Genomic DNA, 56,981 nt, shown 5'->3' on the forward strand with positions numbered 1-56,981 from the left:
GGCCCGGGCGGGGCCGAGCCGGGGTCCGGATGAGAGGCGGTGGGGTCGGGCGGGGACATGCGCACTCCTTAGCGGGGGCCGCGCTCAGCCGGCCAGGCTGATGCCGAACTTGTCCAGCTGCGCCTTGTACGTGGTGGAGTCGTTCTGCAGGGAGGTGAGCACCTCCTGCGGCGCGACCTCCATCGGGGTGAGCGAGTTCTCCTCGTTGAACTTCTTGTACTCCGGCGTGGCGAACACCTTCTTCGCGGCGTCGAGCAGCTTGGTCTTGACGTTCTCCGGCGTGCCCTTGGGCGCGGTCAGGAAGCGGTACTGCGTCACCAGGACGTCGAAGCCCTGCTCCTTGGCCGTCTTCACGTCCGGCAGGAAGGGGATGCGCTCCTGCGAGAAGACGGCGAGCGGGACGAGCTTGCCCGCCTTGACGTTCTCGATGGCCTCGCCGATCTGCATGGTGGAGACGTCGACCTGGTTGCCCAGCAGCGCGGTCAGGGCGGGCGCGCCGCCGTCGAACGGCACGGCCGTGGCCTCGATGCCGGCGGTCTTGAACGTCAGCGCCGAGGCGAGCTGCGCGCCGGTGCCGACGCCGGTGGTGCCGTAGCGGATCGTCTTGCCGGCCTTCTTCATGTCCTCGATGGACTTGTAGCCGGACTGGGCGTTGGTCGCCATGACGTAGTCGTCGCGCGAGATGCCGGTGATGACGTCGAACGAGTCGATCTTCGTGGCCTCGGCGGCCGACACCGTGAGCGGCGTGATCGTGAAGAGCGAGGCGTTCTGCACGGCGATCTTGTAGCCGTCGGGCTTGGCCGACTGCAGCTCCTTGGCGTTGAGCGCGCCGTTGGCGCCGGGCTTGTTGAGCACGGGCGCGGAGACGCCGAGCTCCTTGGCCATGCCCTGGGCCAGCGCCCGGGTGATGAGGTCGGTCGAGCCGCCGGCGGAGGCGCCGACGCTGAACTCGATGTTGCCGGACGGATATTCGCCGTCGCCGCCACCGGAGGAGGTCGTCTTGACGCCGCCACACGCCGTCAGCGCGATCGCGGCGGCAGCGCCGGCGACGCTCACGAGGATGCGGCGGGAGGCTGGCCGAGATGTCGGCATGGACTTCTCCTTTGCCCGGGCGGAATGCCGCCCGTGGTGTGCTATGGAGCGGAGTGAGGGGGTTGCGTAAGGTTACGGCAAGGTTTCCGCTCGTCAGTCTCCGGAGACTATGGACGTGCCTCGATGCCTGTCCAGGCTCAATTTGGTATCGAATGATACTCTATGCGCATCATGCTAACACTGGATCAGATCCGGGCCTTCGTGGCCGTCGCCGAGGAGCTGCACTTCGGCCGCGCGGCCGACCGGCTGCGCATGACCCAGCCCCCGCTCAGCCGCCACATCCAGAAGCTGGAGCGCTCGGTCGGCGTGACCCTGCTGGAGCGCGACAACCGGCGCGTGGTCCTCACCGACGCCGGCCGCGCCTTCCTGGACGACGCGCGGCGCATGCTCTCGCTCGTCGACACGGCCGGCGACCGGGCCCGCAGGATCGCCAGCGGCGCGGCGGGCACCGTACGCCTCGGGTTCACCGCCGTCTCGGCGATCAGCATGCTGGGCGCGCTGCTGCGGCGGCTGTCGGAGCGGCTGCCCGAGATCGACGTCATCCTGCACGAACGGGTGACCGCCGGGCAGGTGGACGGCCTGCTGCGCGGCGAGCTCGACCTGGGCCTGGCCCGCCCGCCGTTCGACATCGCCACGCTCGACTCCCGCGTGGTCTTCCGCGAGCCGCTGTGCGCGGTGGTGCCCGCCGGGCACCGGCTGGCCGAGCTGGGCCGGCCGCTCGCGCCCGACGACTTCGACGGCCTGCCGGTGGTCAGCTACAACCCGATCCAGTCGCGTTACTTCCACGAGCTGACCGTCCGTTTCCTCACCAACGCCCATCCGCGCATCGAGCAGCAGGTGCACCAGATCCTCACCGCCGTGCTGCTCGTGGCGGCCGGCCGCGGCGTCGCCCTGGCCCCGGCCAGCGCGCGCTCGCTCGGCGTGGACGGCGTCTCCTTCTGCGACCTCGTCCGCGGCGGCGGCGACCCCCTCGACGACGGCGGCGGCTCGGGCGAACCCGTGGAGCTGCACGTCATCTGGGACCGCACCTCGACCAACCCCGCGCTCGGCCGTGTGCTGGAACTGCTGCCCGACCTGGGACCATGATGCCCTGTCGGTATCACCGGATTCAGAATCGCACTTGGACAGGAATTGTCCCACCTCCTTAGCCTGGCGAGCGTCAGACCTTACCGGCGGTGCGGGGAGATCCCACAGCCGCATGTGAAGCGAGGAGCGCCCGCGATGCCCAGTTACTCCCCACAAGAGCTCGCCACGCGGCTCAAGAGCGGCCTGCTCTCCTTCCCCGTCACGCATTTCACCGCCGAGCTGGAGTTCGACGAGGCCGCCTACCGCGATCACCTGTCCTGGCTGAGCGGATACCCGGTGGCCGGCCTGTTCGCCGCCGGCGGCACCGGCGAGGGCTTCTCGCTGACCGCCGCCGAGATCGACCGCGTGGTCCGGGCGGCGGTGGACGAGGTGAACGGCAGGCTCCCGGTCGTGGCCCCCGCCACCGGCGGCACCGCGAACGCCGTGGCCCAGGCCAAGGCGGCCGAGGCCGCCGGGGCCGACGGCTTGCTGCTGATGCCTCCTTACCTCACGGAGGCCGGTCAGGAGGGCCTGGTCGAGCACGTCTCCGCGGTCTGCGCCGCCACCGGCCTGGGCGTGATCGTCTACAGCCGGGCCAACGCCGTGCTGAACGACCGCTCCGTGGCCGCCCTGGCCGAGCGGAACGAGACGCTCGTGGGCTTCAAGGACGGCGTCGGGAACATCGAGAACCTCACCCGCATCTACGCCGCCGTCGGCGACCGCCTGGCCTACATCGGCGGCCTGCCCACGGCCGAGACCTTCGCCCTGCCGCTGCTGCAGCTCGGCATGAGCACGTACTCCTCGGCGATCTTCAACTTCGTGCCGCAGTACGCGCTCGACTTCTACGCCGACGTCCGCGCCCAGGACCGCGAGGCCGTCTACCGGCGCATCCGCGAGTTCGTCATCCCCTACCTCGACATCCGCGACCGGATGAAGGGGTACGCTGTGTCGATCATCAAGGCGGGCCTGACCGCCGTCGGCCGCCCGGCGGGGCCGGTGCGCCCGCCGCTGCAGGACCTGAAGGACGGCGAGCTCGCCGAGCTGACCGCCCTCATCAACAAGATCAGCTAGGGGCGGGGCGCATGTCACCCACCATCAGCGGCGTCGAGGTCGTCCCGGTCGCCGGGTACGACAGCATGCTGCTCAACCTCAGCGGCGCGCACGGGCCGTTCTTCACCCGCAACGTCGTCATCGTCACCGACTCCGACGGCCGCACCGGGCTGGGCGAGGTACCCGGCGGCGAGGCCATCCGCAGGACGGTCGAGGAGGCGGCCGCGCTGCTGACCGGCCGGCCGGTGGCCCGGTACCGCACGCTGCTGCGCTCGGTCGCCGAGCGGTTCGCCGGCCGCGACGCGGGCGGGCGCGGCCAGCAGACCTTCGACCTGCGCACCACCGTCCACGCCGTCACCGGCCTGGAGTCCTGCCTGCTCGACCTGCACGGCCAGTTCCTCGGCCTGCCCGTGGCCGACCTGCTCGGCGAGGGCCGGCAGCGCGACCGGGTGCCGATGCTGGGCTACCTGTTCTACGTCGGTGACCCGGGAAAGACCGATCTGCCCTACCTCGTGGACGACGGCGCCGGCGACCGCTGGTCCGAGCTGCGCCGCCGCGAGGCGCTCACCCCCGACGCGGTGGTCGCGCTGGCCGAGGCCGCCCAGGAGCGCTACGGCTTCACCGACTTCAAGCTCAAGGGCGGCGTGCTGGCCGGTGAGCAGGAGATCGAGGCGGTCACGGCGCTGGCCCGCCGCTTCCCCGACGCCCGCGTCACCCTCGACCCCAACGGCGGCTGGCCGCTGGCCGACGCCGTCCGGCTCTGCCGGGGGCTCGGCGGCGTCCTGGCCTACGCCGAAGACCCATGTGGGGCGGAGGGCCGTTTCTCGGGCCGGGAGACCATGGCCGAGTTCAAGCGGGCCACCGGGCTGCCGACGGCGACCAACATGATCGCCACCGACTGGCGGGAGCTGGCCCACGCCGTCCGGTCGGACGCCGTGGACATCCCGCTCGCCGACCCGCACTTCTGGACCATGGCGGGGTCGGTGCGGGTGGCCCAGCTCTGCCACGACTTCGGGCTGACGTGGGGCTCGCACTCCAACAACCACTTCGACATCTCACTCGCGATGTTCACCCACGTCGGGGCCGCCGCTCCGGGCGAGATCACGGCGCTGGACACGCACTGGATCTGGCAGGACGGCCAGGCGCTGACGACGAAGCCGTTCCAGATCACCGGCGGCGCGATCGACGTGCCCACCACGCCGGGGCTCGGCGTCGAGCTGGACCGGGAGGCGCTGGAGCGGGCGCACGAGCTCTACCTGCGCCACGGCCTCGGCGCCCGCGACGACGCCGTGGCCATGCGGTATCTGGTGGAGGGCTGGGTGTTCGACCCGAAGCGCCCCTGCCTCGTTCGCTGACCCTCCTCTTCTCAGAAGAGGGTCAGCGGCTCGTCGGGGCTCTCCAGGGGCATCGGCTCGGGCAGCGGGGCCAGCGCGGGGACGCGGGCGCGCACCTCGTCGTGGAAACGGCGGGCCAGCCGCGGCGCCTCCGCGTTGTCCGGCGTGTGCACGAACACGGTGGGCGAGCGCCCCTCGCGCAGCCACTCCGCCACCGTCTCCACCCACGGCCGCCAGCCCTCGGCCGTCCGCTCCTCGTCGTCGCGCCCGAGGTAGCGGACGATCGGGTGCGCGGTGAGCGCGTGGGTCCGCCGGGGCACGCGCGGCTTCTTCGTCCAGGCGTCACGCTCGGCGTCGCTGGTGGGCGGGCTGGCGAACATCACGGTCGTGTCGAACGGGACCCACTCGGCCGAGACGGCCGCCAGCACCCGCTCCAGCAGCCGCGCCGAGCGCTCGTCCTCGAAGAAGGCGCGGTGACGCACCTCGACGGCGTAGCGGTGCCCGCCGGGCAGCGCGCGCAGGAACGCGGCCAGGGCGCCCACGTCGGCAGGGGAGAAGGAGCCGGGGAGCTGGATCCAGAACGCGTGCACGCGCGGGCCCAGCGGCTCCATGACGTCCAGGAACGCGGCCACCTCCGCCTCGGCGCCCCTGAGGCGGCGTTCGTGGGTGATCGGCTTCGGCAGCTTGATCACGAACCGGAAGCCGGGGTCGGTCTGGGCCGCCCAGGACTCCACCGTCGCCCGTGACGGGGTCGCGTAGAACGTGGTGTTGCCCTCCACCGCGTCGCACCAGCTCGCGTAGGCCCGCAGGCGGTCGCCCTGGTCGAGGTGGCCGGGCAGGAAACGTCCGCGCCAGCGCGCGTGTGTCCACATCGCGCATCCCACGTGAAGCCGCATGGATCCGACGTTAGCGGAGATCACGCGAGGGGACGCCGGGCCGCTGGCGGGCCGGCGTCCCCGGCCGTCGTAAGGTGGGCGCATGGGCATGATCGGGACGGTCGGGCTGGTGCTGCATCCCCGCCGCGACTCCAAGCAGGCGATCGACACGATCCTGCGGTGGGCCGCCGGCAAGGGCGCCACCGTGCTCGGCCTGCCCGAGGAGGTGGGCCGCATCGACTGCACCGCCGTGCCGGTCGACGCCGCCAGCATGGTGGAGCGGGCCGACCTGCTGGTGGGGCTGGGCGGCGACGGCACGATGCTGCGCACCATGCGGCTGCTGGCCGGGCGGCCGACCCCCATCCTCGGCGTCAACCTCGGGCGGCTCGGGTTCCTGGCCGAGATCGACGTGGACGAGCTGTCCGAGACGTTGTCGGCGATCGACGCGCACGAATACAGCATCGAGCCGCGCATGGCCATCCGCTGCATCGTGGCGGGCGCGAGCGTGACGGCCTTCAACGACATCGCCCTCGTCAGGACCCCCGGCGACGGGCTGGCCGGCGTGTCCGTCACCCCGTCGGGCAGCCCCTTCGTCCGCTACGCCGCCGACGCCGTCATCGTGGCCACCTCCACCGGCTCGACCGCCTACAGCTTCTCCGCCGGAGGGCCGATCGTCTCGCCCAGGGTCGAGGCGATCCTCGTCGTGGCCGCCGCCGCCCACTCCTCCTTCAACCGGGCCCTGGTGCTGCCCGCAGACGAGGAGGTGACGCTGCAGGTGCTGCCGAGCAGCGGGCGGCTGGCGGTGGAGGTCGACGGGGCCGTCATGGGGCATCTGTGCCCCGGCGACAGCCTGACGGTCACCGCCTGGCCGGGCGCGGCCAACGTGGTCCGGGTGGGCACCACCTTCTACGAACGCGCCCGGCGCAAGCTGCGCGTGGACGGCAGCGCCGAAGCCTACTGACGCCGGCGGGGCGTGAAGAAGTCGGTGTCGTCCGGCTGCGGTGCGAAGAAGCCCTCGTCCTTCCGCGCCCGCCGATGCGAGCCGACCCGTTCCTTGGGGGGCTCCTGAGGTTCCTGAGACTCGTGGGACGTGGACTCGGGAAGGTCGCGGTGGCGGGAGGCCGTCAGGGCGGCCAGGGCCGTGGTGATGGGGACGGCCGCGATGAGGCCGAGCGTGCCGACGATGCTGCGGACGATCTCCTGCGCGATGACCGGCGTCGTCATCACCTCGCCCAGCGGCTGCCGCCCGATGCTGAACAGCAGCAGCAGCGGCAGCGACGCCCCCGCGTACGCCAGGATGATCGTGTTGATCACCGAGGCGATGTGCGCGCGCCCGATGCGGCCGGCCGCCCGGTAGAGGCGGGCGAAGCCGTAGGACGGGTTGGCGCGGGCGAGCTCGGCCACCGTCACCGCCTGCGTGACCGTGACGTCGTCGAGCACGCCGAGCGCGCCGATGATGATGCTGGCCAGCAGCAGCCCCTGCGTGTCGAGCGACAGGCTCATGTCCAGGGCGAGCGCGCTGTCGTCGGTGATCCCGTTGAGCCGGGCGAACCCCAGCGCGCCGTACGACAGCAGCCCGGTGAGCGCCAGGCTGGCCAGCGTGCCCAGCACCGCCACGGACGTGGACAGCGAGAACCCGTGGGTCAGATAGAGGACCGCCAGCATGATCGCCGCCGCCCCCACGATGGCCACCAGCATGGGCGGCCGCCCCTCCAGGATCCCGGGGATGACGAACGTCAGCAGCAGCACGAACGTCACCCCCAGCCCCACCAGCGCCGTCACCCCGCGCCAGCGCCCGAACGCGATCACCGCCAGCGCGAACGCGGCCCCGAACAGCCACAGCGGCAGCGCCCGGTCGTGGTCGGAGATCTGGTAGGCCCCGTCGGGCCCGCGCAGCAGGATCACGTCGTCATCCACGGTGAAGCGCTGCGCGCCCGGCCCGCCCGGCAGCCGCAGCTCGACGTCCTTGCCCGCGTCGGGGCCGTCCCCGACCTTGACGACGGCCTGGCCGCACGTGGCGGGGTCGGGCGCGGGCAGTCCCTCGGAAGGGGCTGGGCAGCGGCCGAGCGTGACCCCGACCACGGTGCCGGTGAGCCGCTCGACGCCGCCCTCGGCGGGCGCGGCGCCCTTGCCGGCGCCGTCGGGCCACAGCCACAGCAGCGCGGTCAGCGTGATGATCGCCAGCGGCACCAGGACGGCCAGACCGGCCATCACCGTGCGGCGCGAACGGGGTACGGCGGTGCCGTGGACGTGATTGGCGCCCATCGCGTGAAAGGTCCTCCTCAGCAGACGACTCAGGACAGTACTGCACCCGGGCCTCCGGGGTAGGGCCAACGGCATGACCTGGCTGGTGGGCACTTCCGGATGGCAGTACAAAGACTGGCGCGGGCCCCTGTATCCGCCGGGCGTGCCGCAGCGGCTCTGGCTGGAGACGTACGCGGCGGAGTTCCCCACCGTCGAGAGCAACAACGCCTTCTACCGGCTGCCGAGCCCCGAGTCGTTCGCCTCCTGGCGCGACCGCACGCCGCCCGGCTTCGTGATGGCGGTCAAGGCGAGCAGGTTCCTCACCCACATCAAGCGGCTGGCCGACCCCGAGGAGCCGGTCGCCCGCCTGATGGGCGCCGCCTCGGAGCTGAAGGACAAGCTCGGCCCGATCCTGCTGCAACTGCCGCCGACGCTGAAGGCCGACCCTGACCGGCTCGACCGGTGCCTGGCCTGCTTCCCCGGCCACGTCAGGGTGGCCGTCGAGCCGCGCCACCCGTCGTGGTGGAGCGAGGAGGTGCGCGCGATCCTGACCGCCCGCTCGGCCGCGCTGTGCTGGGCCGACCGCCGCGGCCGCCCCACCGGCCCGCTCTGGCGCACCACCGGCTGGGGCTACGTACGCCTGCACGAGGGCCGCGCGGGCTTCGAGTACGGCGAGCGCGCCCTGCGGACCTGGGCGGGCCGGATCCGCGAGGCCGGCTGGCCGGACGCCTACGTCTACTTCAACAACGATCCGGGAGGGGCCGCCGTGCGTAACGCGAGACGATTTGCCACACTCCTCTAGTGCTGCACACGCGTCTCTACCGGAACGGCGTCCTCGAGAAGGAGGGTTTTCCCATCGAGGAGGTCTCCGACCATGTGCCGAGCCAGGGCAACACGGTCTGGTTCGACCTGTGCGCGCCCTCGCCGGCCGACCTCGCGCTGATCAGCGAGGAGCTGGGGCTGCACGAGCTGGCCGTCGAGGACGTCTTCTCCGACCACCAGCGGCCGAAGGTGGACGTCTACGACAACCACCTGTTCATCACCGTCTACGGGCTGCACCTCGAAGAGGGCAGGCTGCACCCCGTCGAGGTCGACATCTTCGTCACCGGCAACGCCCTGGTCACCGTCAGGGAGAGCGAGCACTTCCCCATCGACGAGGTGATCAGGCGCTGGGACGCCAACTCCCGCATGACCCGCCACGGCGTCACGTTCCTGCTGCACGGCCTGCTCGACTACGTCGTGGACAGCCAGTTCGAGCTGGTGCAGGACCTCGACGCTCAGGCGGAGGCGCTGGAGGACGACCTGTTCGAAGGGCAGGTGCACGACGCCAGGGAGCTGCAACGCTCCCTGTTCGTCCTGCGCAAGAACACCACCAGGCTGCGCAAGATCGTGCTGCCGATGCGGGAGGTGATCGCCACCCTGATGCGCCGCGACCAGGACCTGCTCGCCGATCCCCAGATGATGCCCTACTACCAGGACGTCCTCGACCACGTCCTGCGCGCGACCGAGTGGGTGGAGGCGGTCCGCGACATGCTCGCGAACGCCGCCGATACCCGACTGGCCCAGCAGGGCTTCCGGCTCAACGAGATCATGAAGCGGCTCACGGGCTGGGCCGCGATCATCGCGGTGCCCACCATGATCACCGGCTTCTACGGGCAGAACGTCCCGTATCCCGGCTCGGGGACGTCCTGGGGCTTCTGGGTGTCCACGGTCCTGGTGGCGGTGACGTCGGTGGCGCTCTACTCGGTGTTCAAGAAGAAGGACTGGCTGTAGGGCGGGCGGCAGGGCTCGCCCCGCGTGCCGGGCGTGAGCCGCACCGCCAGGCGCACCTCGCCCTCGGCGGGGAAGAGGGGCAGGCAGCGCCCGCCGGAGATCACGGTCCTGCGCCCGATCGAGGTCGTGAGCAGCGACAGCGACTCGTACGCGACCGGCTCGGCCAGCACCAGCTTCCACAGACCCCCGGGGCCGCGGACGCGCTCGCCCTCCACCGCGTAGTAGTCGAGCACGCCCTCGTTGCGCGAGAGCACCTCCCGCATGGTGAACCGGCGGCCCTCCACGGTGAACACCTCCGCGGAGGGCGCCCGGTAGATCGAATGCACGTACCCGATCGCGAAGCGGCCCCCGACGACCGGCAGGCCGTTCACGGTCAGGTGGCCGGCGCCGCCGCCGGAGTCGAGCGCCGCCACGACGGCCAGCGCCACGAGCAGCCGGGTCAGGCCTTCTCCTTGTAGTAACGCGCCGCGCCGGGGTGCAGCTCGACCGGGGCCACCTGCTGGCCCAGCGCCGGGTCCAGCTTCTTGGCCTCCGGGTGCACGGCCGACAGCTCCGCCTTCTTCTCGAACAGCGTCTTGGTGATGTCGTACGCGAGCTGCTCGTCCATCGAGTCGGGCACCAGCAGCACGTTCGCGATGCCGACGGTCTTGACCGCGCCGGTCAGCTTGTAGAGCGTCAGGTCCACGTCGAGCGGCACGTACTGCTGGCCGTAGGTGGCCTGCATCTTCTGCAGCACGTCGGTGGTGTCGAGGATCTTGATGTCCGGCTTGCTCGCGGCCAGGTCGGTGATGCCCGCCGTGGGCAGGCCGCCGACCCAGAAGAAGGCGTCGATGGTGCCGTCCTTGGCGGCCTGCACCGACTCGTTGATCGACAGCTGCTGCTTGGTGACGTCGGCGTCGGGATCGATCCCGGCCGCCTCCAGCACGCGCCGCGCGATCACCTGGGAGCCGGAGTTGGCCGGCCCGAGCGAGACGCGCTTGCCCTTCAGGTCGGCGACCCTGTTCGCGGCGACGCCGGGGGCGACCACCAGGTGGGTGTAGTTGTCGTAGATGCGGGCCAGGGCCTTGATCGGCTGCTTGCCGGTGAAGGTGTCCTTGCCGTTGACGGCGTCGGCGGCGGTGTCGGCCTGGGAGAAGCCGAGCTGGGCCTTGCCGGAGACCAGGAGCTTGATGTTCTCGACCGAGGCCGAGGTGACCGACGCGGTGGCTTGAGTGCCGGGGATGTTCGCCGACAGCTGCTTGGCCAGGCCGCCGCCGTACACGTAGTAGACGCCGGTCGTGCCGCCGGTGGCGATGAAGATCCGGTTGCCCGAGCCCCCTCGCACGCCACCGCCTCCGCAACCCGCCGCCGCCAACAGGAGTGCGGTGGCGACTATCGTGAGTATCCGCTTCACGCTGGGTCCCTTCTCCTTCTTCTGACGAGATGCACGACGGCGGCCACCCCGAGGACGGCCAGACCGGCGACGATCGGAACAGGTTCGAGAAAGAGCAGGAGCACGGCGGCCACCGCCGCCAGCAGGCGTTCCGGCCAGGCGGCCATCCCGCCCGTGGCCACGGCCAGGGCGGCGACCGCGACCGCGGAGACGGCGGTCATCAGCAGCACGGTCCCGATCGGCCCCTGCCCGAGCAGCGCCTGCCCGTTCGGCGTCAGCACGAAGGCGAACGGCACCAGGAAGGCCGGCAGCGTGTAGCGCCAGGTCATCATCATGGTCTTGTACGTGTTCCCGCCGGTGATCGCCGCCGCCGCGACGGCCGACAGGGCGGTCGGCGGGCTCACCTCCGACAGCACCGCGTAGTAGAAGATGAACATGTACGCCTCGGGCCGCTCCACGCCGAGTTCGAAGAGCGCCGGCGCGATGATGACCGCCGTGATGATGAAGCTGGCCGTCACCGGCACGGCCAGGCCGAGCAGCAGCACCGCCAGCGCCGCCATGACCGTGGTGAGCACCAGGTTGCCCGCGCCGATGCCGATGATGATGTCGGCGAGGTCCTGGCCGAGGCCGGTCAGCGTGATCGCCCCGACGATGATGCCGGCCGCGGCGCAGACCGCGGTCACGGGCAGCACCTCCAGCGTGCCCCTGGCCAGCGCCTGACCGATCCGCTTGGGGCCCATCCGGTGCTTCGGGTCGAGGAACGACAGCAGGAACGCGGCCGCCGTGGCGATCACCACCGACTGGAACGCCGAGCGGTCCAGCGCCATCAGCACGACGATGAGGATGAGCGAGCTGAAGTGGTAGCCGAAGCGCAGCAGCAGCCGCCCGATCCTGGGCGCGTCCACGTCCACGGTGTGGGTGCCGAAGCGGCGCGAGTCGATCTCGATGGCCAGGAAGATGCCCAGGTAGTACAGGATCGTGGGGATCGTCGCGTACAGCAGGACCTGGAGATAGCCCGTGCCGAGATATTCGGCGATGATGAACGCCGCCGCGCCCAGCGTGGGCGGCGACAGGATGGCGCCGATGCCCCCGGCCGCGAGGATCCCGCCGGCCGCCTCCTTCGGATAGCCGGCCCGCCGCAGCACGGGCCAGGCCACGCTGCCCAGGCTGACCGTGGTGGCCACGCCCGAGCCCGAGACGGTGCCGAGCAGGAATCCGGCCGTGGTGACCGTGCGGCCGGGGGCGGCCCGTGATCTGCGGAAGGCGGCGAAGCTCAGGTCGATGAAGAACGCGCTCGCGCCCGAGTGGTCGAGCACCGCGCCGTAGATGGTGAACAGGATGATGTAGCTGGCGGCGACCTGCATCGGCACCCCGAAGAAGCCCTCGGTGCCGGTGTAGAGCTGCGAGACGATCCAGTCGATCGGCAGCGCCGCGATGTAGTAGGTGTAGAGCAGGAACAGCACGCAGATGACGGAGAAGATGGCGCCGACGGTCCTGCGTACCGCCTCCAGCAGCAGCACCGTCAGCGCCACGCCCGCAAGGATGTCCAGGTCGGTCATCGCCGCGCCCGAGCCGCGGTCGCGGAAGCCGTCCATGTCGGCCAGCGGATAGACCAGCACGGCCAGCGACGCCGCCGCCAGCAACCAGTCGGCCACGGTCGGCCACTCCGTCCCGCCCTCGCGGGGGGCGGGCGCGGGACGCCGCAGCAGCCGCCGCATCCGCGCGGCCAGCCCCGAGCGGTAGCAGAGGAAGACCAGCGGCAGCGCCACCGCCAGGAACGTCATCCGGTGCTCGATCGCCTCCACCGGGCGGAACACCACCAGCAGCGAATAGACCGACAGCAGGCCGCCCACGACCCAGACACCGAGCCGGAGCGGCCCGCCCAGCTGCCGGGCCGGACGCTCCTGCTCGTGTGCCGAGAGCAACTCGGCCTCACGGTCGCTCAGCTCGGTCAAGTCTTCCTCCCCGACACGGCGTTGCAGGGACTGTACGAGCCGGTTACACGCTTCGGGAACCCTCCGTTATTAGATTGATCTCCATTGATCAGCCGAACGGCCGCGATCTTGCGGCGAGCTGCTCGACCGGCACCTCGCCGGCCTGGCTGCCGTCACGCATCCGCACCGCCGCGCCCCCGCTCGCCGCCTCACGCGGCCCCACCACGAGCTGGTACGGCACCAGCCGGTGCGCCCTGATCCTGGCCCCCAGGCTGCCCCGGTCGGCCGGCGCCAGCTCCGCCCGCAGCCCCGAGGCCACGCAGCGGCGCAGCACCTCACGCGCGGCCGGCAGCTCGGCGTCCGACAGCGGCAGCACCACGGCCTGCACGGGCGCCATCCAGGCGGGGAACGCGCCGCCGTGCGCCTCGACCAGGTGCGCGACCAGCCGCTCGATGCCGCCGACGACGCTGCGGTGCACCATGACGGGCCGCCCGCCGCCCGCGTAACGCAGGTCGAAGCGCTCCGGCTGGAAGTAGTCCACCTGGACGGTGGACAGGGTGGACTCGCGGCCGGCCGGATCCTCGATCTGGATGTCGATCTTCGGGCCGTAGAAGGCGCCCTCGCCGCGTTCCTCGTCGTACGCGCGCCCGCGTTCCTCCAGCACGTCGCGCAGCAGCGACTCCGAGCGCGCCCACATGGCGGGGTCGTCCACGAACTTGGCGCCCTCGCCGCGCAGCGACAGCCGGTAGCGGGCGGCCCTGATGCCGAGCCGCGCGTGCGCGGCCTCGATCAGGTCGAGCGCCGCCGACACCTCCTGCGCGGCCTGCTCGGGCGCGCAGAAGACGTGGCCGTCGTTGAGCTGGATGGCCCGCACCCTGCTGAGCCCGCCGAGCACCCCGGACAGCTCGGAGCGGTACATGCCGCCCAGCTCGGCGATCCGCAGCGGCAGGTCACGACGGCTGCGCGGGCGCGAGCGGCAGATCAGCGCGTGGTGCGGGCACAGGCTCGGCCGCAGCACGAACTCCTCCCCGCCCACCCTCATGGGCGGCCACATGTCCTCGGCGTAGTGGGCCCAGTGGCCCGATCGCTCGTAGAGCTCGCGTTTGCCCAGCACCGGCGAGTTGACGTGCTGGTAGCCGTTGCGGCGTTCCAGCTCGTAGACGTAGTCCTCGATCGCCTTGCGCACCGCGGCGCCGGCGGGCAGCCAGTAGGGCAGGCCGGAGCCGATCAGCGGGTCGGTGTCGAAGATGCCCAGCTCGCGGCCGAGCCTGCGATGGTCGTTCATGATCATCCTTTCCGGGGAAAGGGCGAACGACCAGGCTCCCGGGCGTCCGCCCGGGAAGCATGCGATCAGCGCGCCGGGACGGTGTCCGGCGTCGTCGTGACGAGAGCGCGCTGCATGCGTACGACCATAGCACCCGGCCCCGCGGGCCGTCCCCGGCCGGGATTCGGCAAAGCCACGGGCGGAAATCGGCAAATGATATAAAGAGCTGCATGGGCCGGAGCGGCGATGGCCACAGCGGCACGGGCCGCGCCGGCGTGGATCGTGGTAGCGCGGACCGTGGCGTGGGCGGCGACGGCGTGATCACCGTGGACGCGCGCCAGGTGCAGGCGTTCGCCGAGGTCGGCTACCAGGTCGCGGGCGGCGGCGGCGCCCACGGGGCGATGGCGGCGCTGCGCCGCGTGGTCCCGCTCGACGCCTACGAGTTCGTCGCCTACGACCCCGCCACCGGGCGCCACCACAGCGTCGTCTCCGACGGCCATCCGCGCATCGACCACGACGCGGCCGAGGAATACGCCGGCCTTGAGGCGTACCGCAGGGCCATGACCACCCGCGCGCCGGTCGGCATGCCCGAGCCCGGCACCGAGCGCTACTTCCGCCGCCACCTGGCCCCCTACGGCTGGCGGGCCGGGCTGACCGCGCCGCTCTTCCTCGACGAGGGCCGCTACACGGGGCTGCTGCACCTGGCGACCAGAGACGCCTTCCCCCGGCGCACCGGAGCCCTGGTGAGCGCGGTCAGCCCCATGCTGGCGCACCTCACCGACCTCAACCGGTGCGTGATCGACCCGGTCGGGCTGCCGCCCGACTTCCGCGCGGTGGCCTTCGACCGGCTCGGCACGCGGCGCGAGGTGCCCGGGCGCGAGATCCCGGCCGCGCTGCGCGACGACCCGGCGATGGCCGCCTGCGCGCGCGAGTTCATCGACTCGCGCGAGCTCAGCAGGCACGGGCTCTGGCTCGGCGCCGGCGGCCGCTGGCACGAGGTGCGGCTGCTGCGGGCGGGCGTCGGCTACCAGGGCACGCTGCAGGGCGCGGTGGCGGCCGAGCGGCCGTGCGTGCTGCCGTACGAGCTGACCGGCCGCGAGCTCGACGTGCTCACCCGGGTGGCGGCCGGCGACTCCAACCCGCAGATCGCGGCCGCGCTCGTGCTCAGCGTGCGCACGGTCACCACCCACCTGGAGCACATCTTCGCCAAGCTGGGCTGCGACAGCCGCACCCGCCTGACCACCAAAGCGCTGGCCGAAGGCCTGTGCCGGCTCGACGTGTGAAACTTCTTCCCTGGACCTGTCCTTCCGCCCGGACGCCGTTCGTCGTCATAGGGAAGCGGCGGACGGCGCCGCGGGGAACGACGACACAGGAGAGCCGGATATGAAGTACATGCTGCTCATCAACAGCCCCACCACGGACGAGCCCAACTGCGACGCGGCGTCGTTCGAGGAGTGGGTGACCTACGACAAGACCGTCAAGGAGTCGGGCGTCTTCGTCTCGGGCCACTCGCTGGCCGACCTCACCACCGCCACCGTCGTCCGGGTGAACGCGGCGGGGGAGCGGGCCATCACCGACGGGCCGTTCGCCGAGACGCGGGAGGTGCTCGGCGGCTACTTCGTGATCGACGTGCCCGACCTCGACGTGGCGCTCGACTGGGCGGCCCGCTGTCCGGGCGCGCGCGGGGGCGGCTCGGTCGTGGTCCGCCCGATCGCCGACTTCGACTGACCCGATCCGGCCGAGGGCGTGAGGTGATGGCGGCTGTGGGCGAGGACGAGGGCTCGATGGGCCCGGTGGAGGCGGCGGGGAGCTCCGTCGAGGCGGTCTTTCGCGAGGAGCGTGGGCGGCTGCTCGCCGCCCTGGTCCGCCGCTTCGGCGACCTGGACCTGGCCGAGGAGGTCGCCTCTGAGGCGATCGAGGCGGCGCTGGTGCACTGGCCGGCCGGCGGGGTCCCGTCGAAGCCCGGCGCGTGGCTGCTGACCACCGCCCGGCGCAAGGCCGTCGACCGGCTGCGGCGCGACCGCGCGTACGCCGCCCGCCTCGCCGTCCTCCAGGTTGAGGCCGACCGCGCCGCCCCCGCCCCACCCGCAGACACCGCCGCCGACACGGGAGGAGAGCTGCCCGACGAGCGGCTGCAGCTCTTCTTCACCTGCGCCCACCCCGCACTGCCCGCCGAGGACCGCATCGCGCTGACCCTGCGCTGCCTGGCCGGCCTCACCACCCCCGAGGTCGCGCGCGCCCTCCTGCTCCCGCCCGCCACCATGGCCAAGCGGATCGTCAGGGCCAAGAAGAAGATCCGCGAGGCGCGCATCCCGTTCCGCGTGCCGGGCGCGGACGAGCTGCCCGACCGGCTGCCGGGCGTGCTCCAGGTGATCTACTCGATCTACACCGAGGGGTACGCGGCCAGCTCGGGCCCCGGCCTGCTCCGGGTCGACGTGGCCGAGGAGGCCATCAGGCTGGCCAGGATCCTGCGCCGGCTGCTGCCCGGCGAGCGTGAGGTGGCCGGGCTGCTCGGGCTGATGCTGCTGACCCACGCCCGCCGCGCCGCCAGGATCGGCCCCGGCGGCGAGCTGGTCCTGCTCGGCGACCAGGACCGCGCGCTGTGGGACCGTCCGATGATCGAGGAGGGGCAGGCGCTGGTGGTCACCGCACTCACCGGCGGCTCGCCAGGGCCGTACGGCGTGCAGGCCGCCATCGCCGCACTGCACGACGAGGCCCCCGGCTGGCCGGCCACCGACTGGCCGCAGATCGTGGCGCTGTACGACGTGCTGCTCGCGCTCGCGCCGTCCCCGGTGGTGGCGCTCAACCGGGCGGTGGCGGTGGCCATGCGCGACGGGCCCGAAGCGGGGCTCGCGCTGCTCGACGAGCTGGCCGGGGAGCAGCGGCTGCGCGGCTACCACCCGTACGCGCTGGCCCGGGCCGACCTGCTGCGGCGGCTGGGCCGCCGCCGCGAGGCCGCCGCGGCCTACCGGGAGGCGCTCGCCACGGCCGGCACCGAGCCGGAGCGGGCCCACCTGCGCCGCAGACTGCGGTCCTGCGAGTGAGCAACCGCGCGGCCGGTCAGCAGTGGGCGACGCCCGGGTACGGGTCGGTCGACGTCCACACGTTGACGGCGGCCACGTAGCCCCAGCGGCCGGTCTGGTCGCCGTAGGTGTGGTACCAGATGCTGTTGCCGCCGCCGTGCGGCTGGCCGGAGACGTAGCACTTGAAGTAGCTGAACGTCGTTTCCAGGCGGTCGACCACGGTCTCCGGGTTGCCGTTGGGCTTGGTGTAGCCGGGTGTGGCGTAGATCGGCGCGTTGGCCGCGTTGCCGCAGTAGAGGTTCCCGCTGCTCGCGTAGCACGCGGCGGCGGACACCGTGCTCGTCACCGTGCTCGTCGCAGCGCTCGTCGCCGTGCTGCTGGTCGCGGCCTGCGCCGGCCACGCGCAGGACGCCGCCGTCGCCACCCCGCAGACGATCGCCGCGAGCGCCGCTCCGCTGAACTTGCCCATTGTCGTCTCCCACCGTAGGACCGCCTGACGGGAGGCAACGCTACGACGCGCCCATCGGGCCAGGAACCCCGCGAACCGGTGGTGAAGCGGTCATGAAGCCCGTCTGAAACCCCGGCGCCCGAAGGCTGTGTCAGGGTGAATTCCGGTCGCCCACCCGTCCTCGTGAATCCGGGAACCCATGAAGAGAATCCTGCCGGCCCTCGCCCTCGTTCTGACAGCACTGGCAGCACCGACCGCACTGGCAGCGCCCACGCGGGCGGCGTCCGCTCGGCCGGCGGTTCCTCCCGCGATCATCTTCGACACCGACATGGACTTCGACGACGCCGCCACGCTGGCCTATCTGTCCCAGGAGCACAGGGCCGGGCGCATCGACCTGCGCGCCATCACCGTCACCGAGGCCGGCGCCGGCTTACCGGGCCGGGCGATCCGGCACGCGCGGTGCCTGGCCGAGCGGCTCGGCCTGCGCGGCGTGGCCGTCGCGGACTCCCCGGCCACCGGGCCCAACTCCTTCCCCGCCGACCTCAGGCAGCTGTTCGACCGGGTGCTCACCGCGGCCACCCCCGGCTGCGCAGGCGACGAGACACCGTCCCGGACCCGTGCCCCCGAGCTGATCAGGCGGCTGGTACGGGCCGAGCCCACGACCCAGATCATCGCCACCGGCCCGCTCACGAACGTGGCCGCCGCGCTCCCGTACAGTGCCGCCCGGCTGACCACGATGGGCGGGGCCGTCGCGGTCGGCGGGAACCTGTGCTGCGGCACGCCGCCCGAGTTCGACGGGAGCCAGGAGTTCAACTACTGGCTCGACCCGGCCTCCGCGCGGGCCGCGCTCACCGGGAGCCGTGGAAGCGTGCGCATGGTGTCGCTCGACGCCGCCAACCAGGTGCCGATCACCGCCGCCTTCCTGGACCGGCTCGCCGCCGACCACGGCGCCGCGGCCGCGGAGACCGTACTGGAGATCGTCACCCATCCCGAGGTGTGGCCCCTGATCGACGCCGGCCTGCTCTACTGGTGGGACCCGCTGGCCGCGATGAGCGCCGTCCATCCCGGGCACGTCACGTTCACCGCCGGGCGCATCGACGTGGTGACGGACGGCCCCTCGGCCGGGCGCACCGTACTGTCACCTTCCGGCCGCCCGCTCCGGTACGGCACCGCCGCCGGCACCGCCGCCTTCGAACAGCGCTTCCTCGACACCCTGAACGGCCGCGCCTGACGCCCGGCTTCGACGGTCAGACGGCCACGCCGGCCGGCATGTGGGCGCGCAGCAGTTCGAACCAGACGGTCGTGGAGCCGGCCTCGCGGGTGAAGCCCCAGCGGTGGCTGAGCGCCTCGATCAGCGGCAGGCCGCGGCCGCTGGTGGACTGCGTGCTCGTACGGCACACGCACGGAGGCCCGTCGGAGCCGGCGTCCGAGACGAACACCCGTACCCCCATCTCCGAACTCTCGACCGTCACCGTGAACGAGCCTCCCGCGCCTGATCTGGTGTGCAGGATCGCGTTCGTGGCCAGCTCGCTGGTGAGCAGCACCACGTCGTCGTAGAGCGGATGATCGCGGCCCAGCACCGCCGTGACGAGCTCCCTGGCCCTGGACACCTGGGAGGGCACCCCGCGCAGCCGGACCACGTGGTCACCCGGGTCTGGCCGGTCGTCCCCATCTGCGTGGTGCGGAATCGGCGCTGCCACGGTGACCTCCCCCAAAACCGGCGACGTTATGAGACGCGCCAGGGGTGGGGTGGAGATTATTGCGAAAAGGTAGGAATGGGCTTTCCAAGGTCCGTTTCCGTAGCCGGGACGGGTGCGGACGCTCTTCCGCCCGTCCGGGGAGGTCGCTTTCGCGGGTGGGGACGCCGACCGAGTACGCTGCGATCGACGAGTCGTCTAGGCCCGTGGGGGAACAGGAGGTCGCGTGAGCAGCCTGGAGGCCGTCTGGGTGCAGCCGTACGAGCTGCCGGGAGCGGTGGTCGTGACCGGCGTCTTCGACATCCTGCACGTGGGCCATGTGCGCTACCTCGGCGCGGTGGCGGCGCGCGGGCTGCCGCTGGTCGTGGGCGTCGAGGACGATCCGAGGGTGCGTGCCTGGAAGGGGCCGACCCGCCCGTTCAACCCGTCGGCGGAGCGGGCCGAGGTCCTCGCCGCGCTCCGGTTCGTGGCGGGGGTCTTCGTGGTCAAGGGGCCGCCGGAGGCACACGGGCCCGACGACTACATCGACCTGCTCGTCCCGATGCGCCCGGCCGCGCTCGCCCACACGGCGGGCGACCCGCACGCAGGCGCCCGCGCGGCGGCGGCCGCGATCCTGGGGGCGGAGTGCTGGGAGCTGGAGGCCATCCCCGACCGCTCGACCACCCGCATCGTCAACGCGGCCGGCAAGGGCTGACCCAAGCCCCTCACCGCCGCCACGAACGCGACACCGACGAGCCCACCACGGTCCCACGCGACCCCACCACCCACGGCCCCGCCACGCACCGCCTTCGCACGGTTCCCCCCATGCACGGCCTTCGCGCACGGCCTTCGCGCACGGCACGGGACGCAGGGCGCCCATCGCACAGGCACTCCGGGGCGTGGCGTGTGACGGATGACGTAGCACGAGGCGAGAAGCCGTGGGGCGGGTCGTTGGGCAGCCGATTGGTCATGATCGCGTAATCTGTCGTGACATGACAGCCGACCTCGTAGCCAAACGGGTGACGAACCTGCTGGCGCCCCAGGTGCTGGTGATCGTCATGCCGCCGCTGGTCGGACTGCTCGCCCAGGGGTGGACGGGCGCCGCCTGGGGCCTGGTGGCGTCGGCGTTCTGCGGTGGTGTCCCGGCGGCGGTGATCGCGCTGGGCGTGCGCTCGGGGCGCCTCGACTCCCACCACATCGTCGACCGCGCCCGCCGTACCGGACCGCTGCTCGCGGCCGTGGCGGCCGTGCTGGTGGCGCTGGCCCTGCTCGTCCTGATGGGCGCGCCCACCCTGCTGGTGGCGACCGTGACCGCGATGCTGGTGGCGCTGGCGGTGACCGTTCCCATCACCCTGCGGTGGAAGATCTCCTTCCACGCCGCCGTGTCCGCCGGCACGGTGGTGGTGTTCGCGCACGTCCTGCCCGTGTGGCCGGCCGTGCTCGCGGGGGCCGCCGTCGTGGCGCTGGTGTGCTGGGCCAGGGTACGGCTCACGCACCACACCTGGCCCCAGGTCGCCGCCGGCACCGCCGTGGGAACACTCACCACGTGGGCCACTCTGAGCGCGTTCGGCCTGAGCTGATCACTCTCGTCGCGGCCGTGGAATAGCGAGGCCGCCAGCGGGGTTGCCGCGAACATGGATGTCACGAACCGCGGCCGGGTGCGCGTGGAGCCCACCGCCAAGCGTGTGCGTACCTACCTCGGCGGCCGGGTGGTGGCCGACACCACCTCCGCCCTTCTCGTGTGGGAGGTGCCGTACTACCCCGCCTACTACTTCCCGCTCGCGGACGTGGACGAGTCCGCGCTGAAGCCCACGGGGGCCACCCAGCACTCGCCGAGCAGGGGCGACGCGGTGGTCTACACGGTCACGTCCGGCTCCGCGGAGGCCGCGGACGCGGCGCTGGCCTATCCCGAGTCGCCGCTGGAGCAGATCCGCGGTCATGTCCGCTTCGACTGGGACGCCATGGACGCCTGGTTCGAGGAGGACGAGGAGGTGTTCTTCCACCCGCGCGACCCGTACACGAGGATCGACATTCTGAGCAGCTCGCGCCACGTGCGGGTCGAGGTGGACGGCGTCACCGTCGCCGACTCCCACAGCCCGCGCATCCTCTTCGAGACGGGCCTGCCCGCCCGCTACTACCTGCCGAAGACGGACGTACGGCTCGACCTGCTGGAGCACACCGACACCGTCACCCACTGCCCGTACAAGGGCAGCGCCGAATACTGGACGGTCAACGGCCAGAAGGACCTCGCCTGGTCCTACCGCACGCCGCTGCCGGAGAGCGAGAAGGTGGCGGGGCTGGTCGCGTTCTACAACGAGAAGCTCGACATCTACGTCGACGACGAGCTCCAGGAACGCCCGAAGACGAAGTTCTCCTGACCGGAGCGCCGCCGGCTGCGGGCCATCACGGGGGAAGGCCCGCAGCGCGTCGCGCCGCTCAGATCGCGGCGACGCTGTCCGCGATGGCGGACGGTGGGCAGATCGGCCGGGCTTCGCCAGCCGAACGCGCTGACCTCTTCGGCCTGCAAGGTGATGGGCGTGTCCTTCACCCAGAACGCGAACCGGAAGTCCGCGTGCCAGTGGGCTGGTTCCGGCTTGGCCGGGTTGGCGGGGATCTCGTGGACGTCGATGTCCACGGGGGATGACGTCGTGCGCCGGCGGGGAGACAGCGTGCTGCCACGCAATACCGGTCTCCTCCTCCAGTTCGCGCAGCGCGGCGCCGTGCGGGCCGTGGTCGTCGGGTTCCACGTGGCCACCCGGCAGGAGCCGGCGGTCCAGCGCACGATGGTGGATCATCAGCACGCGGCCGCTGTCGTCGATCGCGGCGGCGCTCGCCGTCACATGGAGCGGGAACGTACCGCGCGAGGTGAGATCCCGTCCCGGGACGAGCGCGTGGGTCAGCCGGGCGACGCCGGCTTCGCCGGGCGGCATAACGCCCCGTCACCCGAGGAGGTGACGGGGCGCCGAGGCCGTTCGCAGGGTGCCTAGGAGGCGGTCCAGTGGGGGTCGCGGCCGAGGTAGCGCAGGAGCGCGGCCACGTCGTCGTCGCCCTCCTGCGGCGTGAGCGCCGCCGCGTAGGCGCCCCACGCGCGCAGCGGCTCGACGATCTCCTTGGCCACCGTCATCAGCGGCCGGGCCAGCTCCGGCGTGAGCGGCGAGGGGCGGCCGGTCGCCATGGCGATGTCCCAGGCGTGCACGCCGGCGTCGAGGGCGCTGGCCGCCGAGCCGGACCAGGGCGACATCTTGTGCGGCGGCACCGGCGTCGGCACCTCAGCCGCCTCGCGGTCCACTCCGGCCCACGCCCGTGCCGAGCGGCCCAGGGCGTCCTCCAGGACGGCCGCCGGGTCGCCGTCGAGCTCGCCCGAGGGCTCGAACGGGTTGAAGGCCGGGCCGGGCTCGCCGGTCAGGGCGGAGGCGAAGCCGATCTGGTCGCCGACGGCGTGCTGGAAGACCTGGGCGAGGTTCCAGTCCGCGCAGGGCGTCGCGCGGGTCCAGTCGTCCGGTCCCACGCCGCTCACGGCCTCGCGCAGCGCGTCGTGCGCGGCGTCGAGAGCGGTCCAGCCGGTGACGATCTTGCTGCTCATGGCGAGCCCCTTCCGTTCGTGTGTCTTCACTCTATCAGAACGGAATGCTTTGTTCCATTGTTTGGCGCTGCCGGGATGGAGCCGGTACGCGCGTGGAGTGGAGCAAACGTCCGCTGAGTCGGGCATGCGGTGCATGCCCGACTCAGGATGGGGGTGAATGGTGTGACTTATGCGTCTTTTTCGGTTTTTTAGAAGGATCAGGTGAGCAGGCGGGTGAGCACCCGGGTGCCGAACTCCAGGCCCTCCACCGGCACCCGCTCGTCCTTGCCGTGGAACATGCCGAAATAGTCGAGATCGGGCCGGAGCATGAGCGGCGCGAAGCCGTACCCCTTGACGCCGATCCTGGCGAACGACTTGGCGTCCGTGCCGCCCGCCATCACGTACGGCACCGGCCGGGCCAGCGGGTCCTCGGCCACGAGCGCGCCCGCCAGCTCGTCGAAGAACGCCGACGGGTACGGCGCGTCCGGCGCGTCCTCCAGATTGACGAACTCCCTGGTCACCTTCGGGCCGAGCAGGGAGTCGATCGTCTCCAGGAACTCCTGCTGCAGCCCCGGCAGATAGCGCCCGTCCACGTGGGCCCCGGCCGTCGAGGGCACCACGTTCACCTTGTATCCGGCGTCCAGCATCGTCGGGTTGGCCGAGTTACGGATCTGGCTCTTGAACAGGTTGCCGAGCTGCCCCAGCCGGGCCGCCTCGGCGTCCAGGCGGTCGAGGTCGATCGGCTGCCCGGTGATCTCCGACAGGCTCTCGACCAGCGCCGCGACCGACGGCGTCAGGCGTACCGGCCACTGGTGGGCGGCCACCCGCGACAGGGCGTGCACCAGCGTCGCGACCGGGTTGTCCACGGGCGGCCTTGAGCCGTGGCCGGCCACGCCGTGCGCGGTCAGCCGCATCCAGGCGGTGCCGCGTTCGCCCACCGCGATCGGGTACACCCGGTGCTCGCCGGATGCCACGCTGAACCCGCCGGACTCGCTGATCGCCTCGGTAACGCCGTCGAACAGCTCGCGGTGCTCGGTGACCGCGTGCCTGGAGCCGTAGTCGCCGGTCCCCTCCTCGTCGGCCAGGAACGCCAGCACCAGGTCCCGCCGGGGCCGCACCCCCCGCGCCGCCAGGTCCAGGACCGTGGCCAGGGTCATCGCGCACGAGCCCTTCATGTCGACCGCGCCCCGGCCGTACACGCAGCCGTCCGTGATCTCGCCCGAGAACGGGTGCATCCGCCACTCGAACGGGTCGGCGGGCACCACGTCGAGGTGGCCGTGCACGAGCAGCGCGTCGGGGGAGCCGCCGGTGATCCTGGCCACGACCGTGGTCCGCTTCGGCGCCGACTCGAACACCACCGGGTCGAGACCGGCGTCGGCCAGCAGCGTGGCCACGTACTCGGCGGCCGGGCGCTCGCCCGCACCGGGGTTGGTGGTGTCGAACCTGATCAGATCCGAGCAGATCTCGGCGACGCTCTTCACACTCTTCCCTTCAGTGTCAACGGCGGCACCCCGGGCGTCTCCATGGCGAAGATCAGCCCGTAGAAGGCCAGCTCGGCCTCCAGCACCGCGACGATGGTCTCCTCCCTGCGCCAGCCGTGCTGCTCGCCGGGGAAGGTCAGCAGGGCCCACTCCTTGCCGTGCCGGTCGAGCTCGGCGGTGAACCGCTCGGCCTGGCCGACGTCCACGATCGCGTCCTCCAGGCCGTGCAGCATGAGGCACGGGCCTGACGCCTTGAAGGCGTTCAGCAAGGGGGAGCGCTCGGTGTAGCGGTCGCGGGTCTCCGGCAGCGGGCCCACCAGGCCGTCGAGGTAGCGGGACTCGAAGTCGTGCGTCTCGGCCGCCCAGCTCTCCGGGTCGGTGATCGCGTAGTGCGCGACGCCGCCGGCGAACACGTCACTGTGGACGAGCGCCGCGACGGTGGTCCAGCCGCCCGCGCTGCCGCCCCTGATGGCGAGCTTGGCGGCGTCGGCCCGGCCCATCTCGACCAGGCCGCGCGCCACCTTGGCGCAGTCGTGCACGTCCACCACGCCCCACTGGTGGCGCAGCCGCTCCCGGTAGGCGCGGCCGTAACCGGTCGAGCCGCCGTAGTTGACCACGGCCACGCCGATGCCCCTGCTGGTGAAGTAGGCGATCTCCAGGTCGAGCATGATCGGCATGTTCCCCGTCGGGCCGCCGTGCACGAAGATCACGTACGGGCTCGGCCCCGGCTCCCCGGCAGGGGGATACAGGTGGGCGTGCACGCCCTCGACGGTCACGGCCTCCGGGGTGGGCAGCAGGGCGCGGTCGGGGAGCGGCTTGGGCGCCGACACCACCTCGTGCGCGCCGTCGTCCAGGCCGACGAGCGTCACTTCCAGCGGCGTGTACGGCGTCGCCCCCACCGCCACCGCCCGGCCGCCCGCCACGGACACCGTCGAGGCCCAGTGCGTGGCCGCCCCGCCCAGCTCGCGCAGCTCGCCGCTGACGGGGTCGAGCACGCCCAGGAGACGGCGGTCGGCGGTGCCGTGCACGACGACGAGGCGGCCGTCGTCCGCGACGGCGAAGCAGGCCAGGCCCGGCTTCCAGGCGGCGGCGCCGAACTCCAGCTCCATCGGGGTGAGGTTGCGGGCGGGGGAGCCGTCCAGGGGGACGAGGTGGACGTTCCACCAGCCGGTGGGGTCGGTGACCGCGTACAGTGCCTCGGCGTCGCGCCACTCGGCCTGGGTCACCGACTCTTCCCGGCCGCCCGCCAGCACCTGGTACGGGCCGGCGGTGCCGTCCTCGTTCAGCTCGGCCACGCACAGTTCGGTGCCGTCCCAGGGCATGTTGGGGTGGTTCCAGCCGATCCAGGAGACATGACGGCCGTCGGGCGAAATACGCGGATTCATCAGGAAATGTTGGGCTTTGGTGATGACCCTGGTCTCGCCCCCGTTGAGGGGTACCGCCACCAGGTCGCGCACGTCGCCGATCTCCCTGACCGCCCACACCTCGCCCCGGCCGGGCGGGAGGTACAGGTCGCCGTACCGGGACGGGCCCGCCTCGGTGAGTGGCACGGGGGTGTCACCGTCCAGGCGGTAGAGGCGCTGGTCGGCCCAGTTCGTGAACACCAGGCCGCCGCCGGGCAGGGGGCGCCAGGAGCGGCCGCCGTACTCGATGAGGCGGTTGCGCGCGTTCCAGCCCCCGGGCAGCGCGTCCACGCGGGAGCCGTCCGGCAGGCGGCGCACCACGCAGCGCCGGCCGCCCTCGTGCGGGCGCGGCTCGTCCCACCAGACCTCGACGCCGGAGGACGTGTCCACCGCCTCCACCCACTGGGGGCCTCCGTCGGTACGGGCCACATCGATCGGTCGAATGCTCATCAACTCACCAATTGCCGTTGGTACAGGGAGGAAGGGGGAACTCGGGCGGATGGACGACGTACACGATGCCGCCGCTGCCCGAGCTCCTGAGCCACACGTGCTCGAACGCCGCCCGCGGATAGACCCGGCGCACCTCGGAGTCGCGGGGCGCGGCCGGGTCGTTCACGATCACGTCGCCGCCGGCGGTGAAACCGGTGACGACCATGATGTGGCCGCTGGTGGTGTAGCAGGAGCCGGGCAGCTCGTGGGCCTTGAACGACTGCGAGGTGATCACCGGGATCCCGGCCCTGACGAACTGCTCCAGCTCCGCCGCCGACCGCAGCCGCGTGACGAATCCGGACAGACCGTACCGGCCCGCGTAGGCCACGTTGAACGCCCAGTTGCCGGTGCCCTGGTAGCTCACGTCGTACGTGCCCGCCGCCGCGTGATCCACACCCGGCGCCGGGTCGCCGTCGCCCACCCAGGCCAGCTCGCCGGGGCCGGGGCCGCGTCCCCAGAACTCCAGCACCATGGCCGTCGAGGCGGGGGCACACCAGTTGGCGCCGCCGCCGTCGAGGTGGGGGTGGTGGCCGGCGTGCGTGTGCTGCGAACGCCGCGGCACCACCAACTCCACCGGCCCGCCGGCCGTTGACCCAGGACCGGGGAGGCTCGTGCTTTGCGCGGCCGGGGCGGGAGCGGGCGGGTGCCGTGGGGGCGCGGAGGCCATCGCGGCCAGCCCGGTCAGGTGGGCGTCCGTGCCGTGCGTGGTCACCCGTAGCTGGTACGCCACCACCGGCCGCCTGGCCACGAACGTGTCCACGGCCACGTCCCCGTCCTCGTCACCCTGGCCGGGCACCGAGGTACGCGGCTCACCGTGCTCGGACCAGCGGCCCATCACGTACCACTTGGTGAGCCCGCCGGACGCGGTCCTGGCCCGCAGCTCGACCTCGATCCAAGCGCCGGGCGAAGTGCGCGCGGTCCACGACGGAACGATCTGGGTGGCCGCGAAGCCGATCGCGCGCTCCTCGCCGACCCACACGGCCGCAGAGGTCTCCGGCAGGGCGAACCGGGTGAAGGCGACGCGGGCCAGGTCGACGGTGAGCACCAGGCACATTGTGCTTTTGCGCTCCATGTCGCACATCGGAAGTTTTACGTACCGGCCCGTCGTGCGGGGGCGGATTGTGTCAGTGATCATCTCTATGGTGCGGGTCATGAGATCCGCAGCGCAGACGTACCCGTACGCGGGCCCCGCCGTCCTTGGCGCGGGCCGCACCGCCTTTCACGCCGCGTTACCCGGACCCTGGACCTTCGTCGACGCGGCGTTATCCGGCCGCCGGCCCCACCCCGAGCCGTCCGGTGGACCGCTTCCCCCGGCCGCCTGCCGGCCGTCGGCGGTGGAGGCGACTCCATGACCGCCGAGCAGCCGGTCACCCGGAGGACGAGCACGGCGGGGATGGGCCGGTGGGCATCCGATCGGGAGGCGGGTGTCCGGGAGACGGTGGTTCGGGGCACGGGTGAGCCCGCGTCCAGAGGAACGGGTGCGGCTTCGCCGTCCACAGGGGCGACGGCGAGTTCGATCAGGGGGAGTTCGGCGGGGATGGTTGGGAGGGGTGGGAACTCGGCGGGGATGGCTTCGCGTCAAGAGGGCTCGGCTGGAACGGGGTCGCGGTATGTGGGCTCGGCCGGGACGGGTTCGCGGGATGGAGGTTCGGCGGGGGCGGGTTCGCGGCACATGGGCTCGGAGGGGACCGGTTCTAGGACTGCGGGGGTGAGCTGGGGCTGGGACGCGGTGGTGGCGGCCATCGACACCGGCGAGTCGGAGCGGGTGGCCGGGCGGGTGCTGCGGCTCGACGACCAGACCCGCCGTGAGGTGGCCGCGGCGCTGCCCGGTCACCTCGCCGTGGCCAGGAAACGCGCCGAGGCCAGGCGTCGGGCTCGCGAGATCAGGCGGCAGCAGGTCACGGAAGCCGCCTGGCGGGAGCACGTACGCGCCGCCGCCCGCGCCGGCCGTACCGTGTCCGCGCACGAACGCTGGCAGCGCGACACCCCCTGGAACCCGCCCTGGACCCCGGCTCTGGACGAGAGCTGGGCGGCCCCGATGCTGGTCGCCGGAGCGGCCGCGATCGGCGGCGTGGCGGGCGTCGTCGCCTGGCTCAACCGGCGCGACCTCCAGGACCGCTGGGACGAGTACGGCGGCGACACCACCTCCGCCGTGCTCGAACACGTGCTGTCGGCCCGCCCCCTGGCATGGCAGGCCGACTTCGCCGTCCGCGCCGCGCTCAAGCTCCGCCCGGTCTCGCGCAGGAGTGCCGTCACCACGAGTCCTGTCTCGGGGCTGGTGCTGGCCATGCTGCGGCGCAGCGGCGTCTCCCCGCCCGAGCACGATCCGCTCGCGGTGGCCTGGGCCGCTCATCCGCCCAGCGCGGCGAGCCTGCGTACGGACCCGCTGCTCGACCACCTCCTGCCACGGCTGTTCGAGGCGGAGGGCGTCGGAGCGGTCCTGCGCCACGAACGCGGTTCTGGGCGGGCCGCGGACGCGGGGCGCGGCTGGCTGACCGCGCTCACGGCGCTGGCACGCGAAGGCAGGATCGGCCGTGACGTGCTGCTCGACGGGTGCCTGCGGCGGTTCCTGCGCGGCGGGCATGCGGCTGACCTGCGCTTCTTCGTACGGCTGCACGATTCGCTCGCGCCGACGCGCGACGAGGTGAGCGAGCGTCACCGCGACTACCTGAGACTGCTGCCCGCCGCGCCGGGGGCCGTGGCGGAGACGGCGCTCAAGCAGGTGCGGCGGCTCGGGGAGGCGGGCCCGGGGGAGGTGACGGAGGCGCTGCGGGCCCTGCTGGCCAGGGGCGAGCGCAAGCTGTTGACGGCGGGGCTGACGTGGCTCGACGAGTTCGCCGCCGCCGACCCGGACGCCGACCTCGGCTCGCTGGCGCCGGCGCTGGGGAAGGCGTTCGGGTGCGAGTCCGGTGACGTGCAGGGCCGTGCGGTGCGGGTGGCGGTCAAGCACGCCAGACGGTTCACGGGTGAGGGGGCGCGGGCGCTGAGGGACGCGGTCGCCGTGCTGCCGCAGGAGCTCGGGGAGACGCTGGCGGAGCTGTTCGGCGAGGAGGCGGGTTCAGGCGGGCGGGACGACGGCGGGTTCGTTGCGGTACGGCTGCCCGAGCCGGTGCGGGTTCCCGATCTTCCGCCGCCCGTGATGTCGGCCTTGGGCCTGGATGCTCGTCCGGTGGTGGCGAGATGGGAGGCCGCGGAGGCGTGGCTGGCCGGGGTGGTGCGGTTGTACGGGCGGGATCGGGACGGGCTGGTGGCTCGCCTGTCGGAGGTCCCGCACGCGGCCGGCCCGCCGCCGGGGCCGTGGACGGAGGTCGCGCAGCGGGCCGAGGAGATCGCCCGCGCGATCGTGGACGGGTCATCTGGTGGTGTGCCGGCCGGGAAGTCGGGTGATGGGCCGGCCGGAGCCGGAGCTAGCGCTGGCGCCGGAGCCAGGGCCGGGGGTTTGGAGCGAGGGGTGCGGAAGGGAGGGCATGAGTGGGAACGCTCCCGACTGCCGGAAATCGGTGAGGTGGCGGGGCCGCACCTCCTCCTGCTGCGGCGCCTCGCCGAGGTGTACGACGGGATCGTGGCGGGGACGCTGCCTCCGTACCTGCTGGCCGAGCCCACCGAGGGCACCGGGCACGTGGACGCCGGGCGGCTGGTCGAGCGGGTGGCCGGTTACGAGCGCGACGGGGTCGAGCCCATGCCCGCCGACCTGGCGCAGGCGCTATTGCGGGTTCCGCTTTCGGTCGCACCGCCGGACGTGATCGCGCGGGCCGGGCGGCTGAGGTCGGCGGCGGGCCAGGCGTTGGCTTTCCGGCTGCACGGTGAACAGCCGGAGCTCCGCGCCGAGATCACCTGGGTGCGCCTGCTCGTGGAGGGGTCGGGCGCGGTGGTCACCGACGGCGGTGATCGTGGCGTGGGCCTGCCCGTGGAGAGGCCGGGATCCGGGACGGCGGTCGCGTATCGCGACGACCATGAACCGGTCCAAGCGGGCGTGCGTGCGCTCGTGCCACGGCTCCATGGGGCGGAGCCGACCGGGGTGGCGATGGCCGACGAGTTGCTGACCGGCGCCATCGGTCGCGGGAGCCGGGGGCATGGCGGTTGCACGCACTGGTGGCCGTATCTGATGCCGTCCCATCGGGAGGCCGTGGCCGCGCATCTCGTGCCATACCTGCTCGAACGGTGGCGTCCGGACGGTGTCGAGCCGCGACTGGCCCAGGCGCTGGCGTCGGCCGGCGGGGCCCCGGGGGAGGCGGTGGCGCTGGTGCAGGCGTACTTCATGGCCGATCGGAGCTGGTCCGCCGATCCCCGGGAGCGGGCGCGGCCGGTGGTGGAGCTGGCGGCCCGGGGCGAGCTCGACGGCGAGGAGGTGGGGCGGCAGTTGGCGCTGCTGGTCCGCAGGGCGGGGCTGAGGCCGGGGCCGGTGTTCGAGACGCTGGAGGGCGCGGCCGGGCTCGGGGCTCATCGGGAGGTGTGGCGGATCATGACAGGGTTCCTGTCCGTATACCTGCCCGGGGCGGGGGAACGACCGCACACCCGGCACACGCAGGCGCTCACGTTCGCCTTGCGGGCGGCGCGATGGGCGGGGGCGCGAGGAGCGGTGGGCTGCGTGGCGGAGATCGCGCGGCGCCGGGCGTCGAACAACTTCGTCCGCGAGGCCCGCCGCCTGCACACCTACCTCACCTGACTCCCAAAATCCGATGCGCATCCGTGGCAGGGGATCGCCTCGGGAGGGCGGGGATATCGGCCGGACCGCCCCACTGTTCCGTGGAGGGGCGGCCGCCGCCGACCGTCGGAGCGCGGGCGGGTGCCCGGGATCCGCCGGGGGAGCGGGCTGTGCCGGGCGGGGGCCGGGAACACGAAGAGTCCCGCGCTCTGGTGGGAGCGCGGGACGTTCAGCTCAGGTGGAGCAGCGGGTCAGAGGTAGAGGCCGGTGGATTCGTCGCCGGGTGTCGGGACGATGTCGCGGCCCGCGCGCAGCGCGTACAGCTGCGCAAGGGTCGCCCCCGACGGGCCCACGCCCTCCTTCGAGCCCAGCCACGTGACCGCCTCCTCCTTGCTCAGCGGCCCCACCTCGATCTGCGCCAGGCAGCGGCCCGGGCGGACGACGGCGGGGTGGAGGCGGGCCAGGTCCTCGTTCGTGGTGATCGCCACGAGGACGTCGCGGCCCTGGCCGAGCAGGCCGTCGGTCAGGTTGAGCAGGCGCGAGAGCCCCTGCCCCGCCTGCGCCTTGGCGCCCGAGCTGATCAGCTCGTCGCAGTCTTCGAGCACGAGCAGCCGCCAGCGCTGCGCGTCCTCGTCGGTGTCGTAGCCGACGGCGACCTCCATGAGGTAGCCGGGCTCGTTGAACAGCCGCTCCGGGTCGAGCACGCAGTCGACCTGGCACCAGTCGCGCCACTGCTTGGCCAGCGAGCGCAGCAGGGTGGTCTTGCCGGTGCCGGGCTCCCCGTGGAGCAGGATGAGGCGGCCGTTGACGTCGGCCGGGGTGATCGACATCAGCCGGTCGAGGGCCGGGCGGACTTTGGCCGTGTAGTTGGTGCTGATCTCGTCCCACGGCTGGGCCGTGATCGGCTTCTCCGACCGGGTGCCGCCGTGCATGCCGCGCCACCAGAAGCCCATCTCGATGTGGTCGACGTCGGGGGCGGCCTCCTCCGCGCCGTCGATGCTCTCCGCGAGCACGGTCTTGGCCAGGTCTTCGTCGACCGCCGTGACGCTGACGGTGGCGGTGCGGTTGCGGTGGCGTACGACGCGCAGGGTCCAGCCGTCGCCGCAGATCAGCCGGGACTCGGAGCCGTCCTCGACCCGCGCGGTGCGCAGCACGCGACCGCCCGCGGGGGTCAGCGTGGCGTCGGGCCGCACCCGCTCCAGGTTGGCCAGCCGCGACCACGGCTGTGTGCCGGTGGCGAACGGTGACAGCGCCAGCGCGTCGATGACGTCGATGGCGGAGTCGGCGTCGTCGATCCAGATGTTCATCGGAAGCTCGGAGGAGTCCGGGCTGGCGAACGGCACCTCCCTGATCACAGACATACCGTTAATGATCTCCGTCTCTGCGCCGGATGTCGAAAGGTTTTGACTGCGAAACCGCTCAGTTCTTCTGGAGCTTACCCGTCTGGGTCACCAATCCGAGGCCCGGTACGTCGCGCCAGGTATAGGTGAGGGCGTCCCCTTCCAGGTCCAGGGTGATCGTCCCGGGAACGCAGCCGCCCTCGTGCTCGCCCAGGGCGAACGTGAGCCGGGTCTGCTCGACCTTGGTCAGCGTGATGGTGCCCTTGCAGTCGGCGCTCTGGCCCTTCTCGGCCCAGTCCGCGGTGGACTCGCCTTCCCGCAGGTCGACCTCGTTGTCGGCGCCGCCGGGGCTCATCGGGTTGGTGCTGGTGGTGTGCCCGCTCCAGTCGCCCTCGAAGGCGGCGGGGATCTTCAGGCCGGGGTCGGTCGTGGGTTGTTCGCTCTCGTCGGTGTCCGTCGGCGTCGGACTGGTGGTCGCGTCCGGCGTCTCGCCGGCCGTCTCGGTGGGGCTGGGCTCCGGAGTCGTCCCCGATTCCGTGGGGGAGGGGGAGCTCTGGGTGGGGGTGGCCGGCGGCGTGATCTCCGCTCTCGTGTCGGACGGGCGGTTCAGGTTCAGCATGAGGACGGTGCCGCCGGCCAGGCCCAGGGCGAGCACCGCCACCACCACCCCGATCAGCACGTTGCGCCCGGGTGGCCGGCGTGAGGTGCCCGCCGTGGTCTCGGCCGGGGACCGTGGATTGGTCGGTCCTCCCGCTCGTGGCCCCGTCGCCTGTCCTCGGAACGCGGCGGACGGATGGCCTTGGACGCCGGCGGGGGCGGGGGCGGGGGCAGAGGCAGGGGCGGCAGAGGGGGAGGGCGTCCCAGGGACGAAAGTCTCGGGGGCGAGGGTCCCGGGAGTGAAGGTCCCTGAAGCAAAGGTCCCGGGAGCGACGGCCCCAGGGGTGCCGGGGCCGACCAGGGACACCATCAGGTCCCGTGCCGAAGGCCGCCGTGCCGGATCCTTGGCCAGGCACGACCCGAGCACCTCCCGCAACCGCGCCGGCAGCGGCGACAGGTCCGGCTCGGCGTGCAGCACCCGGTGCAGCACAGCCGGTACGGTGCCGGCGCCGAACGGGCTCGTCCCCGACGCCGCGTACACCATCGACGCCGCCCACGCGAACACGTCGGAAGCGGGTGAGGCGGGCACCCCGGAGATCTGCTCGGGCGCCAGATAGGCGGGCGTGCCGATCAGCCCGGACGTCATGGTCGCCGCGCCCTCGGCCCTGGCGATGCCGAAGTCGACCACGCGCGGCCCGTCGGGGCCCAGCAGCACGTTGGCCGGCTTGAAGTCGCGGTGCACGATCCCGGCCGCGTGGATGGCCGCGAGCGCGGTGGCGGTGCCGACGACGAGCCGTTCGAGGTCGCCGCCGCGCAGCGGGCCGCGCTCGGCCACCCGCTCGGCCAGCGAGGGGCCGTCGACGTACTCGCTCACCACGAAAGGCCGCGGCCCGTCGGTCGAGACGTCGAGCACGCGCGCCGTGCAGAACGAGGCGACGCCCTCCAGGGCTTCGAGCTCGCGGGCCAGGCGGGCCCGTGTCTCTCTGTCACCGGTGTTGAGGAGCTTGATCGCGACCGGTTCGCCGTCGTCGGAATGGGCGAGATAGACCACGCCCTGCCCGCCTTCGCCGAGTCGCCCGGACAGGCGGAAACCGCCCAGAGACGCCGGATCGTCGGGGGTGAGGGGCTGCGCCATGGCCGATACGTTACCTGTCGTCATGCGGAAGGAAAGATCCACCGGTACCTTGTGTCGTCGGGTGAAATCACTCCTTACGCGGAGGTATCGGGGAAGTGTCCAAGGTCACGTTCCGTGAACGGGCGCGCTACTGGTTCGACAACACCATGTCCAAGGGCACAGCCTCGCTGATCGGCTGGCTCGCGGTCGTCTCGGTGGGTCTGATCGTGCTGGTGACGGCGTTCACACTGTGGCTTGCGCCCAATGAGCCGGACGGCGTGTCCCACGCCGGCGAGGTGCTCTGGATCGCTCTCATGCACGCGCTCACCCCAAGCCGGGTGGCCAGTGACAAGGGTTCGATCGGATACATGGCGGTGATGTTCGCCGGCTCGCTGGGCGGGCTCTTCATCGTCAGCATGCTCGTCGGCCTGCTGTCGAACGGGCTCAAGCAGAAGGTGGACCGCCTGCGGCGGGGACGCTCGCGGATCGTGGAGTCCGGGCACACGGTGGTGCTCGGATGGTCGGACCAGATGTTCACCATCGTGACCGAGCTGGTCAAGGCCCAGGCCAGCCAGAAGGGCTCGGTCATCGCCGTCCTGGCGGACCGTGACAAACTCGCCATGGAGGAGGACATCCGCGAGCACGTCGGCGACCTCGGCAGGACCCGCCTGGTGTGCCGTACGGGCAGGCCGACGGAGCCGCGCGACCTCGACCTGATGAACCTGGCCGCGGCCCGCTCCGTCGTGGTGCTCTCGCCCGAGGGCGACGACCCCGACGCCCACGTCATCAAGATCCTGCTCGCCCTGGCCAAGCGCGACGGCATCCACCCGCCGGTCGTGGCCGGGCTCACCTCCAACCGCAACGCCGCCGCCGCCCGCCTGGCCGGCGGCCCGGACGTGCACCTGGTCGACTCCGACGACACCGCCTCGCGGCTCATCGTGCAGTCCTCCCGCCAGTCGGGCATGTCCGTCGTCTGCATGGACCTGCTCAACTTCGACGGCGGCGAGATCTACCTGCGCACCCCGAAGAAGCTCGTGGGGGTCACGTACGGAGACGCGCTGCACGCGTACCAGACGGCCTCCGTCATCGGCCTGCGCCGGCCGTCCGGCGTCGTGCTGAACCCGCCGGGCGACACCGTGATCAACGCCGACGACCAGGTCGTCGTCATCGCGCACGACGACTCCCACGTGCGCCTGGCCGCCGGCAGGCCCAGCATCGACGAATCCGTCATCGCCGAGGCCCCGGCGACGCCCACCGCGACCGAGCGCACGCTCCTGCTCAACTGGAACGGCCGCGCCGAGCAGATCGTGCGCTACCTCGACGGCTACGTCGCCCCTGGATCGGTCCTGGAGATCGCCGCCGACCACCCCAAGGCGGGTACGAACCTGGCCGGCCTGCGCAACCTCACGGTGAACGTCAAGGACTGCGACACCACCGACAGGTTCGCCCTGGAGTCGCTCGGCGTCGGCCTCTTCCAGCACGTCATCGTGCTGTCCGACAACCGCTTCGACGCCCACCACTCCGACACGCGCACGCTCATGACGCTGCTGCAGCTGCGTGACATGCAGAGCACGCTCGGCGAGCACTACTCGATCGTCAGCGAGATGCACGACGAGAGCAACCGCGCCCTGGCCGAGGTCACCGAGGCCGACGACATCGTGATCAGCGACACCGTGATCGGCCTGCTGCTGGCCCAGCTCGCCGAGAACCGGCACCTGGCCGACGTCTTCGGCTACCTCTTCGACTCACGCGGCTCGGAGATCTACCCGCGGCCCGCCGCCGACTACATCACGCCGGGCTCGGAGGTGACGTTCTCCACCGTCGTGGAGGCGGCGCGGCGCAGTGGCGAGACGGCCATCGGCTACCGCGACGCCGCGACCAGGAACGATCCGCCCCACTACGGCATCGTGCTGAACCCGGACAAGACGCGGCCCATCGTCCTGAAGGAGCAGGACTCCGTGATCGTCCTGGCCGAGCGCTGAGCCAGGGCTCCGGTGGGTTAGCGTTCCTGCTGTGAGGACCATCGACTGGGTCGACGGCGCCGTCGAACTCGTGGACCAGACCCTGCTCCCCGACAAGTGCGTGATGCTGCGCGTCAGCACCGTCGCCGAACTCGTCGCCGCGATCAGGCGGCTGGCCGTGCGCGGCGCCCCCGCGCTCGGCGTGGCGGGGGCGCTCGGCGCAGTGGTGGCCGACGGCGACCCGGCCCTGGTGGCCGAGCTGTTCGCCGCCCGGCCCACCGCGGTCAACCTCGCCTGGGGCGTCGACCAGGCCGTCGCCCACCTGGACGAAGGCCCGGAGGCGGCGCTCGCCGCCGCGCTGCGCGTGCGCGACGACGACATCGCCGCCTGCGTCGCCATGGGCGAGCGCGGGGCCGCCCTGCTCGAAGGCGACCGGCTGCGCATCATGACCGTGTGCAACACCGGCGGCCTGGCCGCCGTCGAACGCGGCACCGCGCTCGGCGTGGTCCAGACGCTGCACGAGCGCGGGCGGCTGGCCGAGGTGCTCGCCCTGGAGACCCGGCCGCTGCTGCAGGGGGCCAGGCTGACGACCTGGGAACTGGCCAGGATGGGGGCGCCGCACCGGCTGATCGCCGACTCCGCGGGGCCGTACCTGCTGGCCAGGGGCGAGGTCGACGCGGTGCTCATCGGCGCCGACCGGATCGCCGCCAACGGCGACACCGCCAACAAGATCGGCTCGTACGCGCTCGCCCTCGGCGCGGAACGGGCCGGCGTGCCGTTCATCGTGGTCGCGCCCGAGTCCACCATCGACGAGCACACCCCCACCGGCGACCAGATCGAGATCGAGGACCGCGGCGCGGACGAGATCGTGTCCGTCAGAGGCGTCCGGGTGGCGCCCGAGGGCACGCGGGCGCTGAACCCGGCGTTCGACGTCACCCCGCACGACCTCATCAGCGCGATCGTCACGGATCAGCGGGTGATCAGGCCCTAGCCGAAGGCCCTGAATGAACGGTGATCAGGCCCCAGACGAAATCGCCCATCTCCAGGACCTGTCCGCGCCCGCCGGGTTACGCTCAGTATTCCCGGCAGCGACCTTCGGAGATCACCGTGGCCATCGACCTGGTGTTACGGCGCGATTGGAAAGCACGCGCTCCGCGCGGCGACTACACACAGCTCGACTCCACCAAGGGGGTCAAGGTTCACTACACCGGCGGAAGGGTCGATCCGGGCATCGTCTCCGACCACGCCCGCTGCGTGGCCCTGGTGCAGTCGATCCAGGGTTTCCACATGGACGGCAACGGCTGGATCGACATCGGTTACTCCTTCGTGGCCTGCCCCCACCGGAAGGTCTTCGAGGGCCGCGGCCTGCACCACCTGCCGGCCGCGAACGGCCCGGGGCTCAACGCGGGCCACTACGCCGTGCTGGGCCTGGTCGGCAACGCCGGGCTGGTCAAGCCGCCCGACGGGATCCTGCACGCCGTGCTCGACACGATCCAGCACGTACGCGACCGGGGCCACGCGGGCAAGGAGATCAAGGGACACCGCGACGGCTTCGCCACCGACTGCCCCGGCGAGGCACTCTACGCCTGGGTCAGGCGCGGAGCCCCGCGCCCCGGGCAGAGCGGCCCCGCCGCGCCCCCGTTCCCCGGCCGGCTGCTGACCTACCCCCCGGTGACGCGCGGGCAGGACGTGCGCACCTGGCAGGGGCAGATGCGGCGGCGCGGCTGGGACCTGGAGGTCGACGGCGCGTACGGGGCCGCGTCCCGTGACGTGTGCCGTAGTTTCCAGCGCACCCAGGGCATCGACGACGACGGGGTCGTGGGGCCGGTCACGTGGCGGCTGGCGTGGGAGGCGCCGGCCCCCTGAGCCACCTGCCGTCCGAAGCGCGGGTGACCTGGAACACAGGGGGTGGCCCGGGGTTACTCCTATTCCGGCATTCCGCCTACTATCCGAATCATGGAACTGGCAGCGGGATTCGCGTCCATCTCACGGGACGACTGGCGCGCGCTCGCGGCCGAGGTCCTGCGCAAGTCGGGGGCCGAGGCCGGCGCGCCGGAGGAGGTGCTGTCCAGGACGACGTACGACGGGATCACGGTCGCGCCGCTGTACGACGCGGAAGACCTCCCCGGCGACCCGGGAGCGCCCGGCGCGACCCCCTACGTCCGCGGTTCCGCGACCGCCGCCGGCTGGGACGTACGCCAGCGGCACGCCGTGGCCGACCCCGAGGCCGTGCTGGCGGACCTGGAGAACGGCGTCACCTCGCTCTGGCTCGTCGTCGGCCCGGGCGCGATCCCGGTGGGCGAGCTCGGCACGGTGCTGAAGGACGTCTACCTCGACCTCGCACCCGTCGTCCTGGAGGCGGGCGACCTGGCGACGGAGGCCGCCGAGGCCCTGTTCGAGCTGGCCGCCGCCCGAGGCGTCACGCCCAGCGGCAACCTGGGCGCCTCCGCCGCGCGCGGCCCCGCCGGGATCGAGCTGGCGCGGCGCTGCGCCGACGGGTTCCCCGGGCTGCGGGCCGTCACCGTGGACGCCACGCCCTACCACGACGCGGGCGGCAGCGACGCCGAGGAGCTGGCCTGCTCGATCGCGCGGGGCGTCGCCGAGCTGCGGGCCCTCACCGGCGGCGGCCTGTCCGCCGGGCAGGCGCTCGGGCAGATCGACTTCCGCTACGCCGCCACCGCCGACCAGTTCGCCACCATCGCCAAGCTGCGCGCGGCCCGCCGCCTGTGGGCCAGGGTCGCCGAGGTCTGCGGCGCGCCGGAGGCCGGCGGCCAGCGGCAGCACGCCGTCACCAGCGCGGCCATGATGACCGCGCGCGATCCGTGGGTCAACCTGCTGCGCACGACCGTGGCCTGCTTCGCCGCCGGCGTGGGCGAGGCGCAGGCGGTCACCGTGCGGCCGTTCGACGCCTGCCTCGGGCTGCCCGACGCCTTCTCCCGGCGGATCGCCCGCAACACGCAGTCGCTGCTGCTGGAGGAGTCGGGGCTGGGGCGGGTGCTCGATCCCGCCGGTGGCTCCTGGTACGTCGAGCGCCGCACCGCCGACCTCGCCGAGGCCGCCTGGGCGTTCTTCCAGGAGATCGAGGCGGCCGGCGGGATCGCCGCGGCCGGGGGGCTGGTGGCCGGCCGGATCGCCGCCACCAGGGACCGGCGCGCGGACGACATCGCGCACCGGCGCTTCCCGATCACGGGCGTGAGCGAGTTCCCCGACCTCCACGAGCGCCCGCTCCGCCGCCCCGCCCCACCAGGAGGAGGCGCGCCGTCGGAGGCCGGCAAGTCGCTGGAGGCCGGTCCACCCGAGCAAGCGCTTGAAGGGCTTCCGGCGATCCGGTACGCCGAGCCGTTCGAACGGCTGCGCGACCTGGCCGACTCCCTGCCCGAACGCCCCAAGGTGTTCCTGGCCACCATCGGCCCCCTGTCCGCCCACACCGCCCGCGCCGCGTTCGCGGCCAACCTGTTCCAGGCGGGCGGCCTGGCCACCCAGACCTCCGGCCAGGAGACCGACCCCGAGAGGATCGCCGCCGCCTTCGCCGCGAGCGGCGCGTCCGTGGCCTGCCTGTGTTCGAGCGACAAGCTCTACGCCCAGCACGCCACCGCCGTGGCCGCCGCCCTGCGCGCGGCGGGCGCGAGAAAGGTGTGGCTGGCGGGGAAGGGACACTACGAGGGCCTGGACGCCAACCTCCACGCCGGGTGCGACGCGCTGGCCGTCCTGCACGAGACCTACGACGACCTGGAGGTGACCCGATGATCCCCGACTTCTCCGGCATCCCGCTGACCCCCCTGCCGGGGCGGGCGGCCGAGGTCCCGGACGTGGAGGGAGAGGTCTGGGAGACCCCCGAGGGCATCGCGGTCAAGCCCCTCTACACCGCCGCCGACCTCGACGACCTCGACTTCCTGCGCACCTACCCGGGCGCCGCCCCGTTCCTGCGGGGCCCGTACCCGACCATGTACGTCAACCAGCCCTGGACCATCCGCCAGTACGCCGGCTTCTCCACGGCGGAGGACTCCAACGCCTTCTACCGGCGCAACCTCGCGGCCGGCCAGAAGGGCCTGTCGGTGGCCTTCGACCTGGCCACCCACCGGGGCTACGACTCCGACCACCCCAGGGTGGCGGGCGACGTGGGCATGGCGGGCGTGGCCATCGACTCCATCTACGACATGCGCCAGCTCTTCGACGGCATCCCGCTCGACCGGATGTCGGTCTCGATGACCATGAACGGCGCCGTGCTGCCCGTGCTCGCGCTCTACATCGTGGCGGGCGAGGAGCAGGGCGTCGCGCCCGAACAGCTCGCGGGGACCATCCAGAACGACATCCTCAAAGAGTTCATGGTCCGCAACACCTACATCTATCCGCCTGCGCCGTCGATGCGCATCATCTCCGACATCTTCGCCTACACCAGCGAGAAGATGCCGAAGTTCAACTCCATCAGCATCTCCGGCTACCACATCCAGGAGGCCGGAGCCACGCTGGACCTGGAGCTGGCCTACACCCTCGCCGACGGGGCCGAATACCTGCGCGCCGGGGTCGGCGCCGGCCTGGACGTCGACCGGTTCGCGCCGCGCCTGTCGTTCTTCTGGTGCATCGGCATGAACTTCTTCATGGAGGTCGCCAAGCTGCGGGCCGCCCGGCTGCTGTGGGCCAGGCTCGTGTCCGGATTCGGGGCGAAGAACCCGAAGTCGCTGAGCCTGCGTACGCACAGCCAGACCTCCGGCTGGTCGCTGACCGCTCAGGACGTCTTCAACAACGTCGCCCGCACCTGCGTCGAGGCCATGGCCGCCACCCAGGGCCACACGCAGTCGCTGCACACCAACGCCCTGGACGAGGCGCTGGCCCTGCCCACCGACTTCTCCGCCCGCATCGCCCGCAACACCCAGCTGCTGCTGCAGCAGGAGTCCGGCACCACGCAGGTGATCGACCCGTGGGGCGGCTCCTACTACGTCGAACGCCTCACCCACGACCTCGCCGAGCGCGCCTGGACCCACATCGAGGAGGTCGAGTCGGCCGGCGGGATGGCGCGGGCCATCGAGGCGGGGCTGCCCAAGCTGCGCATCGAGGAGGCCGCCGCACGCACGCAGGCCCGCATCGACTCCGGCCGGCAGCCGGTGATCGGGGTGAACAAGTACCGGGCCGACGGCGACGAGGCCATCGACGTGCTCAAGGTCGACAACAGCGCCGTACGCGCCCAGCAGCTCGCCAAGCTGGCCCGCCTCAGGGCCGAGCGCGACCCCGAGGCCGTGGCGCGCGCGCTCGACGCGCTGACCAAGGCCGCCGGGCATCCCGAGCCCGGCTTGGAGCACAACCTGCTCAAGCTGGCCGTGGACGCCGCTCGCGCCAAGGCGACCGTGGGGGAGATCTCCGACGCGCTGGAACGGGTGTTCGGCCGGCACGCCGAGCAGGTGCGTACCATCACAGGGGTGTATCGCGACGAATCGGGCACGACCGGCAACATCGAGCGGGCCCGTGCCGCCTGCGACGAGTTCGCCAAGGCCGAGGGGCGCCGCCCGCGCATCCTGGTGGCCAAGATGGGCCAGGACGGTCACGACCGGGGCCAGAAGGTGATCGCCACCGCCTTCGCCGACCTGGGCTTCGACGTCGACGTCGGCCCGCTGTTCCAGACGCCGGAAGAGGTCGCCAGGCAGGCGGTCGAGGCCGACGTGCACGTGGTGGGCGTGTCGTCGCTGGCCGCCGGGCACCTGACGTACGACCCCGCGCTGCGCGCGGCGCTGGCCGAGCTCGACGCCGCCGACATCATGATCGTGGTCGGGGGCGTGATCCCGCCGGGCGACCACGACGAGCTGCGGGCCGCGGGCGCGGCCGCGATCTTCCCGCCCGGTACGGTGATCGCCGACGCCGCCCTCGACCTGCTCCGCCAGCTCACCGCCCGCCACGCCGCCTGACCCTCGTCCGCCCGCTACGGCCGTCTGATCCTCGCCGGCCCCGCGCCGTCAGACCGCCGCCCGACCCTGAAGACGCCGGCGGCTATCATCCTGCAGATGATCCCGGAGCTGATACGCCGCGCGGCGGCCGGCGAGTTCGCCGCGGAATACGAGCTCGAACAGCTGGCCGCCGAGACCCCGGCAGCGCTCACCCCGCACCTGCCGGACCTGCTCGCGGCGGATTTCCGGTTTTCGCCGAAGCTCTACCGCACCGCCGGCGACGACCTCCAGCAGGCTGTCGTCACCATGATCGACGAGGGCGCGCCGGACCTGAACGCGCTGCTGCTGATCCTGGCGCACACGCGGGGCCCCGTCGCCGAGAACGCGTTCCGCCGCTGGCGGGAGCAGCCGCCGCCCGGGGCCGGCGAGCTCTTCATCGGCCCGGCCGAGTACATGGTCGAAGGCGGGTGGATGCTGGACGACGGCCGGGCCCGCGAACTGTGCGGGCGGACCGCCTACGCGCTGCGGCCCGATCCTGAGCGGACGGTGGAACCCCCGGCTCAAGGCGAGTGCCCGTGGTGCCGTGCCCCGCTGTGGACGGTGCTCGACGTCGACACAGGTGACCGGCGGGTCGCGGAAGCGCTCGCCCACACCGGCTGGAACGGTCGGCTCAGGATCGTCACCTGCCAGGGATGCCATGCCTACACGACCCTCTACTCCACGGTGAGCCCCGACGGCCGATCCGGTCTCTCCGACCACTCCGCGGCACCCGTCCGCGTCCTCGACGACCAGAGCCCGCCCGAGACCCTGCGCAGGGTGCCGGGAGAGCTCCTCACCGATCCCGGCATGTCCGCCGGCGGCTGGGACATGACGACCCCGTCCATCGGCGGACACCCCGAATGGATCGGCGACGCCGAGTATCCTGCCTGCCCCGCCTGCGCGCGGACCATGGACTACATCGGGATGGAGGAAGCGCAGGACCCGGAGGAGGAGCCCATCGCCGAAGGCACCACGTACCTGTTCCTCGACGCGTCCTGCGGCCTCGCCGCCACGATCTACCAGCAGACCTGACCCGTCCGGCCCGATCGCGGCGGGGTCCCGCGCGCCCGGCCGGCCACCGGCTCGGGCGGCGGCGCCCCGGTGCGGTCAGAACGTGCCCTGGGCGCACATGGCGACCGAGATCGTCCGCTGGGCGGTGACGGGTGAGGTGATCCGCAGCGTGACGCTGTGGGTGCCTCCCGTGCTCCGCAGGGGGCGCGGCGCGTTGAGGTAGCGGCGGCCGTTCTCGGAGATGAGCGCCGTAGCGCGGCCGGTGGCGATGCCGTCGACGAGCCAGGTGTAGCTGAACGTCACCGGCCCGCCCGTGCGGCGCACCATCGCGCGCAGCGTGGCCTGGCCGCCGGCCCAGCAGTCGCCGTTCCTGGTGCCGCCCGCCCGCAACGCCGAAACCCTGAGCCCGTCGGGGCCGCCGGTGTCGTCCGGCAGGGTGCTGGGGGTGCCGTCCGTCTGCGGGGTCGGCCTGGTGGCACGGGTGCGCCGGGGGGAGGACGTGGCGACCGGCTCGGTCGTGGCGCCGGTGGTGCTCACGGGCGCGCTCTTCGACTTGGGGGTGGGTTCGGTGGGGGTGAGCCAGATGATGGCCGCGGCCAGCGCGCACACGCACAGGCCCGAGATCGCGGCGATGATCACCGTCTTGACCCGGCGTCCCTTCGCCCGGCGCGCCGGCGCCCGCCCGCTGCCGGTGCCGGGAGGGGTGCCCGCGCCGCCGTTCTCGGCGGGCCCGCCGTCGTAGGGCGCGGGGTTGCCGTACGCCGCCGCGTCCGTTCCCTGTCCCCGCCCGTCGTGCTGCCCGTCGTGCTGCCCGTCGTGCTGCCCGTCGTGCTGCCCCTCGAACTGCCCGCGCTGCCCGGCGGTGGGAGAGCCGGCGGTGGGAGAGTAGGCCAGGCGGTCGTGGGCCGAGGCCGCGGGCGAGTACGCCAGCCGATCCTGCGCCCCCGCGTCCCTCCGGGCCCCGGACACGTCAGACCCGGCGGCGACCGGGGCGGAGAGCGGCGTCGAGGGCCGGCGCTCCCGCGGCCCGAACCCGGCGGGCGGCTCGACGGGGGAGGAGAGGTCGAACAGCGCCTGCATCGCCGAGGTGGCCGCACCGGGCCCCTCATGCCCGGTCCCCGCCCGCGCTGCCCCGGCCGCGTGCGGATCGTGCTGCGGGCCGTCGAAGGCGCCGTGCGGATCGTGCCGCGACAGGCCCGAGTCCGCGTGCGGCCCGTGGTGCCCGGCGCCGGACGCCGGGTGCGCGCCCCGGCGCGGGGAGCGGCGGTCGCGGGCGGGCAGGCCGTGGGCCGTCCCCGGGTCCTGGGCGCCCTCGTGCGGCTGGTCGAGGGTCTGCTGCCAGGACGCCGACACACGGTCGGGCGTGTGCTCACCGACGAGCGCCCCAGAAGCCGCCTGAGAGGCCGCCTGAGAGGCTGGGGAAGAGGTCGCGTTCGAGGCGGAGGGCCGGCGGGACGGCGCGGCCAGCCGGAGCAGGACGTCGCGCATCCCCGGCCGCAGCGACGGATCCTTGGCCAGGCAGGCCGCCACGATCTCGCGCAGCGGCCCGCTCACCTCCCCGAGCTGCGGATCCTCACGAAGGATGCGGTTGATCACCGCGGGCAGCGAGTCGTCCCCGAACGGCGGCACGCCGGTGGACGCGAAGACGAGGACGGACCCCCACGAGAACACGTCGGCGGCGGCCCCGACCGCCTTGCCCGCGAGCTGCTCGGGCGCCATGTACGCGGGCGTCCCCACGATGTTGCTGGTCGCCTTCATCCCCGAGCCCAGCGCCCCGGCGATGCCGAAGTCGACCACCCGCGCCCCGTCGGGCCCGAGCAGGACGTTGGACGGCGTCAGGTCCCCGTGGACGACGCCCGCCTGATGGATCGCGTCGAGCGCGGTGGCGGTCGCCACCGCGATGCGCTGCAGGTCCGCCGCGCCGCGCCGGCCCGCCTGCTGCAGCGAGGGCCCGTCCACGTACTCGGACACGATGTACGCCCGCCCGCTGGTCGAGGCGTCGAGCACCTGCGCGAGGCAGAACGGCTCGACCCTGCGCGCGGCGGCGATCTCGTTCGCCAGGCGCTCGCCCACGGCCAGCCCCTCGCGCAGCACCTTGACGGCGACGGGGGTGCCGTTGCGGGCCTGACCGAGGTAGACGACACCGTGGCCGCCCGCGCCGAGCCGCCCGACGAGCCGGTAGGGTCCCACCGCTGCCGGGTCGCCCTCGCGGAGGGGTTCGACGTTGGGCATGAGGGGAGTGACTCCTGTGACGGCTGAGACAGAACTCCAGCACCCTACTGGCAAAAGTCAAGACTTGTCAGAAGTTAGGCTGATCTAACTGGCAAGAAAGGGGCGATTCGGGTGCAATCGCTGGAGAACTACGCCGACGGCGTACGGGCCGGTTCGCGTACCTGGATCGCCCGCGCGATCACGCTTGTCGAGTCGACCAGGCCCGATCACGTGGCCCTGGCGCAGCGGCTGCTGGTCGAGCTCACCCCGCTCTCCGGACGGGCCCGCCGCGTCGGCGTGTCGGGCGTGCCGGGGGTGGGCAAGTCCACGTTCATCGACGCCCTCGGCACGCGCCTGACCGGCCAGGGGCACAAGGTCGCGGTCCTGGCCGTGGACCCGTCCTCCACCAGGACGGGCGGCAGCATCCTCGGCGACAAGACCCGCATGGCCCGGCTGTCGGCCGATCCCGGCGCCTTCATCCGGCCCTCGCCGACCTCGGGCACCCTCGGCGGCGTCACCAAGGCGACCAGGGAGGCCATGGTCGTCGTGGAGGCGGCCGGCTACGACGTCGTCCTGGTCGAGACCGTCGGCGTGGGCCAGTCGGAGACCGCCGTGGCCGACATGGTGGACACGTTCCTGCTGCTCACCCTGGCCCGCACCGGCGACCAGCTGCAGGGCATCAAGAAGGGCGTGCTGGAGCTGGCCGACGTCGTCGCGGTCAACAAGGCCGACGGCGAGTACGAGCTGCCCGCCAGGAAAGCGGCCCGCGAGCTGTCGGGCGCCCTGCGCATGCTCCGCTCCGACTCCGCCCCGCCGCCCGTGCTGACCTGCAGCGGCCTGACCGGCGACGGGCTGGACGAACTCTGGCGGCAGGTGCTGGCCCACCAGGACGGCCTCGACCTGGCCGCCAAGCGCCGCCGCCAGCAGGTGGGCTGGACCTGGACGCTCGTGCGCGAGCGGCTGCTGGCCGAGCTGCGCGACGACCCGGAGGTGACGGCGATCTCGGCGGAGGTGGAGCGGGCGGTGCTGGCCGGCGACCTCACGCCCGCGCTGGCCGCCGACCGGATCCTCGCGGCTTTCAAGCGTGCCTGATACGCCCCTTTTGAGCAGCTTCGAGCACGCCCCGGGTTGAGATACCTCCCCCGGGGGTGAACTTTCCTCCTCCCCCTCCTCCCGGCCGCCCGGACCGTTCCTGTGATCCATGCCACGATGGCGCGCAACGACGTGGGAAGGGCTCACATGAGTGCGGATTCGATGCTGCCCGGAGGGGTGACGGATGCTCTGGAGGAGTACGGGCACCTCCTTGAGGAGCACGGCATCACCTGGGGTGAGCCGGAGATCCCTTACGTGAAGTTCTTCGCCCGGCGAAGAGTGCTGCCTCCCGAGCTGTTCGACCGGTTCTGGGAACTGGTCTTCAAGGCCGTCGCCGAGACCCATCCGGACGAACCGAGAGAGCGGCTCGTCGCCCGGCTGGCCGAGCCCGACTACGACCGGGTCCTGCGCGACACCCTCGACGGCGAACTGCCCGCGCACCTCTACGCCATCAGGATCGAGGAGGACGGCGCCGTCCTGGAAGGGGCGGCCCGCACGGTCCTGCTGCCTTCGCCGGAGCTGTGCCCGCTCGCGGCCGGGGAGGACGGTCACGGCCCGCGCCGGGCCGGCGAGGAGCGGATGTCGCTGCTCATCGACTCGCGGCGGGGCAGGCCCTGCCAGGTCGGCGTGGACGACGCTCAGCGGCTGCTGGCCGCCCGCGGGGCCTGGCTGGTGGAGGTGGACCGGGACAGCATCGTCGTCGTGGACGGCGAGCGCGTCCGCTTCGACACCCTGCTGTGCCCCATCCCTTCCTCCAGGCTCCGCCTGCGGTCCGGGACGCCGTGCCGCTGGAGCGTGGTGAGCGCCGACGGCGCCGGCTGGTTCCCGCCCGGCGCCGCCAACCGCTACGACTACCACGGGCGCCCGTACTTCCACGGCGACGACCTGCTCGTGGACGTCCCCTGCATGCCGCTGACGATCACCGCGGCCAGGGGCATGGAGTACGGCGCGGCCGGCCACGAGCTCACCCCGATGCCCGGCGAGGAGCACCTGGTCGAGCTGGCCCCCGAGCGCCTCTACGACGCCGCCGGCGCCGGCTGGTACGGCGGCGACCTGCACGTCCACCTCAACTGGGCGGGCGACCTGGTGGCCGTGCCAGCCGACGCGGCCGTCGCCCAGCACGGCGAGGACCTGCACGTGCTCAACCTCCTGGCCGGCAACGTCTCGGGCCGCCGGGTGTACGACCGCGAGGCCCTGGAGCACTGGACCGGCAAGGACCTGCCGTGGTCCGACGCCACGCATGTGGCCAGGATGGGCGTCGAATACCGCAACGACCTGCTCGGCCACATCTACGCCTTCGGGCTCCACTCGGCCCCCGGCCGCTACCACACCGGCTTCGCGGGCGACGCCGACTGGCCGCCCAACGCCGACGGGCTGCGCGAGCTGCGCGGGCTCGGGGCGCTGGTCGGCTACAGCCATCCCTTTCGCACGCCCATCGGCGACGGCGACCCGCCCAAGGGCGTCGTCTCGCCGGTGCCGCGCAACTGCGCCGCCCGCGAGCTGGTCGCCGACGCGGCCCTCGGCCTGGTGGACAGCCTCGACGTGCTCACCCACGCCTCGATCCCGGCCACGGCCGCGGTCTACCGGCGGCTGATCGGCGCGGGCAACCGGATGGCCGTGACGGCGGGCACCGACGCGATGATCTCCTTCACCCGCTCCGACAACCAGTCCAACCCGCCAGGCTGGGCCCGCGTCTACGCCCGGGTCGAGGGGGAGCTGAGCGCCCGGTCGTTCGCGGCGGCCGTGCGCGCGGGCCGCACGTTCGCCACCACCGGCCCGTGGCTGGAGCTGACGGTGAACGGGCACGGCCCCGGCCACGTGATCCAGGCCCGCAAGGGGGACCGGATCAGCGTCACCGCCACCGCCGTCGGGCCCGAGGTGGCGGCCGTGCGCATCCGCACCGCCGACGGGGTCAGGGCCGGGGCCGAGCGGCTGCCCCCCGAGCAGGGCTGGCAGGGGCAGGAGCGGCTGACCGTGACGGCCGTGCTGGAGGTGGACGCGCCGACGTACGTGGTGGCCGAGGTCCTGTGCGACCCGCACCCTCGCACGCTGACCTCCACCGGATACGCCCTGACCAGCCCCGTGTACGTGGACGTCGGCGGCCGGCCGGTCGCCAGGCGCGAGGACGTGCTCTGGTGCCTGGAGTGGCTGGACCTGCTGGAGGACCTGATCAGGCAGCACGGGCGGCTGGCCAGCGCCTACCAGTTCGGCGACCACGTGTCCCTGCTGCAGCAGGCCAGGACGATCTACCAGGCGCGGCTGGGCTGACCCGGCGGCGTCGTCAGGGGAGCGGTGGCCGGCCCCCTCCCGCCGTCCCTTGGGTGATTCATCCGCATGTGCTAGTTTTTGGCCATGCGGTCAGAAAACGAGCCGAGCGGCCAGAATCCGCGGTCGTTCATCGAGGAGGCCAGGCGCGCCCAGATCGTGTGCTCCGCCGTCGCCGTCATCGCGGAGGCGGGGTTCGCCAAGGCGTCGCTCGCGCGGATCGCCGAGCACGCCGGCATCAGCAAGGGCGTCATCTCCTACCACTTCGCCGGCAAGGACGAGCTGATGGAGGAGGTGGTGCGGCACACGTACCAGGGCGCGGTCGCGCACGTGGCGGCGCGGATGGAGGGGCTGACCACGGCGACCGAGCTGGTCAGGACGCACATCCTGGCCGCCGCCGAGTACATGCGCGGCCACCGCGACCAGCTCAAGACGCTGGGGGAGATCTTCAACAACCTCAGGGAGGCCGACGGAGCCCCCCGCTTCGGGATCAACGGCAACGAGAAGCTCTACGAGCTGCTGGAGCGCCTCTACCGGCTCGGCCAGGCCGGCGGGGAGTTCAGGGCGTTCGACCCCCGCGTCATGGCCGTCACCCACCAGGCCGCCCTCGACACCATGTTCGCCTACTGGGTCGCCAACCCCGGCCACGACCTCGACGCACACGCGCGCGAGCTCGCCGACCTCGTCGAAAGGGCATGCCGCGCATGAAGGCGCAGACCACGACCAGGCTCTACGCCGTCGACAACCTCAGGATCGCGCTGACCGCGCTGGTGGTCACGCACCACGTCGCGATCACGTACGGCAACCTCCCCCTCTGGTACTACGTCGAGCCCGCCAAGGACCCCACCGGCAGCCTGCTCGACCTGCTGGTCATGTTCAACCAGGCGTTCTTCATGGGGTTCTTCTTCCTCATCTCCGGCTTCTTCACCCCCGGCTCCCGCGACCGCAAGGGTGGCGGCGCCTTCGTGCGCGACCGGCTGCTGCGGCTGGGCGTCCCGCTGCTCGTCTTCCTCCTGCTGCTGCGGCCGGCGCTGACCTTCACCGGGTACGCCGAGGAGGGCGGGGGGATGTCGTACGCGGAGTTCTACCTGCGCTCGTGGGACCCGGGGCCCATGTGGTTCGTCGAGGTGCTGATCGGGTTCGTGCTGGTCTACGCGGCGTGGCGGAGCCTGCGGCAGCCGATGGAGGCGCGCGTCGTCCCGCTGCGGCTCTCCTGGATCGTGGCCTTCGTGCTCGGGCTCGCGGCCGTCACCTTCCTGTGGCGCATCCCGGTGCCCACCGGGACCTACGTGCCGGTGCTCGGCCTGCCGTCGCCGCAGTACCTGCCGCAGTACGCCGCCATGTTCGTGCTCGGCTGCGTCGCCTACCGGCGCGGCTGGTTCGAGACGCTGCCCGTGCGGGCGGGGCGGGCCGGGCTGATCGCCTCCGGTGTGTCGAGCGTGGTGCTGGTGCCGGCGGCGCTGCTGACCACCGGCGCGCTGTCGTCCGCCCTGATGGCGCTGTGGGAGTCGGCCTTCGCGGTCAGCATGATCATCGGGCTGACGGTGCTGTTCAGGGAGCGGTTCGCCGAGCAGGGGCCGCGCGGCCGGTTCCTGTCGCGGCACGCCTTCACCGTCTACATCATCCACCCGCTGGTGCTGGTCGGGCTCGGCTGGGCGCTGCGCTGGCTGGACGCCGTCGCGATCGTGAAGTTCGCCGTCATGCTCGCGCTGGCGCTGCCCCTGTGCTGGTCGCTGGCCTACGTGGTGCGCTCGCTGCCCGTGGCCAAGAAGATCCTCTGAGCGGAGCCGGGTAGCGGTGCTCGTGGGCACGGGCACCGCTCCGGCGTCCGCGTCCGGTCAGGTGTAGAAGGAGTCGAGCACCTCCGCGTTGCGCTCCTCGACGACCTTGCGCTTGATCTTGAGGCTGGGCGTCAGCTCACCCGTCTCCACCGCGAAGTCGGCCGCCAGGATCGCGAACTTCTTGACCGTGGCGTAGCTGGCCTCGCCCGCGTTGACCTGGTCGATCGCCTTCCGCACCTCCTCGCGCATGCGCGGGTGCTCGCGCAGCTTCTCGGGGTCGTCCGGCAGCGACTCGGCCCGCGCCCACGGCCCGGCCACGTCCATGTCGAGCGTGATCAGCGCCGTGACGTAGTTGCGCCGGTCGCCGTGGACGAACACGTGCGACGCGTACGGGCAGGCCGCCTTGATCCGGCCCTCCAGGTACGTCGGCGCGACGTACTTGCCGCCCGAGGTCTTGATCAGCTCCTTCTTGCGGTCGGTGATGCGCAGCCGCCCGGCCTCGTCCACCTCGCCGATGTCGCCCGTGTGCAGCCAGCCGTCCTGCAGCGCGGCGGCCGTCTCCTCGGGCAGCCCGTGGTAGCCGCGCATGATGCCGCGCCCGCCGATCAGGATCTCCCCGTCGTCGGCGATGCGCACCTCGGTGCCGGGGAACGGCGGGCCGACCGTGCCGAACTTCACCGATTCCGGGCGGTTGAGGAAGCTGCCCGCCGACGACTCCGTCAGGCCGTACCCCTCGTAGATGGTCAGGCCGGCCGCGTCGAAGAACTCCGCGATGTCCTGCGACAGCGGGGCGGCGCCGGAGATGAACAGGCGGATCCGGCCGCCGAAGCGCTCGCGCAGCTTGGCGAAGACCAGGCGGTCGGCCAGGGCGTACTCGGCGCGCATGGTGATCGGCAGCTCGGCGCCGCGCTGGCGGGCCCGGCTCACCCGCAGTCCGGTCGCGCGGGCCCAGGCGAAGATGCGCAGCTTGAGTCCGCCCTCGCGGTGCATGTTCGCCACGACCGTGTTGTGGATCTTCTCGAAGATGCGCGGGGCGGCGGCCATGAGCGTCGGCCGCACCACGCCGAGGTTCTCGGCGATCTTGTCGAGGCGGCCGTCGATCACGGTGGGCACGCCGAGGTCGATCATCACGACCTCCAGCAGCTTGCCGAACGAGTGGGACAGCGGCAGCCACAGGAAGTGCAGGTCGTCGGGGGAGATCAGGTCGAGCTCGCGCACCGCCTGGCCGGTGTAGAGCCAGTTGTCGTGGGTCAGCTCGACGCCCTTGGGCCGGCCCGTGGTGCCCGAGGTGTAGATCAGGGTGGCCAGGTCGTCCTGGGCGATGGCGTCCACCATCGCGTCGTAGTCGCGCCCGCTCGCGGCCGCGTCGCGGCTCACCGAGTCGAGGGTGATCACCCAGCCGTCCTCGCCGGGCGAGCCGTCGATGACGATCACGTGGGTGACGTCGGGGAGCTCCTTGCGCACCGATGCGAGCTTGGCGACCTGGTCGTCGTTCTCGGCGATGACGATGGTGCTGCCGGAGTCGGTGATGACGAACGCGGACTCGGCGGCGGTGTTGGACGGGTAGATCGTGGTCGTGGCCGCTCCGGTCGCCAGCACCGCGAGGTCGCAGAGGATCCATTCGAGGCGGGTGGAGCACAGGATCGACACGCGGGTGCCGGGGCCCGCGCCCAGCTCCGCCAGGCCGAGGGCCAGCCCGCGTACGCGTTCGTCCACCTCCCGCCATGACAACGAGGTCCACCCGTCGCCCGCGGGCACACGGTACGCCTCGGCGTCGGGGGTCGCCGCGATCCGGTCGCGGAGCAGGGAGGGAATGCTCGACATGCCTGACCTCCAGAGGGTGTTGGCCCCGACTCTAGGACCACGGCGGCGTCCCAGTCGATGGGTCGCGCCCGCGGACGCGGCCGTTGCCAGGTGATCGGCAGGTCGCATACGCTGGTGGCGTCGTACCGCCGAGCCCTGGGGGCAACCGACGTGAGGATCTGAGGTCGCGGGCACCGCGCCGTTAACGCCCTTTCGTGGGCCCTGCGCGCGTTCACACCTGGACCTCTCGCGGATCTTCTCCGTCCGGCCGCCGGCCTGCTCCGGCTTCCTGGTGTCGCGTGCGTCTGCGGTGTTTCCCGCCAAGTCACGAAATTTCGACTTTTGTGATGGGAACCGCCTTATGTCTATTTCCATTGTCGTCGATCACGTCTCCTTCGCGTGGCCGGACGGCACCACCGTGCTCGACGGACTCGACGCCGCCTTCCCGGCGGGACGTACCGGGCTGATCGGGTTCAACGGGTCGGGCAAGTCCACCCTGCTCAGGGTGATCGCCAAGGAGCTGAGGCCGGCCACCGGGTCGGTGTCGGTCCGGGGCGTCGTGGGCTACCTGCCGCAGAACCTGCCGCTCCGCGCCGGCCGTACGGTGTCGGACCTGCTGGAGATCGGCCGTATCCGAGCGGCCCTGCACGCCATCGAGGCCGGCGACGTGGCGGAGGAGAACTTCGCCGCCGTCGGCGACGACTGGGACGTCGAGGAGCGAGCCAGGGCCGACCTGGCCCGGCTCGGCCTGCGCCACGTCGGGCTGGACCGCACGGTCGGCACGCTGTCCGGCGGCGAGACCGTCATGGTCGCGCTGGCCGCGCGGCTGCTCAAGCGGCCCGACGTGCTGCTGCTCGACGAGCCCACCAACAACCTCGACCTGGACGCGCGGCGGCGGCTCTACGACGCCGTCTCCGCCTGGCAGGGGGTGCTGCTCGTGGTCAGCCACGACCGGGCGCTGCTTGAGCTGGTGGACCGGATCGCCGAGCTGCGCGAGGGCTCCGTGCGCATGTACGGGGGCAACCTCACCTCCTACGAGGAGCAGGTCGAGGCCGAGCAGCAGGCCGCGGCGCGCTCCGTGCGCACCGCGGAGGGCGAGATCCGCCGCCGGCGGCGCGAACTCGTCGAGAGCGCGATCAGGATCGACAGGGGGCAGCGGTACGGCAGGAAGGCGTTCGAGAACAAGAAGGTGCCGAAGATGGCGGCCGGCGCGCTCAAGCGCAAGGCCCAGGTGAGCGCGGGCAAGCAGCGCGCGCTGCACGCGGAGCGGCTGGAGGAGGCGAACGAGCGGCTGAGCGAGGCCGAGCAGGCCGTGCGCGACGACGCGGAGATCCGCATCGAGCTCCCGGGCACGGAGGTGCCCGCGGGCCGCACGGTCCTGACCCTGGAGACGCTGGTCGTGCGCGGGCCCGAGCGGATCGCGCTGCTCGGCCCCAACGGCTCGGGCAAGACCACGCTGCTCAAGCGGATCGTCGCGAACGGCGCGCACGTGCCGCTCCGCTACCTGCCGCAGCGGCTCGACCTGCTGGACGACCGGCTGAGCGTGGTGGACAACGTGCGCGCGCTGGCACCGTCGGCCTCCGTGAACGAGGTACGCGCCCGCCTGGCGCGCTTCCTGTTCCGGGGCGATCGGGCCGGCCAGGCGGTCGGCACGCTGTCGGGAGGCGAGCGCTTCCGCGCCACGCTGGCCGCCCTGCTGTCGGCCGAGCCGCCGCCGCAGCTCCTCCTGCTCGACGAGCCGACCAACAACCTCGACCTGGCCAGCGTCAGGCAGCTCGCGCAGGCGCTGTCGGCCTACCGGGGCGCGCTCATCGTGGCCAGTCACGACCTTCCGTTCCTGGAGGAGCTGGGGATCACCCGCCGGCTGCGGCAGGATCGGGACGAGGGACTGGCGGAATCGTAATTGACGGTTGGGGATCAACCGGACGATAGTGTGGCAGGTGGCTACACCCCGTTTGATCTCCTGTGTTCTCGCGCTGGCGACCCTCACGACCCTCGGCGCGTGCTCCACGGGCTCGGCGTCGCCGACCGGTGGCGAGCCGAGGGTCACGGGTGTCGCGGGCGGCCAGGGCGCCGCCCCCGCGGGCACCGCGGCCGGTGCGCAGAGCCCGGCGGCGCTGACGCCCGAGGCGTACAAGAGCGAGCTTGAGACCCGGCACAAGGCGATGTCCGGCGCGATCACCTCGCTGGCCGGGGCGCGCGGCGTGAAGGCGCTGGACAAGCGCGTGGGCCGGGCCGAGGAGGCCCTGAGCGGCGCCGCCGACGCGCTGTCCGCGCTCGCGCCGCCCGAGACCGTGCGCGCCCAGCACGAGGCGTACGTGAGCAGCCTGCGCGACTTCGCCACCGCGCTCGGCGCCACCGCCGGCAAGGTCGGAGCCCGCGACCTGTGCACGTCGTCGGCCGTGCTGACCGACGTGGACGACAAGCTGGCCGCGCTCGACGAGGCGGGCCGGGCGCTCCAGGAGGCCGGCGACTACCCGGCCGACATCGTCGGCGTCAAGGCCACGGGCAAGAAGAGCCGCCGGCTGAGCAACGGCTCGTTCCTGCGCAAGGGCACGCTGAACGGCCGCGGCTCACTGGAGATCGACAACGGCGGCAGCCGCGACGCGGTGGTCACCGCCATGCGCGGCGGCAGCAAGGCGTTCAGCGTCTATGTGCGCAGGAAGGCGAAGTTCAAGGTCAGAGGCGTCCGTGACGGCAGCTACAAGATCTACTTCACGCACGGCTCCGACTGGGAGGGCAAGACCAAGGCCTTCACCCGCGACTGCAGCTTCGAGCGGTTCGAAAAGACGGTGAAGTTCAAGACCACGGTCACCGCCACGCAGATCCGCTGGCACGACTGGCGGATCACGCTGCACGCCATCTCGGGCGGCAACGCCCGCACCGCGCCCGTGGACCCGGACGACTTCCCCGGCGGCTGATCGAGCGAGCGGCCGGGCAGGCCGCGCACCCCGCGTGCGCGGCCGGTCCGATCAGAGGCAGGCGATCAGGTGGAGAACAGCATGCCTACCCAGCTGCGCTGACCCCGGTGGTGGCCGTGGTGGCCGCCTCCGTGGTGCGGGGCGCCCCACGCGGGGCCGGGGCCGGGGGCGGGCGGGGGAGCAGCGTGGTACTGCGACTCCATCCGGGTCAGCGTCTCGAGCTCGCCGTAGTCGAGGAAGATCCCGCGGCAGTTGTCGCACTGCTCGATGTGGACGCCGTTGCGCTCATAGGTCCGCATGCTTCCGCGGCACTTAGGGCACTGCATCTAAGTCGCACTCCTTGGCTTCGAGGTCTCAGGGTGAAACCTACCGCGCGCAACCCCGTCACGCTCGGACGATTCTGTTGCACGATTCGACCAACGAATGTTCGACCTCGTCGAGTTCCCGGCGCTCGCGCCAGGCGTTGACCACGGCCACGGCGGCCAGTTGCACGGTCAGCGCCCTGGCGGGCACGTCGAGCCGCTGCCAGGGGTCGTCGCCCTGGCCGAGCGCGGGCCCGCCGGAGGCGAGATAGGCGCCGAGGAACCGCTCCCACACGGCGGGGGCGAGCAGCCCCGCCGCGTACCAGGCGGCCGGCCTGGCCAGGTCCCAGGCCGGGTCGCCGACGCCCAGGTCGTCGACGTCGATGAGCAGCCAGCGGTCGCGGTGGACGAGCTGGCCGAGGTGCCAGTCTCCGTGGGTGAGCAGGGCCGGCATCGGCCGCGGCTCGGGCAGCTCCTTGAACGCCCGCCTGACGAGCTGCTCGACCGGCCCGTCGCCGGGCATCCTGGCCACAGCGCGGGCGGCCCTGGCGGGCCCTCCAGCGGCCGGCAGGCCGGGCATCAGCGTGAGGGGGACGGCGTGCAGCCTGGCCAGCAGCCGGGCGCCCTCCTCCCACGGCGCGTCGGCCGGGTCGTCGTCCTGCGCCACGGGCCTGCCCGCCGGCCACACCCTGACCACGCGCCCGCCCGCCGACAGCACCTCGGGCTCCAGCGGGGCCAGCATCACGCCGCTCACGGCAGCCGAGGCCGCCGCCTTGAGCCTCGGCCGTAAGTCCCCGGCGTCGTCACGCGCCGAGTGGGCCTTGACCACGACCTCTCCTCTGCGCAGCACCACGACGTCGGTGCGCGTCGGATGTAACACGGGCTCGCCCGCGCCGCCGTACGCCGCGGCGATGCCCGCGAGCTCCTCCTCCAGACCCACCCGTACAGAGTAAGGGGGCGATGGCGCGACCCGGGCCCGGCGCCGGGGCCGCGCATCTCGGACGGGCCGCCCGGTGCTGGGAGCGAAGTGGCGTCGTTCACACTGGGACCATGAGAGTCGGTTTCGCCGTACCGCAGTCAGGGGCGTGGGCCACGCCGGGAAACATGCGCAGGGTCGCCGTCCGGGCCGAGGAGCTGGGCTACGCCGAGCTCTGGACGTTCCAGCGGCTCCTCTACCCCGTCGGCCATCCCATGGGCCCCACCTACCGCGCCGTGCACGACCCGCTGATCACGCTGGCCCACCTGTCGGCCGTGACCGGCAGGATCGGGCTCGGCGTCGCCGTGCTCAACGCGTACGCGCAGCCGGTGGCGCTGGCCAAGCAGCTGGCCACGCTGCAGACGCTGTCGGGCGGCCGGGTCACCGCCGGGCTGGGCCTGGGCTGGCTGCCCGAGGAGTTCGCGGCGGCCGGCGTGGACATGGCGGGGCGCGGGCGCAGGGGCGAGGAGTTCGTGGAGGTGCTGCGCGAGGCGTGGCGCGACGAGGTGGTCGAGCACGAGGGCGAGTTCTTCCGGGTGCCGCCCGCCCACATCGACCCCAAGCCCGAGCCGGGCCCGCCCAGGATCCTGCTCGGCGGCACCGCCGACGTCGCGCTGTGCCGCGCGGCCCGGCTGGCGGACGGCTGGGTCAGCTCCAGCAGGGAGGACCTTTCGGCCATCGCCGGGCGGATCGCGCTGATCAAGGAGGAGCTGGCCGGGGCCGGGCGCGACCCGGAGGCGTTCAGGTTCGTGGTGCGCGGGGTCACGCGGGTGCGGGCGGCCGACGAGGACCGTCCGCTGAGCGGCACGTACGACAAGATCCGGCGCGACGTGGCCGAGCTGGCCGCCCAGGGCGTCACCGACGTCTTCCACGACCTGAACTTCGACCGCGAGATCCCCGAGGCAGACCCGAAGGAGGCGCTGCGCCGGGCCGAGGAGGCGCTCGAAGCGCTGGCCCCCTGA

At 72.5% G+C, this 56,981-nt stretch carries 47 protein-coding genes and 1 pseudogene; 27 read left to right on the forward strand and 21 right to left on the reverse strand.

Going from position 1 to position 56,981, the window contains the following annotated elements; all coding sequences use genetic code 11:
* Positions 1–84: 84 nt before the first annotated feature.
* Entirely contained in the window at positions 85–1,092 is a 1,008-nt protein-coding gene (locus ABFX54_RS31810; RefSeq protein ID WP_346110265.1) for a tripartite tricarboxylate transporter substrate binding protein, read from the reverse strand.
* A 171-nt stretch (positions 1,093–1,263) separates the two neighbouring features.
* Between ABFX54_RS31810 and ABFX54_RS31815 the strand changes: the two genes are divergently transcribed.
* From ABFX54_RS31815 to ABFX54_RS31825, 3 genes are all read left to right on the forward strand, one after another.
* Positions 1,264–2,178 carry a LysR substrate-binding domain-containing protein gene (locus ABFX54_RS31815; protein ID WP_346110266.1) on the forward strand — a complete coding sequence of 305 codons (915 nt, stop codon included), beginning with the start codon at positions 1,264–1,266 and terminating at the stop codon, positions 2,176–2,178.
* A 135-nt stretch (positions 2,179–2,313) separates the two neighbouring features.
* Positions 2,314–3,228, forward strand: a complete 915-nt coding sequence (gene kdgD, locus ABFX54_RS31820) for a 5-dehydro-4-deoxyglucarate dehydratase (protein ID WP_346110267.1) — start codon at positions 2,314–2,316, stop codon at positions 3,226–3,228.
* An 11-nt stretch (positions 3,229–3,239) separates the two neighbouring features.
* Positions 3,240–4,562, forward strand: a complete 1,323-nt coding sequence (locus ABFX54_RS31825) for an enolase C-terminal domain-like protein (protein ID WP_346110268.1) — start codon at positions 3,240–3,242, stop codon at positions 4,560–4,562.
* 11 nt (positions 4,563–4,573) lie between these two features.
* Here the strand turns inward: ABFX54_RS31825 and ABFX54_RS31830 are convergent, their stop codons facing one another.
* The gene (locus tag ABFX54_RS31830; RefSeq protein ID WP_346110269.1) at positions 4,574–5,437 is read right to left on the reverse strand and encodes a DUF72 domain-containing protein; all 864 of its coding nucleotides are present in this window, start codon (positions 5,435–5,437) and stop codon (positions 4,574–4,576) included.
* Positions 5,438–5,519: 82 nt separating this feature from the next.
* Here ABFX54_RS31830 and ABFX54_RS31835 point away from each other — a divergent pair, with 82 nt between their 5' ends.
* Positions 5,520–6,377, forward strand: coding sequence for an NAD(+)/NADH kinase (locus ABFX54_RS31835; RefSeq protein WP_346110270.1), 858 nt, complete (start codon positions 5,520–5,522; stop codon positions 6,375–6,377).
* On the opposite strand, the gene ABFX54_RS31840 is transcribed toward ABFX54_RS31835, so the two are convergent.
* On the reverse strand, positions 6,371–7,681 hold the full coding sequence (locus ABFX54_RS31840; RefSeq protein ID WP_346110271.1) for a YibE/F family protein: 1,311 nt from the start codon (positions 7,679–7,681) through the stop codon (positions 6,371–6,373). The genes ABFX54_RS31835 and ABFX54_RS31840 overlap by 7 nt on opposite strands.
* A 73-nt stretch (positions 7,682–7,754) precedes the next feature.
* Here ABFX54_RS31840 and ABFX54_RS31845 point away from each other — a divergent pair, with 73 nt between their 5' ends.
* Both ABFX54_RS31845 and ABFX54_RS31850 read left to right on the forward strand, forming a co-directional pair.
* A complete protein-coding gene (locus ABFX54_RS31845; RefSeq protein WP_346110272.1) occupies positions 7,755–8,462 on the forward strand; it encodes a DUF72 domain-containing protein in 708 nt (235 codons plus the stop codon).
* A complete protein-coding gene (locus ABFX54_RS31850) occupies positions 8,462–9,433 on the forward strand; it encodes a magnesium transporter CorA family protein (protein ID WP_346110273.1) in 972 nt (323 codons plus the stop codon). The genes ABFX54_RS31845 and ABFX54_RS31850 overlap by 1 nt, the downstream gene beginning before the upstream one ends.
* On the opposite strand, the gene ABFX54_RS31855 is transcribed toward ABFX54_RS31850, so the two are convergent.
* The 4 genes from ABFX54_RS31855 to thrS all read right to left on the reverse strand — a co-directional run bounded on the left by ABFX54_RS31855 (position 9,400) and on the right by thrS (position 14,030).
* On the reverse strand, positions 9,400–9,861 hold the full coding sequence (locus ABFX54_RS31855) for a DUF1850 domain-containing protein (RefSeq protein WP_346110274.1): 462 nt from the start codon (positions 9,859–9,861) through the stop codon (positions 9,400–9,402). The genes ABFX54_RS31850 and ABFX54_RS31855 overlap by 34 nt on opposite strands.
* An 11-nt stretch (positions 9,862–9,872) precedes the next feature.
* Positions 9,873–10,826: a TAXI family TRAP transporter solute-binding subunit gene (locus ABFX54_RS31860; protein ID WP_346110275.1), complete on the reverse strand. Its 954-nt coding sequence runs from the start codon at positions 10,824–10,826 to the stop codon at positions 9,873–9,875.
* Complete coding sequence (locus tag ABFX54_RS31865; protein WP_346110276.1) at positions 10,823–12,760, reverse strand: TRAP transporter permease; 1,938 nt, start codon at positions 12,758–12,760, stop codon at positions 10,823–10,825. Before ABFX54_RS31865 ends, ABFX54_RS31860 begins: the two co-directional genes overlap by 4 nt.
* Before the next feature lie 88 nt (positions 12,761–12,848).
* Positions 12,849–14,030: a threonine--tRNA ligase gene (thrS, locus tag ABFX54_RS31870; RefSeq protein WP_346110277.1), complete on the reverse strand. Its 1,182-nt coding sequence runs from the start codon at positions 14,028–14,030 to the stop codon at positions 12,849–12,851.
* 275 nt (positions 14,031–14,305) lie between these two features.
* Here thrS and ABFX54_RS31875 point away from each other — a divergent pair, with 275 nt between their 5' ends.
* From ABFX54_RS31875 to ABFX54_RS31885, 3 genes are all read left to right on the forward strand, one after another.
* Positions 14,306–15,286, forward strand: a complete 981-nt coding sequence (locus tag ABFX54_RS31875; protein ID WP_346110278.1) for a helix-turn-helix transcriptional regulator — start codon at positions 14,306–14,308, stop codon at positions 15,284–15,286.
* A gap of 100 nt (positions 15,287–15,386) precedes the next feature.
* Entirely contained in the window at positions 15,387–15,731 is a 345-nt protein-coding gene (locus ABFX54_RS31880; RefSeq protein ID WP_346110279.1) for a YciI family protein, read from the forward strand.
* A gap of 26 nt (positions 15,732–15,757) precedes the next feature.
* Positions 15,758–17,047 (forward strand): RNA polymerase sigma factor, encoded by a 1,290-nt coding sequence (locus ABFX54_RS31885; protein WP_346110280.1) that lies wholly within the window; start codon positions 15,758–15,760, stop codon positions 17,045–17,047.
* Between the two features lie 16 nt (positions 17,048–17,063).
* On the opposite strand, the gene ABFX54_RS31890 is transcribed toward ABFX54_RS31885, so the two are convergent.
* Positions 17,064–17,495, reverse strand: coding sequence for a hypothetical protein (locus tag ABFX54_RS31890; RefSeq protein WP_346110281.1), 432 nt, complete (start codon positions 17,493–17,495; stop codon positions 17,064–17,066).
* A gap of 178 nt (positions 17,496–17,673) precedes the next feature.
* Here ABFX54_RS31890 and ABFX54_RS31895 point away from each other — a divergent pair, with 178 nt between their 5' ends.
* The gene (locus ABFX54_RS31895) at positions 17,674–18,705 is read left to right on the forward strand and encodes a nucleoside hydrolase (RefSeq protein WP_346110282.1); all 1,032 of its coding nucleotides are present in this window, start codon (positions 17,674–17,676) and stop codon (positions 18,703–18,705) included.
* 16 nt (positions 18,706–18,721) lie between these two features.
* Here ABFX54_RS31895 and ABFX54_RS31900 read toward each other — a convergent pair whose 3' ends face one another.
* A complete protein-coding gene (locus ABFX54_RS31900) occupies positions 18,722–19,174 on the reverse strand; it encodes an ATP-binding protein (protein ID WP_346110283.1) in 453 nt (150 codons plus the stop codon).
* Between the two features lie 223 nt (positions 19,175–19,397).
* Between ABFX54_RS31900 and ABFX54_RS31905 the strand changes: the two genes are divergently transcribed.
* The 3 genes from ABFX54_RS31905 (at position 19,398) to ABFX54_RS31915 (ending at position 21,528) form a co-directional block, all read left to right on the forward strand.
* Positions 19,398–19,865, forward strand: coding sequence for an adenylyltransferase/cytidyltransferase family protein (locus ABFX54_RS31905; protein ID WP_346110284.1), 468 nt, complete (start codon positions 19,398–19,400; stop codon positions 19,863–19,865).
* A 277-nt stretch (positions 19,866–20,142) separates the two neighbouring features.
* Positions 20,143–20,730: a hypothetical protein gene (locus ABFX54_RS31910; protein WP_346110285.1), complete on the forward strand. Its 588-nt coding sequence runs from the start codon at positions 20,143–20,145 to the stop codon at positions 20,728–20,730.
* Positions 20,731–20,784: 54 nt separating this feature from the next.
* Positions 20,785–21,528 (forward strand): DUF427 domain-containing protein, encoded by a 744-nt coding sequence (locus ABFX54_RS31915; protein ID WP_346110286.1) that lies wholly within the window; start codon positions 20,785–20,787, stop codon positions 21,526–21,528.
* On the opposite strand, the gene ABFX54_RS31920 is transcribed toward ABFX54_RS31915, so the two are convergent.
* The 6 genes and pseudogenes from ABFX54_RS31920 to ABFX54_RS31945 form a co-directional block, all read right to left on the reverse strand.
* The gene (locus ABFX54_RS31920) at positions 21,480–21,785 is read right to left on the reverse strand and encodes an NUDIX hydrolase (protein ID WP_346110287.1); all 306 of its coding nucleotides are present in this window, start codon (positions 21,783–21,785) and stop codon (positions 21,480–21,482) included. The genes ABFX54_RS31915 and ABFX54_RS31920 overlap by 49 nt on opposite strands.
* 91 nt (positions 21,786–21,876) lie before the next feature.
* Positions 21,877–22,080: pseudogene (locus tag ABFX54_RS57125) on the reverse strand (NUDIX hydrolase); the annotation flags it as partial.
* A gap of 53 nt (positions 22,081–22,133) precedes the next feature.
* Positions 22,134–22,733, reverse strand: a complete 600-nt coding sequence (locus ABFX54_RS31930; RefSeq protein ID WP_346110289.1) for a TIGR03086 family metal-binding protein — start codon at positions 22,731–22,733, stop codon at positions 22,134–22,136.
* 197 nt (positions 22,734–22,930) lie between these two features.
* The gene (locus tag ABFX54_RS31935) at positions 22,931–24,193 is read right to left on the reverse strand and encodes a M20/M25/M40 family metallo-hydrolase (protein WP_346110290.1); all 1,263 of its coding nucleotides are present in this window, start codon (positions 24,191–24,193) and stop codon (positions 22,931–22,933) included.
* The gene (locus ABFX54_RS31940; protein ID WP_346110291.1) at positions 24,190–26,046 is read right to left on the reverse strand and encodes a dipeptidyl-peptidase 5; all 1,857 of its coding nucleotides are present in this window, start codon (positions 26,044–26,046) and stop codon (positions 24,190–24,192) included. Before ABFX54_RS31940 ends, ABFX54_RS31935 begins: the two co-directional genes overlap by 4 nt.
* A gap of 4 nt (positions 26,047–26,050) precedes the next feature.
* Positions 26,051–27,139 carry a C39 family peptidase gene (locus ABFX54_RS31945; protein WP_346110318.1) on the reverse strand — a complete coding sequence of 363 codons (1,089 nt, stop codon included), beginning with the start codon at positions 27,137–27,139 and terminating at the stop codon, positions 26,051–26,053.
* 654 nt (positions 27,140–27,793) lie between these two features.
* Between ABFX54_RS31945 and ABFX54_RS31950 the strand changes: the two genes are divergently transcribed.
* Positions 27,794–30,751 (forward strand): DUF6493 family protein, encoded by a 2,958-nt coding sequence (locus ABFX54_RS31950; RefSeq protein WP_346110292.1) that lies wholly within the window; start codon positions 27,794–27,796, stop codon positions 30,749–30,751.
* A 230-nt stretch (positions 30,752–30,981) separates the two neighbouring features.
* Here the strand turns inward: ABFX54_RS31950 and ABFX54_RS31955 are convergent, their stop codons facing one another.
* Together ABFX54_RS31955 and ABFX54_RS31960 are read right to left on the reverse strand one after the other, a co-directional pair.
* On the reverse strand, positions 30,982–32,091 hold the full coding sequence (locus tag ABFX54_RS31955; RefSeq protein WP_346110293.1) for a DUF5925 domain-containing protein: 1,110 nt from the start codon (positions 32,089–32,091) through the stop codon (positions 30,982–30,984).
* A gap of 58 nt (positions 32,092–32,149) precedes the next feature.
* Positions 32,150–33,802 (reverse strand): serine/threonine protein kinase, encoded by a 1,653-nt coding sequence (locus ABFX54_RS31960; RefSeq protein WP_346110294.1) that lies wholly within the window; start codon positions 33,800–33,802, stop codon positions 32,150–32,152.
* 95 nt (positions 33,803–33,897) lie between these two features.
* Between ABFX54_RS31960 and ABFX54_RS31965 the strand changes: the two genes are divergently transcribed.
* From ABFX54_RS31965 to ABFX54_RS31990, 6 genes are all read left to right on the forward strand, one after another.
* Complete coding sequence (locus tag ABFX54_RS31965) at positions 33,898–35,763, forward strand: CASTOR/POLLUX-related putative ion channel (RefSeq protein ID WP_346110295.1); 1,866 nt, start codon at positions 33,898–33,900, stop codon at positions 35,761–35,763.
* A gap of 31 nt (positions 35,764–35,794) precedes the next feature.
* Complete coding sequence (mtnA, locus tag ABFX54_RS31970; RefSeq protein WP_346110296.1) at positions 35,795–36,733, forward strand: S-methyl-5-thioribose-1-phosphate isomerase; 939 nt, start codon at positions 35,795–35,797, stop codon at positions 36,731–36,733.
* Between the two features lie 116 nt (positions 36,734–36,849).
* The gene (locus ABFX54_RS31975) at positions 36,850–37,608 is read left to right on the forward strand and encodes a peptidoglycan recognition protein family protein (RefSeq protein ID WP_346110297.1); all 759 of its coding nucleotides are present in this window, start codon (positions 36,850–36,852) and stop codon (positions 37,606–37,608) included.
* Between the two features lie 90 nt (positions 37,609–37,698).
* Positions 37,699–39,489, forward strand: coding sequence for a methylmalonyl-CoA mutase subunit beta (locus ABFX54_RS31980; protein ID WP_346110298.1), 1,791 nt, complete (start codon positions 37,699–37,701; stop codon positions 39,487–39,489).
* A complete protein-coding gene (gene scpA, locus ABFX54_RS31985) occupies positions 39,486–41,639 on the forward strand; it encodes a methylmalonyl-CoA mutase (RefSeq protein ID WP_346110299.1) in 2,154 nt (717 codons plus the stop codon). The genes ABFX54_RS31980 and scpA overlap by 4 nt, the downstream gene beginning before the upstream one ends.
* Before the next feature lie 96 nt (positions 41,640–41,735).
* Entirely contained in the window at positions 41,736–42,689 is a 954-nt protein-coding gene (locus ABFX54_RS31990) for a hypothetical protein (protein ID WP_346110300.1), read from the forward strand.
* Between the two features lie 75 nt (positions 42,690–42,764).
* On the opposite strand, the gene ABFX54_RS31995 is transcribed toward ABFX54_RS31990, so the two are convergent.
* Positions 42,765–44,900 carry a serine/threonine-protein kinase gene (locus ABFX54_RS31995; protein WP_346110301.1) on the reverse strand — a complete coding sequence of 712 codons (2,136 nt, stop codon included), beginning with the start codon at positions 44,898–44,900 and terminating at the stop codon, positions 42,765–42,767.
* A 111-nt stretch (positions 44,901–45,011) separates the two neighbouring features.
* Between ABFX54_RS31995 and meaB the strand changes: the two genes are divergently transcribed.
* From meaB to ABFX54_RS32015, 4 genes are all read left to right on the forward strand, one after another.
* Positions 45,012–45,971: a methylmalonyl Co-A mutase-associated GTPase MeaB gene (meaB, locus tag ABFX54_RS32000; protein ID WP_346110302.1), complete on the forward strand. Its 960-nt coding sequence runs from the start codon at positions 45,012–45,014 to the stop codon at positions 45,969–45,971.
* Between the two features lie 147 nt (positions 45,972–46,118).
* Positions 46,119–48,239, forward strand: coding sequence for a CehA/McbA family metallohydrolase (locus ABFX54_RS32005; protein ID WP_346110303.1), 2,121 nt, complete (start codon positions 46,119–46,121; stop codon positions 48,237–48,239).
* Between the two features lie 84 nt (positions 48,240–48,323).
* Positions 48,324–48,944, forward strand: a complete 621-nt coding sequence (locus ABFX54_RS32010; protein WP_346110304.1) for a TetR/AcrR family transcriptional regulator — start codon at positions 48,324–48,326, stop codon at positions 48,942–48,944.
* The gene (locus tag ABFX54_RS32015) at positions 48,941–50,017 is read left to right on the forward strand and encodes an acyltransferase family protein (RefSeq protein WP_346110305.1); all 1,077 of its coding nucleotides are present in this window, start codon (positions 48,941–48,943) and stop codon (positions 50,015–50,017) included. The genes ABFX54_RS32010 and ABFX54_RS32015 overlap by 4 nt, the downstream gene beginning before the upstream one ends.
* Positions 50,018–50,074: 57 nt before the next feature.
* Here ABFX54_RS32015 and ABFX54_RS32020 read toward each other — a convergent pair whose 3' ends face one another.
* Positions 50,075–51,841, reverse strand: coding sequence for an AMP-dependent synthetase/ligase (locus ABFX54_RS32020; protein WP_346110306.1), 1,767 nt, complete (start codon positions 51,839–51,841; stop codon positions 50,075–50,077).
* 340 nt (positions 51,842–52,181) lie between these two features.
* Between ABFX54_RS32020 and ABFX54_RS32025 the strand changes: the two genes are divergently transcribed.
* Both ABFX54_RS32025 and ABFX54_RS32030 read left to right on the forward strand, forming a co-directional pair.
* A complete protein-coding gene (locus tag ABFX54_RS32025; RefSeq protein WP_346110307.1) occupies positions 52,182–53,723 on the forward strand; it encodes an ABC-F family ATP-binding cassette domain-containing protein in 1,542 nt (513 codons plus the stop codon).
* Positions 53,724–53,760: 37 nt separating this feature from the next.
* Complete coding sequence (locus tag ABFX54_RS32030) at positions 53,761–54,741, forward strand: hypothetical protein (RefSeq protein ID WP_346110308.1); 981 nt, start codon at positions 53,761–53,763, stop codon at positions 54,739–54,741.
* A gap of 65 nt (positions 54,742–54,806) precedes the next feature.
* Here the strand turns inward: ABFX54_RS32030 and ABFX54_RS32035 are convergent, their stop codons facing one another.
* Both ABFX54_RS32035 and ABFX54_RS32040 read right to left on the reverse strand, forming a co-directional pair.
* On the reverse strand, positions 54,807–55,067 hold the full coding sequence (locus ABFX54_RS32035) for a TFIIB-type zinc ribbon-containing protein (RefSeq protein ID WP_346110309.1): 261 nt from the start codon (positions 55,065–55,067) through the stop codon (positions 54,807–54,809).
* A 58-nt stretch (positions 55,068–55,125) separates the two neighbouring features.
* Positions 55,126–55,983, reverse strand: coding sequence for an aminoglycoside phosphotransferase/kinase family protein (locus ABFX54_RS32040; RefSeq protein WP_346110310.1), 858 nt, complete (start codon positions 55,981–55,983; stop codon positions 55,126–55,128).
* Positions 55,984–56,093: 110 nt separating this feature from the next.
* Here ABFX54_RS32040 and ABFX54_RS32045 point away from each other — a divergent pair, with 110 nt between their 5' ends.
* Entirely contained in the window at positions 56,094–56,981 is an 888-nt protein-coding gene (locus ABFX54_RS32045) for a TIGR03619 family F420-dependent LLM class oxidoreductase (protein WP_346110311.1), read from the forward strand.

Source organism: Nonomuraea maheshkhaliensis, from assembly GCF_039529435.1.
Classification (GTDB): Bacteria; Actinomycetota; Actinomycetes; order Streptosporangiales; family Streptosporangiaceae; genus Nonomuraea; species Nonomuraea maheshkhaliensis.

Coding starts and splice junctions, on each gene's coding strand:
- ABFX54_RS31955 (WP_346110293.1), bottom strand. CDS start 32,091: ATGTCTGTGATCAGGGAGGTGCCGTTCGCCAGCCCGGACTCCTCCGAG.
- ABFX54_RS31990 (WP_346110300.1), top strand. CDS start 41,736: ATGATCCCGGAGCTGATACGCCGCGCGGCGGCCGGCGAGTTCGCCGCG.
- ABFX54_RS31980 (WP_346110298.1), top strand. CDS start 37,699: ATGGAACTGGCAGCGGGATTCGCGTCCATCTCACGGGACGACTGGCGC.
- ABFX54_RS31885 (WP_346110280.1), top strand. CDS start 15,758: ATGGCGGCTGTGGGCGAGGACGAGGGCTCGATGGGCCCGGTGGAGGCG.
- ABFX54_RS31930 (WP_346110289.1), bottom strand. CDS start 22,733: ATGAGCAGCAAGATCGTCACCGGCTGGACCGCTCTCGACGCCGCGCAC.
- ABFX54_RS31815 (WP_346110266.1), top strand. CDS start 1,264: ATGCTAACACTGGATCAGATCCGGGCCTTCGTGGCCGTCGCCGAGGAG.
- ABFX54_RS31940 (WP_346110291.1), bottom strand. CDS start 26,046: ATGAGCATTCGACCGATCGATGTGGCCCGTACCGACGGAGGCCCCCAG.
- ABFX54_RS32005 (WP_346110303.1), top strand. CDS start 46,119: ATGAGTGCGGATTCGATGCTGCCCGGAGGGGTGACGGATGCTCTGGAG.
- ABFX54_RS31995 (WP_346110301.1), bottom strand. CDS start 44,900: ATGCCCAACGTCGAACCCCTCCGCGAGGGCGACCCGGCAGCGGTGGGA.
- ABFX54_RS32010 (WP_346110304.1), top strand. CDS start 48,324: ATGCGGTCAGAAAACGAGCCGAGCGGCCAGAATCCGCGGTCGTTCATC.
- ABFX54_RS31835 (WP_346110270.1), top strand. CDS start 5,520: ATGGGCATGATCGGGACGGTCGGGCTGGTGCTGCATCCCCGCCGCGAC.
- ABFX54_RS32045 (WP_346110311.1), top strand. CDS start 56,094: ATGAGAGTCGGTTTCGCCGTACCGCAGTCAGGGGCGTGGGCCACGCCG.
- ABFX54_RS31880 (WP_346110279.1), top strand. CDS start 15,387: ATGAAGTACATGCTGCTCATCAACAGCCCCACCACGGACGAGCCCAAC.
- ABFX54_RS32025 (WP_346110307.1), top strand. CDS start 52,182: ATGTCTATTTCCATTGTCGTCGATCACGTCTCCTTCGCGTGGCCGGAC.
- ABFX54_RS31910 (WP_346110285.1), top strand. CDS start 20,143: ATGACAGCCGACCTCGTAGCCAAACGGGTGACGAACCTGCTGGCGCCC.
- ABFX54_RS31845 (WP_346110272.1), top strand. CDS start 7,755: ATGACCTGGCTGGTGGGCACTTCCGGATGGCAGTACAAAGACTGGCGC.
- ABFX54_RS31895 (WP_346110282.1), top strand. CDS start 17,674: ATGAAGAGAATCCTGCCGGCCCTCGCCCTCGTTCTGACAGCACTGGCA.
- ABFX54_RS32035 (WP_346110309.1), bottom strand. CDS start 55,067: ATGCAGTGCCCTAAGTGCCGCGGAAGCATGCGGACCTATGAGCGCAAC.
- ABFX54_RS31915 (WP_346110286.1), top strand. CDS start 20,785: ATGGATGTCACGAACCGCGGCCGGGTGCGCGTGGAGCCCACCGCCAAG.
- ABFX54_RS32015 (WP_346110305.1), top strand. CDS start 48,941: ATGAAGGCGCAGACCACGACCAGGCTCTACGCCGTCGACAACCTCAGG.
- kdgD (WP_346110267.1), top strand. CDS start 2,314: ATGCCCAGTTACTCCCCACAAGAGCTCGCCACGCGGCTCAAGAGCGGC.
- ABFX54_RS31810 (WP_346110265.1), bottom strand. CDS start 1,092: ATGCCGACATCTCGGCCAGCCTCCCGCCGCATCCTCGTGAGCGTCGCC.
- thrS (WP_346110277.1), bottom strand. CDS start 14,030: ATGATCATGAACGACCATCGCAGGCTCGGCCGCGAGCTGGGCATCTTC.
- ABFX54_RS31840 (WP_346110271.1), bottom strand. CDS start 7,681: ATGGGCGCCAATCACGTCCACGGCACCGCCGTACCCCGTTCGCGCCGC.
- ABFX54_RS31945 (WP_346110318.1), bottom strand. CDS start 27,139: ATGTGCCTGGTGCTCACCGTCGACCTGGCCCGCGTCGCCTTCACCCGG.
- scpA (WP_346110299.1), top strand. CDS start 39,486: ATGATCCCCGACTTCTCCGGCATCCCGCTGACCCCCCTGCCGGGGCGG.
- ABFX54_RS31825 (WP_346110268.1), top strand. CDS start 3,240: ATGTCACCCACCATCAGCGGCGTCGAGGTCGTCCCGGTCGCCGGGTAC.
- ABFX54_RS31960 (WP_346110294.1), bottom strand. CDS start 33,802: ATGGCGCAGCCCCTCACCCCCGACGATCCGGCGTCTCTGGGCGGTTTC.
- ABFX54_RS31890 (WP_346110281.1), bottom strand. CDS start 17,495: ATGGGCAAGTTCAGCGGAGCGGCGCTCGCGGCGATCGTCTGCGGGGTG.
- ABFX54_RS32020 (WP_346110306.1), bottom strand. CDS start 51,841: ATGTCGAGCATTCCCTCCCTGCTCCGCGACCGGATCGCGGCGACCCCC.
- ABFX54_RS31830 (WP_346110269.1), bottom strand. CDS start 5,437: ATGCGGCTTCACGTGGGATGCGCGATGTGGACACACGCGCGCTGGCGC.